Source organism: Massilibacteroides sp., assembly GCF_028705895.1.
Lineage (GTDB): Bacteria > Bacteroidota > Bacteroidia > Bacteroidales > Tannerellaceae > Massilibacteroides.
In genome coordinates, this window is the sequence record NZ_JAQWCQ010000001.1 from 115,343 (window position 1) to 173,013 (window position 57,671).

Below are 57,671 nucleotides of genomic sequence, written 5' to 3' on the forward strand. Positions count from 1 at the left end.
GGAGATTTCGGTACCTATAAAGAGATTCCTTTTATTACAACCGAAGGTATGATAGAGACGGAAAATGAAAATGCTTATGGCGTTTTAGAATTAACAGCTGATCAGATTCTTCTGAAAGGAAAAGGGCGCACAAAATCTTACGATTTGCCCATAAAGCAATAAGGTTCGTTATTAACCTATAGTTCTTGTCTCGATAATTGGGTGTTACTAATCTGTATTATTATCTTTGCACCCGTCGAAATAAAATAAGTAACAGATAATTATGGAAACAGTAGTTAGTGGTATCCGTCCGACGGGTAACCTGCACTTGGGGAATTACTTCGGTGCGGTAAAGAGTTTTTTGCAGATGCAACATGAGTATAATTGTTTTTTCTTTATCGCCGATTGGCACTCATTGACTACACATCCTCATCCTGATAATATCCGTAAAAGTGTTAAGACCATCCTTGCTGAATACTTAGCTTGTGGCATTGATCCGGACAAAGCGACAATTTATATCCAAAGTGATGTCCGTGAAGTGGCTGAGCTTTATCTCTACCTGAATATGAATGCTTATCTGGGAGAATTAGAACGCGTAACTTCTTTTAAAGATAAAGTTCGTTCACAACCTAATAATGTAAATGCGGGACTTCTGACTTATCCTTCGTTGATGGCGGCTGATATTATTATTCACAAAGCGGTGAAAGTGCCCGTTGGTAAAGACCAGGAACAAAACATGGAAATGGCACGTAAGTTTGCCCGCCGTTTTAATAATATATATGGTGTTGACTATTTTCCTGAACCCGCTTCTTTCCATTTGAGCGAAAAAGCGGTAAAGGTTCCGGGATTAGACGGTTCGGGAAAGATGGGTAAAAGTGAAGGCAATGCAATTTACCTGATAGACGACGAGAAAACAATCAAAAGCAAGGTGATGAAAGCGGTTACTGATTCAGGCCCGACCGAACCGAATAGCGAGAAGCCGGAGCCAATAGCTAACCTGTTCATGATGATGGATATCGTATCTACTCCGGATACGTATAATTTCTTCAATGAAAAATACAATGCTTGCGAAATCCGTTACGGAGATATGAAAAAGCAGTTAGCAGAAGATATTAATTTGTTCTGTAAGCCGATTCGTGAACGTATCAACGATATCCTGGCTGATGATACATTCCTTGAACGTATTGCCCGGGAAGGTGCTGAAAAATCTGCCGAAAGTGCAGCAAAGACATTACGCGAAGTGCGTGAGATCATTGGTTTCAGACCTTGATCAAACGATAAGAAGATTTATTTTCTAAGATCTTTAAAGAAGGTGTCCATCATGCGTTGAGCGGCAACAAACGAGCTAACCTGATCGTTTAATACTTGTTGTTCAACGTCTTTGATGGTTGCTTGTACAGCCTCATTCTGATAAAAGGCATTTCTCAACGATTCATTAATGCTTTCGTACATCCAGTATTTAGCTTGTTCGTTTCGTTTCAGGAAGAAATAGTTGTTGTCACGGGTAAACCGCATATATTCATCAACCATATCCCATATTTTCTTGATTCCGATATTATAATAGCCGGAATAAGTAAGCACTTGAGGTGTCCAGCCGGATGCTGCGGGTGGAAAAAGATGAAGCGCGTTTTTGTATTGACTGGCTGCTAATTTCGCTTTGTCAATATTATCTCCGTCTGCTTTGTTTATAATTATGCCGTCTGCCATTTCCATGATACCACGCTTGATTCCCTGTAGTTCATCTCCGGTTCCGGCTAATTGAATAAGCAGAAAGAAATCAACCATGGAATGGACAGCGGTCTCGCTTTGTCCCACTCCTACAGTCTCAACAAAGATTGTATCAAATCCTGCTGCCTCACAAAGAATAATCGTCTCCCGGGTTTTACGCGCCACACCTCCAAGAGATCCTGCCGAGGGAGAAGGGCGGATAAAGGCATTCTTCTGGCGTGAGAGTTCTTCCATGCGTGTTTTATCTCCAAGAATACTTCCCTTGGATCGTTCACTGCTGGGGTCTATTGCCAATACGGCTAACTTGCGCCCTTGTCCAAGTAAATGCATACCGAACGTATCTATCGATGTGCTTTTTCCCGCACCGGGAACGCCCGTTATACCGATACGCATGGACTTTCCTGCATGAGGAAGGCATTTTTCAATAATCTCCTGTGCTAAGGCATGGTGCGCAGGAAGGGAACTTTCTACTAAAGTAACCGCCTGACTAAGAATCGTTATATTACCATCTAATATCCCATTGACATATTCATCCGCAGAATATTCTCTGCGTTGCAGTCTTTTTCTTAAATATGGATTGATGGTTGGCATCGATGCCACTCCTTTATTTACTTTCAACCCTTTGTACTGGTCGTCGTTCTCAGGATGTTGCATAATGTTTGAGATTTATTTTTCGGCGGTAACTTTGATTAACCGTACCGGCCCGTTGGCATCATTACAAACAATGGTGACCGTTGATTCGAGCTTTGCTTTAAAATCTTTAGGTCTGATTGTTATTTTAAATGTAGCAGAAGATTGTGGTTTGATTTCTTTTTTACCTCCACTGATATCGATAAAATCATCGTCGGAAGTAACGCTGTAAATTATTAACGAGGATTTTCCTTTGTTTTCAACCGTAAACGTGCGTGATTCCTTTCCCCCGATTCCTAAAATAGAAGTCTTGGTTTCTACTTTCCCAAAATCAACTAAGGTCGTCGGAATGTTAACAAACGGAGCATTTTGTTTCTGGTAGGGAGTACGTTTATTAAAGTTATCAATAATATTTGCTCCTAAATTAATGTCCTGTACCACTTCTTCATCTCCTTCGGACTGTACTTTTATCGGAATTAAACTATGATAACGTCCTTTTTTTCCATATCCTCCTCCATTAAACAAGAAAACAAGTTCTCCCATTTCTCCCGGCTTGAGCGTCGTTGGTCGTGCTTCTGCCGTAATGAAAAGGGGTAGTTGGTCAAATTTTATTGTAAGAGGGGTTGTTCCGTCATTCTTCACTTCTATCTTTTCTGCTCTGGTTTCATCTAAGCGGATTGAATTAAAAGCGACTGTTTTGGAAAGCATTTTCAGGGAACCGATAGCATAAGGATAAGTACGGATTTGCTCTTGCGGTTTTTTTCGTTCTACCTCACCTTCTATAGTCATAACAAAACGCCTTGGCTCTGTATTACTAAAGATGGAGATTATTTTGTAGAACTTACCGGGGCGGCCTTCCGGATCATACCATATTTTAATTTCTTTAGTTTCACCGGGTGGAACAGGTTCTTTAGACCATTCGGGTAGTGTACAACCACAAGAGGTGGTAATACGATCAATAACTAAAGGATTTTGTCCGGTATTCTTAATAACAAATACATGTTCAACCCTACCTTCTTCTTCTTTTACTACTCCGAATTTATAATTGGGATTGGTTACGCTGATTGTTGTTTTCTGCTGCGCAAAAAGAGAAGACGTGGAAAGTATAAGACTAATAAATAAGAATAGATGTTTCACCTTTTATGATCGTATTTAGGTGAGGCATAGCTCAATTACTGAACTTCGCCTCTGATCGTTAATACAAAACTTCCTGTTTTGCCATTACTGTAAACAGATATTGTTTTAGCAAATGGACCTGGACGACCTTTAGGATCAAAAGTAATTTTAATCTCGCCTTCTTTTCCTGCAGCGATCGGTTCTTTTGTCCAGTTAGGAGTCGTACATCCGCAAGAAGCGATTACACGTGTAATAACTAAAGGAGCATCTCCCTGGTTCTTAATCTTAAATGTATGGGTTACTGTTCCGTTATCTTCCTGAATAGTTCCGAAGTCATGCGTTGTTACTTCGGCTGCAATAACGGCTTTGTTTTGAGCAAAAGCTCCCCCCGTCATTAAAAGTAAAGACATGAAAATAAATACAATCTGTTTCATACGTTCTTTCTTTTTTATAATTAATTACTTGCAAAGTTAATAAAATACAGAGACTCTATTGTCCCGTGAAGGTTTAATCTTTTATAATTAAACAATATCCATCGGTATGCGAACCGTATTCCGGAGCATATAAACATTGAATGTCCGCCGGACCGGATGCGTATTCTCCGGATCGTGAAACGTAAACTCCATACTCCAGAACAACGGTTCCTTCCGGCAAACGGTCAAAGAAGAAATGTTCCGAGGCATCTTTGGACGTTTTATAGAAAGAAACTCCATCCCTGTATTGAGTACCTGAAACTTGTTCCACAGGTTCAAAACATCCTGCACGCAGATCTTTCAAATGTACATAAGTCATTTCTTGTTTAGCGCGGATTGTTAATCTGACCACGACCTTTTCTCCCACGCGAAGGTTTTCTCCGTCTTTAATAGAAACCAACGTTTTTCCTTCCGAAGAGACTCGTTCAACAAACAATTTCTTGTCTATACTTAAATCTCCCGCGCTCTTCATTACCTGATCTGCTAGTACAAAAAATTGATGATACAAAGCTCCCCAGGCTGGGGCAGAACCTTCTTTCTTAACTATCACTTTATCTTCGGCTTTGATTTCTGAAGTGTTTTTTGATTTCTTTATATACCCAATTCCAACATTGCCTGTCTTGCTATCGATCGTTTCATTTCCCCAAGTGACCGTCACCTGATTATTCTCAGACAACCAGCCTTTACCGGTAAGAAGCAAAGCGTAGATGGCATTCAGAGTTGCAGGAGTTGTTTCCCAGCCCTGCGTACGTTTTTGGTTAAGCAACCATTGCTTCATCCCTTCTACTTCTGCTTCAATAGGGTTGATCTCAGCAAAAGCAATCATTAACAAGGTGTGAGTTTCAATTGGAGAGACCGGAGAAAAGCCATTTCTGCGGTTATTTGCCCAGAAGAATCCTTGTTCCTCCGATTTTGTTGCCGTACGTTTGAACCAGTTCATGATCGTTTGCGCCTGTTCTTTCTTTCTGTTCCTATGCAATAATAAAGCTGTCTGAACTTTCATTCGTAATGGTAATTTCTGCCATTGCTTTTCTGCCTGATCCGTATAGAAACGAATAGCCTCACGCGTCTCTGATGCTTCCGGAATATCCCGGTAAGTGCTACGCATAAGAATATAAGCTAATTGTGTTTCTGACGGAGTCGTGTTTTTCCAATTCTTATTGACTTTCTTCAATAACTCGAAATCTTTCTGAATCTGTAGGTCTAAGAACTTCAACGCATTCATCTGCATTTCTTTTTCTTCCTGTCCGTATTGTACAGCATTCAGACGTACTAAGTCGGCCATTCCTTGAAGAATAGAAACGGTTATGATTCGATCAGCCCCGAACCCGCTAAACCAACCCCAGGCTCCATCCTCACGCTGGAGACGAATTAACTCCTGCAATGCTTGTGCACGTTGACCGTCTGCCCGGTTCATATCAAAAAGCAGATTTAAACGTTGGATTTGTTCCGTTTCATTCTCAGCTTCCAGCACCCAGGGTGTTTCTTCAAGAATCACATTTTTCAGTTCTTCGTTTTTCTCTAAATTAGAAAGTAGGGAAGAAGCGTCCCCCTTTTTTGCAGCCCATTGATCAATGACTGTTTTAATACGTGGGTTCGCTTTGACGATTGAAGAGGCTAACGTATTACTATAATACGATGCAAACCAAGCAGAAACACTGTTGTTCACCGGAGTTGAAAGGTTAGGCAAGGCTTGTACGGCATACCAGATTGGATTTGCACTAATCTCCAAGGTTTGTTTGTATGGGCGATCGTTTGTATTATTTTGTTTTGTTATATGAATTTCTTTCTCTCCTTCTCCTTTCAAATATATTGGTGTACTTTCTGTGAGTAACACTTCATTAGACAGTACCGGTAATAGATGTTGTTCGCCGTCACTTACCGTTTCCGTATCGGCAACAATACGAACACCCAGTAAATCTTTACCTGAAACAATCGGAATCGTCCAACTTGCAACGGTTTGTTTACCTGCTGCTAAGTCAAAAGGATAAGCCGATTTCGATAAACAAAGAATCGGCTCTTCTGTTTTGGGGTCAAATATTTCCAGACGAACTCGTCCGGATAAATCGTCATCCGAACGATTAATTACCTGTGTACTGATCGTTACTTCATCACCCTGACGAACAAAACGCGGAAGATTAGGTAAAACCATCAATGGTTTACTTGAGATAAGCTCTTTTGTGAATCGCCCGTATTTCACGTCTTTTGTATGAGCTAAAGCCTGAAGTTTCCAGGTCGTATTGCTTTCGGGTAAAGTGAAATTGACCGTAAAGTTACCTTCACTATCCGTTCTCAGTACAGGATAGAAGAAAGCCGTCTCATTGAAATTCTGTCTTAGTGGGGTTTCTTTCTTTATTTCCCCTGCGCCAAGTTCCTTGTTGGACGGACTTGGAGCAACCGGTGACGCATTTTCCTCAACGACTGACTCGGTCAAAACCATATCAGACTCCATCTCAACGGCTTGGTTTTTCATTGCTCCTAAAGAAGCTGACTGGCGTGTAGCAAAAGCGTAGGTTGTCAACATGGCTTGTTGCCAATTGAACCTGCTATATTCAAATTCGGGCACTTTTTTGTAATCAATCTTTCCATAATCAGAGCTGACATGAAACCAATAAGCCCCATTGTTCCTGAAAGCCGAAGCATATATATAAGGATAAGTGATCGGTGAAAAGTTCCAATTAAAAGGCTGAATTGCATCAAGCGAAGCATCGTACATGGAAGCAAGAACCTCAGCTGCTGCAGGTAAAGAATCCGGATTAAGAACTCTGAAAGTCCAGCTTTCCTTATTGCCGGGTATGAGTTTGTCACGGAAAGTCTCTGTTTTAATTGTCAACTCTTTACTGGGGCGTTGTTTGTTAATTATGACCTGACGTGTATATAGTTTACCTTCTTTGATGAACGTAAACAATGCCGCAGCACCATCACCGTATTTCTCAAGGAACGGCACAATAATCTCGCGGTTTTCATTGGACAACTCCATTCGCTTACGTTCCACCACTTTGTTGTTCACATATAATTCATAAAGCACATAGGCCTTTTTATGCGATGTGCCAAATACGAACTGGACTTCTTGGCCAGGCAAACAGGAAAGACTATTTTCTGTAATCCAGATATCCGAAAAAACAGGAGGCCGTTTGTCTTTATCTGTGTAGAGAATAACATCCTGTTCCAGTTCGACCTGACGTCCTTTACTGTCTGTTGCCTCTAAACGAATCCGGTAATTGCCCGAATGTAAATCAGCAAATACTTTTGCATTAATTGGTGATTCTGTCGTGAATTTGTCTGAAATCACTTCTTCACCCTGTATCGTTTTAAGATCTTCTCCCTTTTTTGCCCTCTCTTGTTTTAATGCATAAATACGATATATCCCTTCTGCTTTTGTCGGTTCCCCATTCAATGTGTGAGCATTTATCCGAACTGACAGATTCTCCTTTTTCATTATGTCCCGTAAAGACGTTGACAAGACAATACTACTGCTACCTACTGAAAAGGACGAATTTGTTTCTTGCGTTTCCCCCTTGCTATCACTCAACGTTGCAATCACTTCATAAGAGGCATAGGCAGGAAAACCCAGTAGTTGTTCTTGTTTTGTCGGTACAAATTCAAACTGGAATCCACCATTTTCATCTAATTGCGTTTCGCCGGACAATAACTGAGTTTCCTGAAAATAGGAAGAATTGGAATAGAAACGGAATGGACGAAGAATTACCCGATAATTAACCTTTCCGCTTTGCAGTGGTACTCCCGAAAAAGTTTGTGCTTTCCCCTTAATCGTAACCGTATCTCCAAAAGCAACCTCGTCTTTTATAGAATTGATCTCCACATTAAACGTCGGACGTTTATATTCTTCAACACGAAAATACTGTGTCTCATTTTCCGCAGATAAAGAAAATGAACCATTCAATCCATATTTAGGCAAAGTAAACTCTCCATGAAATGATCCAAACTCATTGGTCGTAAAATCACGAGTGGCAACTTCCTTATGGTTTGCATCACGAAGAATGACTGTTAGCGTTTTATTCGCAACGACAGACTGGTTTTCTTTTTCACTATCATAAACAATACCTTTAACATAGACATTCTGTCCCGGACGATATAGCCCCCTGTCTGTAAAGAGTGATACTTTTGTTTTTGTGTCTGTGTTTCCGCCAGAATAGCTACTCCCTAAATAAATAGAAGAAAGAGGAGTATTCGTGTCACCTTTATATACGGCTCTGAAGTAGCGGATATCTTTTTTCTCCGGTACTCTTGCAATACCATTTAAATCCGTTTGAAGGGAGTCAACGATAATTGGCTTGTTTTGTTTATTGCTATACAATAAAACAGTTCCCTTTTCAATAGGCTTTCCGGAATATAAGTCCGTAACCAAAATATCCGCACCTCCTGCAGAAGTAGAACGAGAAACAGCCATTACTTTACTAACGAACATGTAATTCGTAGATTCTAAAAGCTTATCAGGCACCGTTATTTCATAAAAATAGATTCCTCCTTCATCTAAGCCGGTTATCCAGATTGATGTATCCACACGCTGATATGTATTCGGAGTCTCTAAAGACGCGCGAATCTGGCGCACTAACTTTCTGTTTCCTTTGCTTTTTTCTTTTTGTTGGGCTGTCCAGTAATCATAACTGTTTACCTCTTCAGGTGTTAAATCCGTTTCATATACCTTGATGTTTATCGAATGTACATTCTTGTAATTAAGTCCAAGTTTTACTTCATGACCCGGGTAGGCAACTGCCGGCAAGGATACTTGCAGTTCCGGGTTTTGAATAGATCCGATTTTATTTTTAAAATAGTTGATGCGTTCATAAGACGGATAACGATCCACTGCCTGCTGACATAGTTCAATAATATCTTTATAAATTGTACTTTCCTGTGTATTAGCCGAATAATAAGTCGTCATTTCTAATCCCTCTACTTTGCGAATCCATACTTCCGCTGCAAAATCATAAGAAGAAAACTGATCATACAAACTGTCTAACGATGCAAAATACGACTTCTTGTTTTCCTCATTATAAAAGGACCCTCTGTTTTTGAATGAGAGATAATCTAATTCAGCCAACAAAAGCGCTTTCGGATTATTGGCTTTCTTTTTATAAGCGATTAGAGTACGGTATAATTCATCAGATGGATTTACTTCCAAAGCACGATAGATCAGGTAGTCGTATAAAGTAGGACGTAAAGCCTCATCCTTTCCGACTTCAAGAATGTCCGCGTAGTTGCTTATAGGCACTTGTTGCAAAAGTTGTGCAGGTTGTAGGGAGAGAGAATACTCTTCTTCAATCTTTTCCTTAAAAATAGTAGAAGTCCATTCATTTATATCTTCGGGAATGTATCCGATGATTGGACTACGCTGTCTGTATTTCCACCCATGCGTTCCTTCAAAACTGGCGTACATCTCCGCAATAAGAGAATGAAGAATCGCAGCTTCTTCTGCTTTCTCACAAGAGGCTGCGCGAGTTTCCACTTCTTTAATTAAAGCTGGATAACGAGCTTCATCAATCTCGGTTTCCCCTTTAATTCGTTCAACTAATTCTTTTATAGAAAAGGGAGTTTCTTTCTTCTTATTTGTCTGTGCTGTCATTTGTAACGGTAAACTACAAAGTAGTGCATATATAAGCGTTATTGCTATCTTCTTCATTTTCCTTTGATTTATTATAAAACAATCTTCCATAAGTATAGATACAAAGATTGTCTAAAAAAGAGTGAATAAACGGTTAATTAGGCATAAAAGTAAGAAAAATAAGGAGAAGATACGGCTTTTCGTACTATTCTCCCGCATTTTCCGCTAATATATCCGCAAGAGATTGATGCGTTAACTTATGCCTTATCCAGGCCAGGACATTAAACGTCTTTCGTAATTTCATCTCATATTTGTCATTCTTGATTCTGGTAAAATCTTTCTTATATAATTCCCATAATCTGTTTCGTGCTTTTTCATACGAGGGAAGAGGATAATCCCGTAAGAATTTAAAAATTATCTTTTCTGTGATATTTGTTTCTTTCTCATAGCGGATACTCCTTTTTATTGCACTTATCTCATTCTCTAAAAAAAGCAGATTTTTTAATTCAGCCTGCAATAATAAATTAACCAACCGAGCGGTATTATACGAGGGAAGCATATAAAATTGCTTTCCGGAGCTCAGTATTTTCTTCATGTATTTTCGTGCCTGAGGAAGATCATTCACATACATATATAATACAACCGAATTGAGGAGTAGTTTGAGTTGAGGTTCTAAAGCCAAAAGAGCTGTTTTTTTGAACAGACTATCTTCGTTTTCTTTTTTCAGGAATAGGGCAGACTCAAAATCTCCCGTTTGCATGAACCGGTTTTGTTCGTACAAATAAATTAACGATTTCACATATAAGACAAATTCCTTTGCATAAGAACCCTGTTCAATCTCTCTTAATTTATCAATAAAGAAAGACATTTCAGCATATAGCCTGGTTATTTCCAGACTATCCAAGACACCTTGTATAGCGCTTAAATAATAAATTGGCGGATTCTGAATCAACTGTTCATTTTTCCCGAATAAATCAATGATTTCTTTATAATAGCGGATGGCTAATTTATAATTACCTGAGTTCAGATAATAGGACGATTGAAAAAGAAGGTGAAGTTTTTCAGCCTCAAACCCTTGATACGAACTATTTCCGATCAGGTGAAGCTCGCTTAATACTAAATCATTCAGAGACTCCTTCTGTTTGTCGGAACGTGCATACCCTTTATGGATTAATCGATGTCTTAATATTTCATACAACTGAAGATGTTGATTCAGATTTCTGGAATATTTAGTCACCTCATTGATCTTCATTTGCTTGTTGACCAACTGTCTTTCATTCAGTCCTCTGAAATCAAGCATGTTCAGGTATTTTAGCTCTGTTCTTCGTACCAATAATTGCAACGAGTCATTCTCGTATGTACTGGCCAGAGTCTTGGCTTTATCTAATTCGGCAAAAGCCTCATCAAACATTTCTCTTTCAAACAAGATTCCTGCTATTGATATCTGGTTGAAAATCTGTGTTTGAACATCCTGTTTTTCCCTTAACCGAACGAGACAATCCAACAGGTTGCGATATAAATGTTTAGCAGCCATATCATAACTTTTTCCCGGCAGTTTTTCACAGAACAAAGCATACAATTCTTTATCCGATATATTCCCGTCGATCAGATTGAATAAAGAAAGATACACTTTCTCTCCACTTTGTAATCCCGACAAAAGGGTGAAATGTCTTTTCTCTGCTTTTGTCAAAGAATTAACAAGAATAAGTAAAGAATTTGTAATGCTCATATTGAGTTATTATTGGCTGTATAACAAAAGATTAAGATGTTATTCTTTGTAAAAATAGTAATTTGGGTTTATTAAAAGAGAGATTTAATTGAAACTTTTGCTTGTTTCTTCTTTCTATATTTGCATAAGTGATGGTTCGAAAGATATAAAACGCTGGATGTTAATTTTTTATTTATTATTATGACAGGAGAAAACAGGAAAAAGCATACAATTTTAGTTGTCGGAAGCAGCAATACCGATATGGTAATCAAAACAGACCATCTTCCTATGCCGGGAGAAACAGTACTTGGTGGAGCATTCTTCATGAATCCCGGAGGGAAGGGCGCTAATCAGGCGGTGGCGATCGCAAGACTTCGTGGTCAGGTTTCCTTTATTTGTAAAACGGGAAGTGATGTGTTCGGACATCAATCGCAACAGCTATTTGAAGAAGAAGGAATCGATACGTCCTTTATTTTTTCGGATTCGAAAAACCCTTCAGGAGTGGCTTTGATCACAGTAGATGAACACGCTGAAAATTGTATAGTTGTGGCTTCGGGAGCAAATGCAAACCTTTCGCCTGCTGATCTGGCTAAGGCAGAGGAAGCGATCGATAAAGCCGACTTCATTCTCATGCAATTGGAAATACCGATTGAGACCGTGGAATTTGTTGCGGAGATGGCCTGGAAGAAAAACAAGAAAGTAATCTTAAACCCTGCTCCTGCGCAGAAATTATCTTCTTCCTTATTGCAACATTTATATATGATTACTCCGAATGAAACAGAAGCTGAAATAATCTCGGGAGTAAAAGTAACCAATGAGGCTTCAGCGTTGAAAGCCGCAGAACGAATGGTGGAAATGGGGGTGAAATGTGTGATCATCACTTTAGGATCTAAAGGAGCGTTTATCTACCACAACTCCATGTCATCTTTAGTTCCTGCTCTGAACGTGAAAGCCGTTGATACAACAGCCGCAGGGGATGTGTTTAACGGAGCTTTAACCACCGCTTTAGCGGAGGAACGTGACTTGGAAGATGCTGTCCGGTTTGCTTGCAAGGCCGCAGCTATAGCTGTTACAAGAGTTGGGGCTCAATCGTCTGCACCTTATCGGAATGAAGTCGATACATTTCATTAATACTAATACAATCCGCACCATGAAAAAACTTTTTTTATTACTTATCGTATTCCTGTTTATGTTGGGAAATAGTTCTTGTTCAAAGAATGCCTCTACGCAAAAACAGGCTATTGTTCCTTCTGAATTCCAGATCAGCAAGGAAAGACTATTAGACAAGATCAAAGGTGGATGGGCAGGGCAAACCATAGGTTGCAGTTATGGAGGACCTACTGAATTTAGATATAACGGAACAATGATTCAGGATTACACTCCTATACCTTGGCCTGATAATTATATAAAATGGTGGTATGATAATTTCCCCGGACTGTATGATGATGTGTATATGGATCTGACTTTTGTAGAGGTCTTTGACCGTCTTGGGCTGGATGCTCCTGTGGATTCGTTCGCTATGGCTTTTGCTACTGCGGGATATACACTCTGGCACGCGAACCAGTCGGCACGCTACAATATATTACAAGGCATTATGCCTCCGGCTTCAGGGCATTGGCTGAATAATCCTCATGCTGACGATATTGATTATCAGATTGAAGCGGATTATGCCGGACTGATGTCGCCCGGAATGCCGAATACGGCATCGGAGATTTCGGATAAAATCGGTCATATTATGAATTATGGCGATGGTTGGTATGGAGGGGTGTATGTAGGCGCTATGTACACGTTGGCTTTCGTCTCGGATGATATAGAGTTTATTGTGTCCGAAGCGTTAAAAACAATTCCGGAAGAAAGTAGCTATTATCAGTGTATGAGCGATGTGATCCGGTGGCATAAAGAATATCCGGACGACTGGAAGCAGACTTGGTTTGAGTGTGAAAAGAAATGGAGTTCGGATATTGGTTGTCCGGACGGCGTTTTTGTTCCTCTTAATATTGACGCTTTGATTAATAGTGCCTATATACTTATCGGCCTGTTGTATGGCGACGGTGATTTTTATAAAACCTTGGATATTTCTACCCGTTGCGGACAAGACTCTGATTGTAATCCGGCTTCTGCAGGAGGTATTCTGGGTACAATCTTAGGATACAGTGGTATTCCTGAGTATTGGATGAAGAACCTGAGGGAAGTTGAAGATGTGAATTTTGCTTATACTGATATTTCATTGAACCGTGTTTATCAGATGAGTTATAATCAGGCGCTACAAGTTATTGAACGTAATGGGGGAAAACTCGAAGGAGATGAGCTGACGATAAAATGCCAACAACCTGTTTCCGTACGTTATGAAAAAGCGTTTGAAGGACTTTTCCCTGTTGAAAAAGCGGCAGTAAACAAGTCCGTTACAAATATTGACGAATTGTCTTTTGACGGTACGGGAGTGGTGTTTAAAGGTGGTGTGAATGCGGCAGACAAAGAATACGTGGCAAAAGTGGAGATGTATATAGATAACGAACTGATTGAAACAGCAAATCTTCCGGCGTCTTATCTTACCAGAAGGAATGATTTGTTCTGGAACTATCAGCTACCTAAAGGAAAACATACGGCTACATTCAAATGGTTAAATCCCAAAGAAAATGTGTCAATTCATTTTTCTGAAATGGTTATTTATTCAGATTCCCCGAAAGCAATAGTACATCAATAAAAATCTACCATATGAAAAAAACATTATTTGCATTAAGCATTACGTTGTTACTGTTTTCTTGTAAAGGAAATAGCGCGAAAGAAGTGCTTCAGACAACTGTTCCCGTAAATCTTATTTTAGATACAGATTTAGGTCCTGACTATGACGACGTGGGTGCAATGGCTTTAGTGCATGCGTTGGCCGATAGTGGTCAGGTGAATATTTTAGCTACACTTTCTTCGAATCATCACGAGAAAGTAATCCCCTGTATTGAGGTTTTGAATACGTATTTCAATCGTCCCGATATACCGGTAGGGGCTCCGAAAAGTGAAGGAGGAGCCAATCTGACGACATGGCAAAAGGTAAAATGGACGGAGGTTTTACCGGAAAAATATCCACATAAAATCAACCGGACTTCTGATGCTCCTGATGCCGTGAAAGTCTATCGTAAAATCTTGAATCAACAACCGGACACAAGCGTAGTGGTCTGTACAATTGGCTTTCTTACGAATCTGAAAGATCTGCTAAACTCGGGTGCAGATGAATACAGTCCACTTTCCGGAAAGGAATTGGTTTCCCAAAAAGTAAAACGTTTGGTTTCTATGGCCGGACTTTTCCCTGAAGGCAGGGAGTTTAATATCTATTGCGATACTCCTTCTTCCCGGTTTGTGTTAGATCATTGGCCTACAGAAATTGTATTCAGTGGTTTTGAAATAGGAGATAAAGTTTTTACAGGAAAGAAATTAGTGCAACTGAACATTGAAAATAGTCCTGTAAAAGAAACTTACGAACTGTGCTTTGCAGAAGGAGATGAAAAAGGACGTATGAGTTGGGATCAAACGGCAGCATTGGTTGCCATAAAGGGATACGAACCTTACTTCACTATGGAAAGAGGAAAATTACAAGTTGTGGATGATGAGGGAACAAACAAATGGACTCCGGATGTACAAGGTAGTCATCTTCGTCTTATTCAGAAAATGCCTTTTGATCAACTTGCCTCTTTGATTGAAAATTATATGATGCATCAACCTTCCGTTAAATAAAAATGATATGTTTATTGTCCAGAATTATTCATTAGCCGTATTGTTTTGTGTTGTAACGATGCTCTGTTGGGGATCGTGGGGGAATACACAGAAATTAGCGTCAAAGACATGGAGATACGAATTCTTCTATTGGGATTATGTTTTAGGGATCGTTCTTTTCTCCCTGCTCTCCGCTTTTACATTGGGGAGTTTCGGAGCAGAAGGACGTAGTTTTATTGCAGACCTGGCACAAGCGGACTTATCTTCTTTAGGCAGTGCTTTTCTGGGAGGGATTGTCTTTAATGCGGCAAATATTCTATTGGCTTCTGCCATTGCTATTTGTGGCCTATCTGTCGCCTTCCCTGTCGGAATCGGATTAGCACTTGTTTTGGGTGTGTTGGTCAATTATTTCGGGGCGGCAAAAGGAGAGCCGGCTTATATCTTTACCGGTGTTGCTTTGATAACGATTGCAATTATACTAAACGGACTTGCCTATAAAAAGGCTGTGACCGGAGGACAAAACGCGAGAGTTTCCGGAAAAGGTATTGCTATATCGATTGCTGCAGGGGTGATTATGGCATTCTTCTATCGCTTCGTAGCGGCATCTCTGGATTTGGAGAATTTCGCATTGCCGGCAGCAGGAAAATTGACTCCATATACAGCCGTGTTTATCTTTTCCTTAGGTGTCTTAGCGAGTAATTTTATCTTTAACACGTTGGCCATGAAGCATCCCGTTCAGGGAGAGCCTGTCTCAATTTCCGGTTATTTCAAGGGAAATGCCCGAACTCACTTAGTGGGCATCTTAGGAGGTGTTATCTGGTGTATCGGACAATCGTTCAGCATGATTGCTTCTGAAAAGGCCGGAGCAGCTATTTCTTACGGATTAGGACAAGGGGCTACTTTGATATCTGCCTTGTGGGGAATCTTTATCTGGAAAGAATTCAAGGGAGCTCCTAAAGAATCGGCTTACCTTAATTTGGGAATGTTCATTTTCTTCATCATCGGGTTAGCGTTCCTTATCTATGCCGGAGCATAGGGTGGTCAGGAACGTCTCACATAGGTGACAAAAGTAAACGGATAAGCATGTTTTTCATCGGCAGGGCAGAACTCCCGTTCTGACTCCTGCCATTCTGATTCGTTTATTTCCGGAAAGAAGGTATCCGCATCTTCAAATTGATGATGAATACGTGTAATATATAATTTGTCTGCTTTCTCTAAAGCTAATTTGTAAACTGCAGCTCCACCAATCACAAATACCTCTTCCTCGCTTTCACTGATCTGAAGCGCTTCGTCCAACGAATGTACCATAATGCAATTCGGAAAAGAAACACTTGGTGAAGTCGTTAATACAACATTCTTCCGGTTCGGCAAAGCCCCTTTCGGCAAGGACTCAAACGTTTTGCGTCCCATAATAACCGTATGTCCATTGGTTATTTCCTTGAACCGTTTCAGATCTTTCGGAAGATGACAAAGCAGTTGTTGCTCTTGTCCGATTGCTCCGTTTTCAGCTATTGCAACAATAATAGAAAGAATGCTCATATTTGTTTTATTTATACGGCTACTTCACCTTTAATATGTGGGTGAGGATCGTAGCCCGACAGTTCAAAATCTTCGTACTTAAAGTCAAAAATACTTTTCACATCAGGGTTTATAATCATCTGTGGTAACGCACGCAGTTCGCGCGTCATTTGCAATTTCACCTGCTCGATATGATTCATATAAATATGTGCATCCCCCAAGGTGTGAACAAATTCACCCGCCTGTAGTCCGGTCACCTGCGCCATCATTTGCAGCAACAGCGCATAAGATGCGATATTAAACGGTACCCCCAGAAAAATATCCGCGCTCCGCTGATACATCTGTAAGCTAAGTTTCCCATTCGCAACGTAGAATTGGAAAAACATATGACAAGGCGGAAGATTCATGTTTTTCAAATCCCCAACATTCCAGGCATTTACAATAATCCGTCTCGAATCAGGCGTATGCTTTATCTGATTCACAACCTCGCTGATCTGATCAATACTTCCTCCTTCATAATCCGGCCACGAACGCCACTGATAACCATAAATATGTCCCAGATCACCATTCTCGTCCGCCCATTCATTCCAGATACGAACCCCGTTTTCCTGCAGATACTTTGCATTCGTATCCCCCTTTAAAAACCAAAGCAGTTCGTATATAATAGATTTCAGATGTAGTTTCTTGGTCGTAAGCAAAGGGAATCCGTCCTCCAGGTTGAAGCGCATCTGGTGTCCAAATACACTAATCGTGCCCGTACCTGTACGATCCTCCTTTTCAACCCCTTCCGTCAATACGCGATCCAGTAAAGCCAAATATTGTTTCATGTTATTTTTTCAAATCGTTGGAATACAAAAGTACAAAACAAATTGTATTTCACAATTTTGTAAATAAACTGTGGAGCGGATATATTTCTTAATAGAGGTTTTGACATTTTTTTTATATTTACCCCATTTAGCGGGATTAAATTGGGCATATTTCATGCCAGTCCAAAATCCAATAGAATGAATAAAAAAATATAAAGGATATTTTTCCAAAAATATCCTTTATAATTGGAAAAATAACCTTTATATTTTTGTGTTGATTTTTTGCTTGATAATCAAGGTGTAAAAAATGAGCTTTTTTTCTGTATTTTTGAGCCGAAAGGCCATTGTTGAGACTTAATACGAAAATGAACACGGAGTAGGAGCGCGAACATAAGCTATTACTTGGATTAGTGAACGGTGACGAAGCATCGTTCTGTGAATTGTATGCTCTTTACAAAAATCGTCTGATCTATTTTTGTATGCGTTTTCTTAAATCTCCGGAATTTGCGGAAGATATTTTTCAGGATGCTTTTGCATCTGTTTGGGAAAATCATCGTTTTATTAATCCGAACCAACCTTTTGCACCGTATATCTACACAATTATCAAAAACCGGGTTTTGAATGTACTCGCCGGAATAGATAAGGAGTCTGAATTAAAACAGAAACTGCTGGCCAATGCGGTTGACAATGCAAACGATACGGCAGACAGGCTGCTTGATTCGGATTATACATTATTATATAATAATGCGCTGAACTCACTGACTGAGCAACAAAGAAGAGTCTTTGAATTGAGTCGGACGCAATATAAATCACATAAAGAGATCGCTGAGGAGCTTAATATTTCTATTTACACAGTTCAACAACATATATCTACATCATTGAAGTTAATCCGGGAATATTTTAGGAAACATGTCGGTTCTTTAGGACCTGTTGGTTCTCCTGTTATGTTTTAATCTATAAAAAAAGTTAATCACATCCCAGCTGTCACCTCTTCTTTTGTACTATAAGATATACAAAGGAAGATTTTACCTTATGCAACTACCTAATAATTTGAAAAATTGTATCAGAAAATACATGGATAGTATTTATACTATTGATGATATAAACGCCCTCTCTGACCTACGCCGGAACACAAAGCCTTTGGAGGAAGAAATGGATGCCTGCTGGGAAGAGGCAGGCTATATTTCTACCTCAGCAGACGAATACGAAATGCACAAAGAAGAGGCGAGGGTTTTATTGAGGAAAATAAAAAGAAAAGAGAAACATTTAAGATTAATTCCGCTGTTACGTTATGCCTCTGTTGCAGCAATTTTACTTGTTTTAATAATAAGTGCATTCCGGTTTATATCCATTATTCCTCAAGACGAAAGTCCTGTATTATATGAAGAAGTATATGTGGCTAATGGTGAAAGAAAAAAAATAACCTTACCGGATGGTTCGGATATAATGCTTAATTCAGGTTCTTATTTACGCTATCCTTCTCATTTTTCAGGAAATACAAGAACAATCGAGGTGAATGGAGAAGCATTTCTTGATGTACATCCTGATAGTACCAAGCAGTTTATTGTACACACACAAAGTATCGATGTAAAAGTATTGGGAACATCGTTCAACGTTAAAGCCTATGCGGATGACGAGCAGGTTATGGTTAGCGTACGTACAGGAAAAGTACAGGTGGATATGGCTGAGGCAAGTATGAATCTGAAGCCGAATGAAATAATCCTACTCAATACAACCAATGGAGAATTGGAAAAACGAAATATCGACAACCGGAAGGCAACAGCATGGATGAGTGGTGAACTGTATTTTAATAAAACGCCAATAACAGCGGTAGCAAAAGAATTGGAACGATACTACAATTGCAAAATAGTAATTGAAGATGAGGTGTTGAAGCAAGAGTATGTGTATGGAGAACACAGTAATGAAAGTCTGGAGTCCGTTCTCAAAGCAATCGAATATGCAGTAGGTATAAAAAATAAGAGAGAAGGAAATCAAATAATTCTATATAAATAACCTTAAATTATAAACTTATGGAAACCAAAAGAAGTACAAGCAGAGGCAAAAGATGCCTTTCATTGCTTTCTCTTCTGATCTGTTTGTTTTGTAGCTTGACACTCTCTGCGCAAAACAATGAACATGAAAAGATAAGCATCCAAGCAAACCGACAACCTGTTGAGGAGGTCTTTAAACTGATCTCTAATCAGAGCAAAGTGAAATTTTTCTATGGAGAAACTGTTATTAATAATGAATTAACGGTCAGTCTCAACATGAGAAACACTCCTGTCAGAACCATTCTGGATGAAATCACCAAACAGACAGGACTTAAATTTAATCGCGAAGGCAATACAATATCCGTAAGTTCTTCAAACAGACCACAACAGTCTATTTCCTCTACCAAAAAAATATCCGGTACAGTCATAGATCAATCCGGTATCCCTGTAATCGGTGCAAATGTTGTAGTCAAAGGAACAACAAACGGTACAATCACAGGCTTAGACGGAGAATTCACTCTTGAAGTTCCCGAGAAATCCCAGTTAGCCGTTTCTTATATCGGTTATACCCCCAAAGAAATCCTTGTGGGCAGTAATACCGTTTACCGAATCGAACTGGCAGAAGACAACAAAACCTTGGACGAAGTAGTCGTGACAGCGTTGGGTATCAAACGGGAAGAAAAAGCATTGGGATACGCGGTTCAGAAGGTAAGTAGTGAAACATTTTTAACAGCCAAGGGTATTGATATTGCGTCGTCATTAAGTGGAAAAGTGGCCGGATTAAATATTCAGAACAGTACAGAATTCAGTGAAGACTCAAAAATATTACTACGTGGTCAAACGCCGTTATTAGTTATTGATGGAGTTCCTTATGATAACATGTCATTAAATGAGATAGCAGCCGACGATATTGCATCAATAGATGTGCTAAAAGGAGCAACAGCATCCGCATTATATGGAGCAAGAGGAGGAACTGGTGCTCTTATGATTACTACAAAGAAAGGGGAAAAAGAAGGATTAAACATTGATGTCAATAGTAATACAATGTTTTTCTCTGGGTATCTCGCTTTCCCGGAAGTTCAACATTCTTATAGTGCCGGAACAGGCGGTAAATACAATAATAATGCAGTATGGGGAGACAAACTGGACATAGGTCGTACTGCAATAATGTGGGATCCTTTTGCATATGAGTTCAGAGAACAAGAGTTAATATCAAAAGGTAAAGACAATTATAAAAATTTTTTACAATTCAGTTGGTTAACAAACAACAATGTAAGTGTCTCTCAAAAAGGTGAGTTTGGTTCTTTTCGGACATCTATAACACATGCTTATAACAGAGGACAATATCCAAATCAAGATTTAAATAAACTGACCTTCATGGTTGGTGGAGATATGTCGTGGAATAATTTCAAATTAGATGCTACAGCTTCTTATAATAAACGAATAGCATCCAATATAAGTGGTACAGGGTACTCTGGTAGTTATATTTATGATATGGTTATTTGGGGTGGTACTGAATACGATGTTAGAGATTATCGCAATTACTGGATAAAAGGACTAGAAAATGTTCAACAAAACTGGTATGATGATAGTTGGTATGATAATCCTTATTTTAAAGCTAATGAAGTAATTAATGGATACGATACTGATATATTTAATGCTGCAGTTAATCTAACTTATGAGTTTTCGCCTTGGTTAAAATTAATTGGACGCGCAGGAGCAGATGTGGCAACAAGAAGAGATATCTGGAGAAATGCGATAAGTGCTAATTATGGATGGGATAAAAAAGGATATTTCGGGATTGACAGAGACACAAAACTTAGTACAAATGCTGATGCTATCTTAATGTTTGATCAAAGTTGGAATAAATTCAATATTAATGCATTGGTAGGTAGTTCTGTATATTACTATAAAAGTGATTTGTTGGAAAGTACAACAAAGGGAGGACTATCTATCCCTGGTTTTTATTCTTTAAATGCGTCTATAGATCCAGTCAATACAACCAGTGAATATTACCAAAAAAGAGTAAACAGTCTTTATGGAAAACTTTCTTTATCTTGGGCCAGTACATATTTTTTAGACATTACCGGTAGAAATGACTGGTCATCTACGTTGCGTTCAGAGGAACGATCTTATTTTTATCCTTCTGTTTCAGGAAGTATTGTCTTATCTGAAATCCTAAAGCTTCCTGGGTGGTGGGACTTCCTGAAAGTTCGTTCATCATGGACAAGTACAAAGAAAGACGCCAGTATATATGCAAATAACAATGTTTATAGCATAAAAACTAATGTTTGGGATGGATTAAATACAGCAGAATACCCCACAACTTTAATTGGAGGTAGTGTACGCCCCAATAAATCAGAAACGTGGGAAGCTGGAGCTGCTTTCAATTTATTCGAGAATCGTTTTAATTTGGATTTTACATATTATAGAAAAATGGAATCAGATTTTATAATAAATGGTTCAGCCAGCCATATGACGGGTTTTAAATACATACAAACAAATTCTAAGGAAAAACGGTTACGGCAAGGTGTTGAAATTATTATTGGAGGAACCCCGATTAAAACTGCCGATTTTAGTTGGAATATATTAACGAACTGGGGACATGATAAATACACTTATGCTGAAATTGATCCGGAGTTTTCAACAAAAAACCGTGGGTGAAAAAAGGCGCCAGATACGATTGGATTGATATATATGATTGGGACAGAGACCCTGATGGAAACATTATACATAATGGAGGAATTCCAATTAAACAGAGTTTTAAATCAAAAGTAGCAAACTTATCACCTGATTTGGTATGGGGTATTACTAATACTCTACAATATAAAGCATTCACTTTGATTCTCTCTATAGACGGTCGTGTTGGAGGTAATTCTTTTTCCAGAACCCATCAAATGTTATGGAATTCGGGGGCACATGTTGACACAGATAACCAATATAGATACGATGAGGTGGTCAATGGAAAAAATACTTATATAGGAGAAGGTGTAAAAGTTGTCTCTGGAAGTGTACAACGTGATCCGGATGGAAACATCATTGAAGACACAAGAGTATATGCTCCGAATGATGTGGTAGTTTCTTACGAAGCATACATATCCAGATATCATGACTCGACAAGTAAGCCAAGTCGGCAGAATGTTCTTGATGAAACATTCTTTAAAATCAGAAACTTATCACTGATCTACACTATTCCAAAGTCTTTGTCTTCAAAGATGAGAATGAGCAATGCATCAATAGGTCTTACGGGACAGAATTTGTTTTTATGGGCTAAAGAATATAAATACGCAGATCCCGACAAAGGTGGAAGTTCTGATTCCAGCTATGGATATGAAAACTTAAACTCTCCCTCGCAACGCTATCTGGGAGTAAATATTAAAATAGGATTTTAATCAAAAAACATACAAACATGAAACTTAGAATATACAGTTTAATCCTGATTGTTTTTCTGGCAAGTTCCTGTACCTCATCTTTTGATGATCTAAATACTAATCCAGATAAAACAACTCAAGCAACATCTGCAATGTTAGCTACAAAATTAATTTTAGGACTTGACGCAACTTCATCCCCATCACAGTGGCAGAATGAATTTCTTGTGAAACGAATTTTCTGGGGTGAACAAATGGATAACTATCAATATAATCGAATAGAAAAGGGTACTTTTGAATATATTACATATCTTATGAATGCACAAAAGATGGTTGATTTTTCATCTGAATCAGACATGAATGGATATACAGGTTTATATTATTTTATAAAAGGTTGGTATTTTTATCGGGCAACAATGGATATGGGCGACATACCATATGTTGAGGCGTTAGATGTTGTAAATCATCGTTTTCCTAAATATGATTCGCAAAAAGATGTATTTAAGTATATATTAGATGATCTTAGCAAAGCAAATGATTTTTTTAGTAAGTCAAAGCAGTCTTTTAATGGTGATCCGTTTTATAATGGCGAGCCTCTTAAATGGCAAAAAGCGACAAATGTTTTACGTTTAAAAGTATTAATGGCTCTACAAAAAAGAGCAGATGATACACCTGATTTACAAGTAAAAGAAACATTTGCAAGTATTGTTGCTGACAATATATTATTTGAAAGTAATGACGATAACTTACAAAAAAACTATTCAGATATAAATGGGCAAACAAATCCGTACCACCGCTCAAGTACAAGAAGCATCGAGGTTTATGCTGGTAGTAAAATGATTATTGATCCACTAAAAGAATATAAAGATTATCGTCTTTTTTATTACTTTGCACCTGCTCAGGCATTAGTTGATCCGGATTATCTTCCTGAGGGACAGACTTTGCTTCTACCAAACGATTGGAATGCATATAATGGTTTAGCAGTAGAAGCTCCTTTTGATCAGGAACAGAAAAAGATAGCGACCTATATGCACAATCGTCCTAATGATGTGTATCGATTGAGTTATGTAGGAGTTCCTTGTATCTGGTTAGGTTATGCGGATATGAATTTTATTATAGCTGAAGCCGTAGAAAGAGGTTGGATTACAGGAAATGCTAAAGAATATTATGAAAAAGGAATACGCGCTTCTTTTGAATTTGTCAGGAAAACTGTTCCTTCTGAATATAATAATAATATGCCAATTACAGACGAGTATATTGAAGCTTATCTTCAAGGAGAACATGTGGCTTACAAAAGTAGTGGCAATAGTAATGATAGATTAAAACAAATCTGGATGCAGACTTATCTTGCAGGTTATTTTCACATGAATAGAGATGCATTTTACAATCATCGTAGAACAGGTCATCCGGCATTTCCTATTAACCCCGAAACAAATCTAAATGACGCAAAAGATAAGATTCCGGTTCGATGGTTATATCCCGATAATGAATCTACGACAAATAAAGAGCAATTATTGATTGCTTTACGCAATCAATGGGGGACAGAAGTGGAAGATGTTAATAGGCTAATGTGGGTTATAAAATAAAAGAGATATGAGAAAATATTTAGGTTTATTCCTTTTTGTATCAACAATATGGATGGGTTGCCAGAGCAATCCATCCAACTCGATTGACAAATGGGTTGCCGGTTCTGCTAATGACGATGTTTTTATTCCGATGACGCAGGAACAGTTGAATGAGTTAGCTGAGTTTAATATGCCTTATTTAGAGGTGGATTGGTATAAAGCACCAAAGGAAAATACGGAAGAATGGGCTGTAGAGGTTAAGAGAAGAGCTGATAAAGCCGGAGTACGTATCTGGTCTGTCCATTTGCCTTTCAGCCGGACTTATGATATCTCGACTGTTGATGAAACGATTCAACAAGGTGCTGTTGAGAAAAATATCAAGGATATGGAAATGAGCGCTAAAGCATTAAAACCTACTTATTTTGTTATTCATCCGAGTTTAGAACCAATAGCAGATGAAGAACGGCCTCTACGTTTGGAGGCTTGTAAAAAGTCCATGCAGGTATTGGCTGATAAAGCAAAAGAATTAGGGGTTACTTTGTTAGTAGAGAACCTGCCAAGAACCTGTTTGGGCAACACTGCTGATGAAATGTTGGAAATTCTTCAGGCAGATGATGCCCTTGCTGTATGTTTTGATGTAAATCATTTGCTGAAAGAGTCACATAGTTCTTTTGTTGCCAAAGTCGGTCATAAGATAAAAAGTACGCATATGTCGGACTACGACTTTGTAAATGAAAGACACTGGCTTGCCGGAGAAGGGTTGATTAACTGGAATCAATTGTTCGACGATTTGTTAGGCGCAGGTTATCCCGGACCGTTTATTTTTGAGCCGAATTGTGGAGAAAAACCTAATGCTCCATCAGTAAAAGCTATGAGCGAGCGATGGGAATGGTTGAAACAAGACTATAAAGAATATTTGAATAAAAAGAAACAACCTACGAGTAAGGAACTAAAAGTCTTACAGATTAATACATGGCAGGAAACAACCATTGTACCTAAAGGCTTCTTTGGTCTCGTCAATCTGATAAAACAAATAAACCCGGATGTCGTACTGCTGTGTGAAATACGCAACTACGAAGGCAAGAGCTTAATTTCTAATCTTTTGAATGCCCTAGAGAAGAAAGGATGTCCTTACTATGGCGAATCACTCGATCTAAGTGTTGGGGTGTTGTCAAAATATCAGATGCAGAAATCGACTTCAGCATTTACGCTTCCCAACAATTCACGTCCGATGCTAAAAACATCCGTAGATATAAACGGAAAATCGTTTGTCTTCTATTCTGCTCATCTTGACTATACGCATTATGAATGTTATCTTCCCAGAGGATATAGCGGAACGACGTGGAAGCAATTGGAGAAACCGGTCACAGACGTAGATTCTATCTTAGCTGCTAACAGAATGTCGATGCGGGATGAAGCAATAGTCGCTTTCCTTGACGATGCTGAGAAGGAGAGTCAGAAAGGGAATATTGTTATTCTGGGAGGTGATTTCAACGAACCATCTCATTTGGACTGGCAGGAAGATACCAAGAATATGCGAGATCATCAGGGAGTGGTTATAAATTGGGATTGTTCGGTTTTGCTGCAAGATAAAGGTTATATTGATGCTTTCCGTGAACAGTATCCTAATCCGGTAGATTATCCCGGTTTTACATTTCCCGCAGCAACGGAAGGTGTTGAACTAAAGAAATTAGCTTGGGCACCTGAGGTAGATGAACGTGATAGAATTGATTTTATATATTATCGTCCAACTCCTGGATTAAAGCTGGCAGATATACGTGTTGTCGGCCCATCAGGGACTATTCTGTATGGTAAAAGGGCAGCAAGCGATAGTAAAGATATTTTTATAGAACCAATAGGAGTCTGGCCCACAGATCATAAAGGATTACTGGCAACATTTAAGCTGGATTGACAAAAAAAGGAAGAGTCGAACAGACTCTTCCTTTTTTCCTTTCTTTTTTATTTTGTTATTTCACAAACGGGGCATTTTGAAGATATTCAATACATCCTTTTACTCCACCAAACTGCTTGCCTTCTCCAATACCTTCCAGTTCTACGAAATAGTCTTTAATTCCTATAGCGTAAGCTTGTTTGAAGATATTCTCAAAGTTCATCATTCCGGATTGTCCGAGAACGGCCTTATCCTTGATATGTAACAATTTGATCCTGTCCGGATTTTTTTGCATATACGCTACCGGGTCTTGTTGTCCCATTACAGTCCAGTAAACATCCATTTCGAAGAATACCAAAGAAGGGTCTGTGTTCTGAAGTAATACGTCATATACAATTTCAACTCCTTCCTGATCTCTTCCAAAACCGCCACGACCAAACTTCATTTCCGTACCTCCCGGTATTACACGTGAAAATTCCCGGTCGTGATTATGGTATCCGAAAGATAGGCCGGCAGCCTTAGCTATTTGTCCTGCTTCATTGAACACTTCACCAACAAATGCTGTTTCTTCGACACTACGTGTTGAGGGTTGTCCGGGTTGAACTAAATAAGTAACGCCAATCTTAGCATGGTCATCTGCCGCTTTCTTCCAGAATTCGGCAATCTCCGCTTTATTAGCCGGAGTGTATTCACGAACGGGAGGATTTACGTGCGTGCTGATGATCTGTAAACCTGCATCATCCGACATTTTCTTAAATTCACTCATTTCGATGTCACCAATTTTGCCTTCTCTATAACCGGCAAGCTCGATTGTCGTAAATCCCATTTCCCCGACTCTCTTCAATCCGGCAGGGACATCTGCATAAAGTTCTTTTCCCAGAGAATAGATCTGTAATCCGATTCTTTTTTTTACAACCGGTTGTGTTGCTGCCTTTGTTGCTTCGGGAGTTGGCTTACAACTTGTATTGCCAACCAGCAAGCCTCCCAGAGTAAGAAAAGACGCGCTTTTAATAAAATCCCTTCTGTTTGTCATAATCTTTTATTTTTAAAAGTATAGTTATGTGTTAATAAAGCGAATACGGACGTCTATACTGATAATAATACAAGCGATGCGATTTCGCCTCTTTATCTTTTCCAAAACTTAATGTTGCGGGATCCCATTTTACCGGTCTGTTCAATTCTCTTGAAATATTCGCAAGACAACAAAGCGTATTTGTACTACAACCCACTTCAACGGGAGCTATAGGATTCTCGCGCGAACGTACACAGTCAATAAAATCTTGCATGTGAGGAGAACTAATTTCAAAGGCCAGAGCATTACTTTTTGCCCTGTTTTTCTCGTTCTGAGCAGATTGTTGAGCAGCAGTCTGAGCTCGTTTCGCTTCTCTTTGTGCAGGAGTAAGCGGACGGTTTCCTGCCAATTCTGACGGAACTTTTGAAGGATCAGAGCAAGCAAGATAACCACGGGCTACTTCAATCCAACCATTTGTACCGATAAATTTAATCCCTTGTGCTGAGTCATTGTCGTCCAAATACGGTTGCTCGGTCATCACAATGCCGTTAGCATATTTCATCGTGGCATATTCCGTTCCATTGTAACCCTTCGGGATAAATTCTACAGGCCCCGAACCGTCCATGCCAATAGCCGCCTGAGCAATATCGAACATATGCGCTCCCCAGTCTGCCGTATAGCCATTACCTGTTTCCTGATACCAACGCCATGCACCCCAAAGTTTTTCGTTTACTTCAGGATTAAGCGATATAGGAGGACAAAGATCCGGATGATAATGAATTTTAGGATCGTTAAGCGGCCCCATCCATTGATTCCAGTTTAAATTTGCAGGTACGGCTTCTTCCGGGAGACTAAGCGGAGTAGGCGGTTCGCCTACTCTCGCATAAATTTTCTCTATATGTCCGATAGCACCAGTCTGCACCAGTTCTATAGCTTTCTGAAACTCTTTACTTGAACGTTGCTGACTTCCCACTTGCAGTACTCGTTTATTGTTCCGAACAGCTTTTACCATTTCTAAGCCTTCAGTAATCGTATAAGCTAATGGTTTCTGACAATAAACATCTTTCCCAACCTGACAGGCATGGATGGTTATAAGTGCATGCCAATGATCCGGAGTTACGACTTCTACAGCATCAATATCTTTTCGATTCAATAAATCTTCGTAAAATTCATAAGCGTCACATCTTTCGTTCATTCCTTTAGACTTCTGCCATTCTGCAATCCTTTTTTGGAAACGCGCCACTTTCATTGTATCTACATCGCAGCAGGCTGCCACCTGTACCCCAGGACATCCTGCAAATCCGCGGAAATCACTCAACGCTTGTCTTCCCAAACCAATGAAACCAAGAACAATACGGTCACTCGGAGCAATACGTACCCCATCAATAGCCCAACTAGGGAGAATGGTTAACCCGGCAAGTCCAAGAGCTGAATAACTTAGGAATTGTCTTCTGCTGATTCCTTCTTTTTTTTCTGCGTTTTTCATAATTTGTTTGAATAAGTAAAATTACAAATTCTTTTTTTATTTATTCGTTATTATTTCCAATTCTCATTTTGTATTAAGAGACCATCCATCTTTTGAATCTCATTCAAAGGAATAGGTAAAGTAGCCCAATCTGCGTCATATTCGCTTTCCCCATATTTTCCTAAGCCGCATTTGGTTTCGTACTTGCAGAAATCTGTTAACTCCTGAGATGCCACATTCCAACGAACTAAGTCATACCAACGATGTCCTTCCAAAGCCATTTCAATTTTGCGTTCGAAGCGCAATGCCTGAGTCGCTTTTTCTTTTGTTGCGAATTGTGAACTCGGATATAAACCAATACGATAGTTGGCCGCTGCATTAACACCCTTGGTACCATTAACTTTATCATCCAATACATAAGAAGATGTGGTTTCTCCCATTGTTCCCGGATCAGCTGCTTTAACATAACTATTTGCAGCACGAGCACGAACTTGATTTATATATTGTTCTGCTCCCTGAGGATTACCCGTTTCAATTAATGCTTCTGCGTACCATAGTAAAACATCAGCATAGCGAATTAAATGGAAATTCTTTGCAGAAGAACCGGTTATAGTAGAGATAGAGGTGCTTCCTTTATCAGCTTTGCGAGGGATGTTTTTCTTGTTTAAATAATATCCGCCATTTGTTACCTCACGAATCCAACCATCAATAATTGTAGGTATTGACCAATCTAAGAATGGCGTATTGAAGCGTCCTGTAGAAACATCCAGACGCGGGTCGGTATAAACCGTTAAATCTGTATGAGGAACATTGTTTTTATCAGGGATCGTTAACACAGGATCATTCTTATAACTTCCATCCATTTTAGGAAGACCATTTTGGTCCACAATGTGGGAATTAACCAGATCATACGACGGTTGATAGAATCCCCAACCACCTGTTCCAAGTGCGCCGGTAAATCCGATATGCGATGTTCCGTTAATACTACTTGTCTCAGCAACTGTACCTGTTATAGCCATTTGAATATCAAAAACCGATTCACCAGTCCAATCACTTTCTCCTGCAGTATAAAGTTGCTCGTACGTATCTGCCAAACGGAATTTTGTGCCCTCATTATCCTTTCCGTTAGCCATAACTTCTTCCAACAAGCTCTTCACTTCTGCCCAACGATTCTGCGAACCATTCTTTCCGTTATAGGGAGAAGATTGATACATCTTAACTTTAGCTAAGAACGCAGCCGCAGCCCATTTATTGACGCGTCCTTTTTCTTTTGCCCAGATATCCGGTAGATTATCATATGCATATTGAAAATCTTCAATGATTTTATCCCAGATATAAATATAATTACCGGACTCATCAACATTTGATACTTGCGGATTTACATTTTCCTTCATTGCTGCATCATCTACATAAGGGACAGCAGCACCAAATAATTTGACTATCTCAAAATGCCAAAATGCGCGGAAGAAACGTGCCTGAGCTACTGTTTCTGTATAAAAATCTTTTGATTCTCCGGATGCAGAAGTCAACGTCTCTTGTATTGTACCTGCTACTTTGATCACATTGTTTGCAGCAAACACCCCATTGTAACATTTCTTCCATTTGGTGTTCAAATAACCATTGTCGGTCGTAAACTTATAAATCTCGAGACTTGTAAAGTCCGGCTGGTCAGTATAATTGGAACCTTTATTTGCGCTGCCTCCCATTACATCTCCGTAGGCATAATTACTAAGTGTTGCTTCAAAATACGAATTATCATGCATCTTCGCATACATTCCCGTCAATAATTGGGTCACACCATCTTGACTTTGGAAGTCTGGTTCACTAAGTTTTCCCACAGGATTAATTTCTAATAAATCAGAACAAGATCCAAAGGAAAACAAGGCCGTAATTACTGAATATATAATTATTTTTTTCATCTTGTTTATGTTTTAATTAGTTACGATTAAAATGACACATTCAAACCAATGATAAACTGACGAGGCATACCATATGAACCGTAGTCAGTACCCATATTACGGTCTTTTGAATTACCATCACTATCAGTTCTTACCTGTGGATCTAATCCCGAATACCCTGTTATTGTGAATACGTTAGACACCTGTCCATATACACGTACTTTCTCTAATTTAACTTTATCAACAAGTGTTTTAGGTAAAGTATAACCCAAAGTCAACGTTTGCATACGTAAAAATGAGCCGTCTTCAATATAACTTGAGTTTGATTCGTTAGACGCGATTGTACTTTCTCCGGAAACAGTAGCCCATAGTGGATAAATACCATCCGGATTATCTTCAGACCAGGAATTATCACGGCGATCTCTTGAATAAGCAGATTGCAAAGATCCGTAATGTGTATAATATTTATACAATGCAAATAGATCATTTCCTAAAGAAAAGTATAAATAAGTTCCCAGATCAAAATTCTTCCATCCGACACTCAGATTTAAACCTCCGGTCAAGTCCGGATGCGGATTACCAATAAATGTACGGTCGCTTGCATCGATCTTACCATCGTTGTTCACATCCTTAATCCTGAATTGACCAACGAATTCTTTTGCATCGTATCCTTTCTCTGAAGCGGAAAATGGCAATACATTCTTCCCTTCATCATTCTTATAGCCGGTTACATCAGCTTCACTTTTATAAATGCCATCCGTCACATATCCATGGAACATACCAATAGCATACCCTTCCATCATCACATTCATGTTAGAAATACGTGTTCCTTCGAAGATACCGGCTTTAGAACCGATTGATAATAATTTATTCTTATAGTGTGAAAGATTAAGTCCTACGGAATAGTTATAATCTTTAGTTCTGTCTCTCCAAACGATATTTAAGTCAACACCCTTATTTTGCATATCTCCAATGTTAACTTTCGGTTTATCAGCGTTACCCGCTAATGCAGACCAGTTAGCATCAATCAACATATCGGATGTTTTCTTTACATAATAGTCAAAATTGATATTCAAACGGTTGTTGAAAACAGTTGCATCAAAACCAACATTAAGCATTTTCGCAGTTTCCCACTTTGCGTCAATATCTCCTAAGTTTGTTACACCATAACCGGCAGCCACATCAGAGTCTGTCCCAAGAATACTATATAAATAAGTATTACCTGTTCCATATTGGAAAGCCCAGTTGTACGGATCAATATTTGAATTACCGGTTGTACCATAACCAACGCGCAGTTTCAGATCATCTAAATAACTTCTTGTATTTTCCATAAATAATTCGTCAGTCATACGCCAGCCTAAAGAAACAGAAGGGAATGTTCCCCAACGATTTTTTTCAGAGAATTTAGAAGAAGCATCACGACGAACAGTTACTGTTGCTAAGTATTTGCCCTGATAAGAATAATCTGCACGACCAAAGAGACCAAACATTCCGACTGTATTATTCATTGAGCCCTCATTGGTCATATTCGCTGTAGAACCATTATTAATAATCCACGTATTCGGATTGTCTTCAAAAGGATAATCATAACGTTGAGCTTTAATACTTCTACCCATTCCTTCTTTTATGGCTTCAGAACCCACTACGAGATTAAGGGTATGGTCTTCATTGAATGTTTTAGAATAAGTAGCCGTATTTGTCCACTGCCAACTGAAATAGTAACCAGCTGTTTCATTAAAATCATTCTTGCTGGAACCTTCCTTGTTTGTCATAATAGTGCGTTTGCTCATCCAATAATCCCAATAACCATTCAAACGAGTACTGAACTGAGAACGTATCTTCAAGTCTTTGAATGGAATTATCTCTGCATAAGCAGCAGATTGCATACGCATAAAACGACGACGGTTATCTTTTTCATTGTTGATTGTCTGCACAGCACTGTTTGCACGACCACCTTCGGGAGCTTGTGAACCGGCATAATCGCCTCCCACATTATATATAGGCACCCATGGCTGAATTGAGAATGTCTTACCAAAAGTATTATCATCTCCCTGACGGCCTCTTTCTCCTGAATTTTCAATTACAGCAACATTCGTGTTCTGTCCGATATTAAACCACTCATTAACAAAGAAATTTGTATTTGCACGTAAAGAATAACGACGGAACCAAGATTCTTTGATTGTTCCTTCGCGATCCATATAACCTAAAGAGAACGAATAAGTAGCCTTTTCTCCCCCACCAATTACTGAAATCTGATGATCTTGTACCTTTCCGGTTTGTGTCGCTTCTTTAAACCAATCGGTTCCTTTTTTAGCTTCTGCCTCAGAGTACCCATCTTCCAACATTTGGTAATAAGCAGAACGCGACCACGAGTTGGAGCCATCGTCTTTGTAAGATGCAACCCAAGCGCCTATACTGCCGAATTGAGAGACTACCTGATCTTCCGATAATCCAGCCGGCTTAATAGCATAAGGCATCGTTAAATGTCCGCTTCCATCAGCTCCAATTGATCCAAATTGAGCATGTGTCGTTGTTTTACCTCTATAGTTAAGATAATTGCGTTGTCCTTCTTCCTGAAACTCCATTGCTTCCCATGCATCCATCAGGTCATAACCGTCAGTAGCCATTTTTGCAACGCCGAAATATCCATTGTAAGAGACCTTCACCTTGTCATCTTTTTTCCCTTGTTTAGTCGTGATGATAATAACCCCATTTGCTCCCTTAGCTCCATAAATAGCAGAAGCCGCAGCATCTTTCAATATCTGCATAGTTTCGATATCATTAGGATTAACAGCGTTAATATCAACGCCGGATACACCATCTACAATGATCAAAGGGTCAGCACCATTTACAGAACCTACACCACGAATACGGATTGTCGTTTCGCCTAACGGACCACCGGCTGCCTGAACAAATACACCGGCTGCTTTTCCTTGTAAGGCTTCAGAAAAGTTTGAAACCGGAGTTTCCTTTAAATCATCGGTAGCAACAACCGCTACAGAGCCCGTAATGTCTTTTTTAGCCTGAGTGCTATATCCTGTAACAACCACTTCGTCCAAAGCTTGCGTATCTTCCTTCATTACAATCTTAATTGGCTGATTTGACGGTTTTATTTCTTGAGTAACATAACCAATATAGGATATTACTAAGACAGCGTTGCTTTCCACTTCTTCAATCGAGAAATGACCATTAAAATCAGTAATTGTACCTAAGCTCGTCCCTTTGATGGTTATGTTCACCCCGATAAGAGGCTCGCCCGAATCGTCAACAATTGTTCCAGTTACTTTTCTCCCGGTTTGTTCTACTGCAGGAACGGAATTTGTTGATTTGGGTTTAAGGATTACTTTATTATCAATAATAGTGTATTCAACATTCGTTTGTCTTGATACGTTGTTTAGCGTTTCGCGTATATCCGAATGGTTTGATTCAATAGAAACGAATTGCTTTGTATTTACCAGATTATTGTCATAGATAAAAACAAACCCTGTTTCTTTCTCAACTTCTTTTATAACATCTCCGAGTGATGCTTTTCGCATTTCTGAATTATTTGACTCGGTTGCATTAACAAATGCAGTTAATGCAAAGAAAAGGGGAATTAATAAAAAACATGCCAACCTTTTCTGTCCTTTGTTGGTTCTTTCTTTGTTGGTTCTCATACGTATTATAATAGGTTAAATTAATAATAGATAAATTATAGTATTACTGATTGTTCAAATCAGATTACCGCATTCTGTTTTTCAATTTTACTTCATAGGCATTTCATTATTTTGTTAATACTATTTCTACTTTTGATATTCCGTCAGGTGTTACCACTGGCTTATTAATTTTATATTTTATACCAGTCGCTTCTTTAATGTAGCTAAGAACTTGCGGAAGTTGTTCATTATTGAACTTTCCTGTGATTGCGGATTTGTAAATATTTTTGTTTTGTACAATAAAAGTTACGTTGTAGAACCGACTCAATGTTTTTATTACTTGTTTTAACGGTTGGTTATCAAATACAATCCGTCCGTACTTCCATGCAATATCTGCGTCGATATCCGCGTTTTTTATCTTCATCCCTTTGTAAACTTTCGAATAAAAAGAGGCTTCATTTTCTTTCAGGAAACTAACCTTTTCAATATCATTTGCTGATTGATAATTCAATTGCACACGTCCATTTACCAGCGTTGTTTTAATGAAGTCATCATCTGCATAAGCGCAGACATTAAATTGTGTTCCTAATACCTTGATAGAATACGTTAACCCTATATTAACAAAAAAAGGATTCTCTCTCTTTTTAACATTAAAATACCCTTCTCCTGTTAAATTGACCCATCTTTTTTCTGGACCAAAGTCCGAGGGGTAGGTTAGTTTACTCCCTGCGTTGAGACATACTTGAGTACTATCTGGCAGTATAAAAGTTGAAATAACACCTGGGTTCGTAGAAACTTCTACTAAATGTGGAATAACCTGAGTTGTCGGACGAGGGATATAATAACCGATAAGTACTAATGTAGGAATGAGAAGAATTGCTGCCGCTAACTTAACGAACAGAAGTCTCGTTTGGTTCTTTTTCTCCTTTTTGTTAACAGTGCTTTTCAAGCGAATCAAAGCTTCATCAATGTCAATAGAATCTATTATATGAAGATCAGCCGAAGCCTGTTGAACAAAAAACAGTTTTTTGAACAACAACTCATTTTCCGGACTTGCTTTTCTCCAAGCCTCAACCTTCTCCATTTCATCCTTCGATAATTTTTCAAGGATGTAACGATTTATAATATCTTTATTCAGGTTTAACATGTACACAACTAAATCCTGGTTCTAATACTTATATAGCAATCCTCAAACAAAATGTACTAATCGAAAAAGTAATTAATTTTATGTTCTCTTAACAAGTGCCTGAAATTCTTTGCATAATGATTTTTTTATAACTATGTTTGTAAAAAGCATATTAGGAGAATATAATCCGATGGAGAGTGGTAATTCCCTGTTAATTCAAAGACTGATAGAAGGAGATGAAAAAGCCTATAATATTGTATTTAAGCAATATTACAAAGAGCTTTGTGCTTTTTCGTCACACTATTCCGGTCCGTTGGAATGCGAAGAGGTCGTTCAGGAAGTAATGCTATGGCTTTGGGAAAATCGCACACTCTTACCGGGAGACATTGCAATAAAACCCTTTCTTTTCTCAGCAGTAAAGAATAAGTGCATTAATATAATTACCCATAGACAAATTAAAAACAGAGTATTGGCAGAGTTATTCTCTGAATACGAGGAAAAAATAACACCCACTGATGGATATGAGAAGTATGAGCGAAAAGAACTGATCAATTTCCTAACCAAAGCACTAAATGAGTTACCATACGAATATAGAAGTGCCTTTGAGATGAATCGTTTTCAGAATATGACTTACAACGAAATAGCAAAACAAGCCGGAGTATCTCCGAAAACAATTGCCTACCGGATTTCTCAAACACTGAAGAAACTCCGTTTCTTTTTTAGGGATTATCAATTGTTTGTTGCATTGTTCAGTATCTGTCTCGCATATATGTAAATCTCAAATTCGTATATTTTATTGGGTTTCTAAGGCTGACAAGGCATAATATTTTTGCTTTATAACAAACATTATGCCTTGGTTTTAACTTCTACTGCAATAATAAATTACAGAAAAGACTATTTTTTAATCAAATATAGTCTGAGTTTTTTTATATTTCACAATCGTAAAACCACAAGGAGGAATCACAATAGTTAAATCTAACTGCTTGCTTGACAGTTTTATAGATTGAGGGGTTATCTTGTTTCTGTTTTCTTTTGTATTAGCAGCGTTAATATCTTTTTCTTCTAAAAGATACCTTTCAACAGGAATAAAACCGTCTGGAGCTTGGATGTTAATTTTATGACTATCTTCTGGAGAACGGTTTATTAAGGCAATATTTATTGTGTTATCATCAGGCATAACAACTGTTCCATCAATATATGTAGCAACAATATTTTCAGGCAAGAGAGAGGAATCAAAATTCCCCTCAACGGCCAGTTTGTTTGTTGTTAATGTAATGGCAGGTCCTTCTATCTTTATAGTTAAATTTTTGCCATACATGTGTTTACGGTATAATTCAAAAACATAATAAATAGTACTCTTGTATGCATCGTCATCTCCCACAGAACGTATCAAACCATGGCCGTTCACCGGGAAAATGTAATTTGCCATTCCTACGTATTGGCTATGACGAATAAAAACGTTTAACATTCCCGCTATTGTAGCGACATCAAATACTCTTCTATCATCATTCCTTGTAAAAGCATATTTACCATTAGAGAAGACAGAATGACGACAATTCCACTCGTCAATACTCAGTCGAATGGGATTATCTGTCCTATTAAATTGACTGTTGATGCGATTTAAAAGGATGCAATTGCTTTGAATCTGTAATTCTGTTTTTAACGGAGCAAATAAAGTATAAGTCGGATCCTGAATGCAATCTTCTTTTATTTTAGCACCCATATAAAAGTGTACTGTTAGAAAATCAATCAATTGACCGTTTTTTTCTAAAATCTTTTGATTCCAATCATCTGTATGTCCTACACCCAACAGGTATAAATCAGGATGTAATGTTTTAATACAAGAAGCCCACTGATATAGTTTGTTCGCATAAAAATCAGCGGTTTCAGCTTTGTGAATTCCATATGAGCCGTAATTTTCATTTCCAAGACACCAATACTTTACATTATATGGATCAGTATGTCCATTGGCTATTCGTTTCATGCCAAAAGCCGTCTCTTCTGAACCATTAACGTATTCAATCCAATTCAGAGCATCTCCTAATGATGCGGCATATTCCGGATGATTACTCATGTTGAAATTGAGATAAGGTATCGTTCCTATTTTTTGACACCATTGCAGAAACTCGTCTGTTCCAAAGAGATTTGTGTCGTAACCTCCCCAACGAATGCATGCTATCTTCGGTCGTTTTTCTTTCGGACCAATACCGTTTTCCCAATTATATTCATGTATGTATGTACCCGCCGGCCATCTAACAATAGGCATTTGTAGGGATTGCAACAATTTGAAAACTGAAGGATTTTCTTCATTTTTTTTATTTAGTAGTCCTCCATATATAACTTTGTCATTGCAATCTTCCAACATCTGTCCATAGATCATAGGATCTATGGGCGTTGGATCTTCTGGTATTTTGATTGATATATTAGTTGTTTGCTTTGCTGTTTTTTTAGTAGAGGCATAACCCGAAAGAATACATAGTGATAGGCATATAATAATGCTTACCTGAGTGTTGTTTATTTTCATCTCAAACCTTTCTAATGAATCTTTTTATAAATGATAAGAGCAAAACCACAAGGAGGAATGAGCAATGTAGAATTTAAATCTTTTTCTGAAAGATTGATCATCTGTGGAACTATGTTCTCTCTCTCATCTTCTGTGTTTCTATTATTAATATCTTTATTCTCAATATTCCACATGATCGTAGGGATATAACCATCGGGCACTTTTATTTTTGTTTTCTGGTTTTGTGTATGAGAACGATTAATTAATGAGATATGTATGTCTTTTTTATCAGTAAGGACTGCTGATCCATCAATAAAATTTACAGTAATATCTCCCTTATTGAGTTCTGCGCTGATGTCTCCTTCTACAGCTAATAGATTAACAGGGAGAGTTATTTCAGGTCCCCTTATATCCATATCTATTTTCTTTCCAATCATATATTTACGATATAATTCAAAAACAAAATAATTAGGAGTTTTATAGGCATCCTTTGTTCCTATTGTTCGTACCAAACCATGTCCATTTACGGGGAATATATAATTAGCCATCCCTACATAAGGGCTTTGACGAATAAATACATTCAACATCCCGGCTATAGTAACTATGTCAAATTGCCTTCTGGCGTCATTACGCGTAAATTGATATTTTTCTCCGTTAAATACCGAATGGCGGCAATTCCATTCATCAATACTGAATCGGATAGGGCTACCTTGACGTCCAAAGTATTTGTTATACTTCTCCAATAATTCTGCGTTTTTTTGAAGATGAAGTTCTATTTTTACAGGTGAAAATAACGTATATTCAGGATCTAGTAATTTATCATTGTTCATTTTCGCCGTCATATAAAAATGCTTTGTCAAAAAATCAATAAGTTTTCCATTCTTTTGGAGAACGGTATCATTCCAATGATAAGTATGACCAACACCTAATAACTGTAAATCCGGATATTGGAAACGGATTGCACTTGCCCAACGATAAAGCCTACTGGAATACACATCGGCCGTTTCCGCTGTATGCCTTCCCCAAGGACCATAATTCTCATTCCCGATACCCCAATATTTTACCAGATAAGGATCTTCATGTCCGTTCAACGCTCGCTTTTTTCCGAATGTTGTTTCTTTCGAGCCATTAACGTATTCAATCCAGCTAAGAGCATCCCCTAATGATCCTCCATATACCGGATCATTTCCCATATTAAAATTTATATAAGGTTCTGTACCTATCTTTTTACACCATTTCAGGAATTCATCCGTTCCAAATAAATTAGTTTCCTTTCCTTTCCATGCAAATTCGTCAACAACAGGTCGTTCATTCATGGGGCCAATCCCTTTTTTCCAGTCATATTCATGAACATAAGTACCCCCTGGCCATCTCATTACTGGCATATCCAGAGGCTTTAATAGTTCATTTACTTTGGTGTTTTCGGTTCCGTCCTCATTTATGAGTCCTCCATAAATTACTTTGTCATTGCAATCTTCCAACATTTGACCATAAATCATCGGATCAATTCTCACAGAAGATTCTGGAATTACTACCGTAACAATAGTTGTTTGTTTTGCTGTTTTTTGCCCATATATACTCAAACAAATGGAACAAAAAAACAGGCTTGAAATTAATAGTTTTTTTATATTCATGATTTGCAGATTATTTATTAAAGTTTCTAATGACGCCCAGTTTTCCAACCAAAACTTGTACGCAAATAAGACTAACCAAATACGCAATACCAATATAGATAAAAACAGGCAAATAGGAGTGGGTTCCAATTGTTGCTCCAATCATTTTCTGAGATACAACACTTGTTATTCCTCCCAAAGTTCCTCCTAAACCGGTAATGGTGGCCTGAACACTCTTTGGGTATATTTCTGATGGAATAGTAATATTTGCCCATAACCCATGTGCCAGCATAATTCCGGAAATACAAGCTATCGCAGCAATCGTATTTACCCCGGAGAACAACAGAAAACAGAGAGTCGGAATAATTAAAGAGGCAATGACCATAACCATTTTGCGTGCTTTATTCAAAGACCAGTCATAGCTGTTTATTAAATGGCGCGGGAGTATTCCTCCCAATATTGTACCTATGCCCATTGCAGTATAAGGTAGCCATGCTGTTACTCCTAATTCAGAAAGGGACAGTCCTTGTACATCTTGTAAATATTTGGGAATCCAAAAGAGCAAAAAATAAGTAACCGGATCGATAAATATGCGTGCGCTAAAGCATCCCCAAGTCTCTTTCTTACTCAAAAGTTGTTTAAGCTTTACTGGCGTTTCGATTTGTTTGTCTTCTTTAATGTTTTCGTCCTGAAGGATATAGGATCTTTCTTCTTCTGTTATTTTAGGATGATCTTTGGGTAAGTGATAATATCTGATCCAGAAAAATAACCAAATAAAGCCTAATAATCCGGTTGCTAAAAATGCTGCCCTCCAACCGAAATATATTGCCAGAAAAGAAACAATAGGTACAGCTAATGCAGCACCTATTGCTGTTCCCGCATTAAAAATGCCAATGGCCAATGCTCTTTCTTTTAACGGAAACCATTCTGTAGAGGCTTTAACACCACCAGGAAAGTTCCCGGACTCTGTAATTCCAAGAAAAAAACGAACTATAGAAAATTGTATGATAGATCCTGCAAAAGCGTGCATCATACTCACTAACGACCACCCACCAGCGAAAATAGCAAATCCCTTTTTTGTCCCGATCTTATCAATAATACGTCCACTTAACGCATACATAAGCGTATAACTGAATACAAATACTGCTGTAATATTGGCGTAATCCGCATCAGACCAGTTTAAATCCTCTTGAATGGTTGTAGCAAGAATGGCAAATGCATTTCGATCTAAGCAATTTAATCCGGATACTAAACAAAGTAAAAAGGCTATTTTCCACCGTACAGATTTATTATCAAATAGATTATATCTCATGCTCATTTACTTTTTTTGAAAGGATTGTAATGAGCCGCTTTTTCTCCACTACCATTTACTCGTTTAAGGATAAGACTTTCATCACGATTTTCTTCGCTTTCTCCATTTAATAAATATTGACCGTTTTTAATTAATGTCTTTTTTAATATAGCTATATCTATTTCTCGAGTTAATTGTTTCTTGCGGTTTAACAATGCTGCGGCTGTTCCCGCACCTTCTCCTGTCGCGATACAAGTTGCCATAACCCGTATCGAGCCAAATGCTGTGTGCGTAGCAGAAATAGTTTTCCCAGCAACTAATAAATTGTCAATTCCTTTGGGAAGTAGACAACGATAAGGAACCTCATATACAACTCTGCCGGATCCGGTAAAAATCTGTTGCTTCCCCTTTGGCGGGTGAATATCAATGGCGAATGTTCCACACGCAATACCATCATTAAATGTTGTTCCTTGCAGAATGTCATCTTCCGTTAATATATAATCCCCTTTTATATGACGTGATTCGCGTGTTCCAACTTGTATTCCTGTATCGATAATATTTGATTGAGCAAATCCCCCTATTTTTTTCTTTAAGAAGTCATGTACTTGTAAAACTTGTTTGCGAAGAAGTATTTCTGCTTGTGTTAAATCCTTTGCATTTGTTGCATCTACATTCTGTAAACGCGTAGAATTAACAGAGAATTGATTATTTGGAAGCTCATACATTAAGATACGAGGTGCCACTTCGCTGTCTAAGTCTCCATCAGCAATCGCTTTATCTACTAATTCATGAAGTCCGAGAAATGCAATCGCTTTCTGACTGTCAATTTCTTCATCAGTAGGATTGTCTTTTAGTAAATTTCGATTGTTTTTCATCCACTTTCGTAGTTCCGTATTATCAATGTTCCCTACTCTGAAATATAATGTTGCAGGTTGCATCGCTCCATCTTCTTCACGTCCTTTTGTAAAAGGAACATTAGAAAAAGCAGCTACGTCTGCATCGCCCGAGCAGTCAATGATGTATTTCGGACAAATTGCTTGTCGGCCTGATTTATTCTCAATCACAACATACTCAATTATACCATCCTTTACTTCTGCATCTGTAACTAATGTGTGGAATAACAGGTCAACTCCAGCTTCTTCTAACATATCAAATAGAATGACTTTGGTTCTTTCCGGATCAAATGGAGTCATGGAAGCATTATCGAATGTAAGGTCAGTCACATGACCTATAGAAGCCTTTGAGGCAATCATTTGCTCAACAATTTCTCCTGCAATACCCCTAATCACTTGTCGGCCGTTAATATCATGAAATGTAAAGATTGGATTCACCATTGAAGTAGTCAGGTTGCCTCCTGGGAAACCATATTTCTCAATTAACATAGTGTGAGCTCCATTTTTAGCCGCTGCAATAGCCGCTCCTAATCCGGAGGGACCTGCGCCAACAACTAACACATCTGGTCTTGCGATCACAGGTATTTCTCTTTGTTTCTCTCTAATAAATTCCATAAAGACATAGTTTTATAGAGTGTGACAGAAAAAAATATTCTATCACACTCGATTTTTTTTTAATAAAATGATTAATAACCCGGATTTTGCGTTAAATTAGAATTTGCCTGAATCTCAGAAGATGGAATTGGAGATAAATAGTCACGATCAGGATCAAAAAAGCGTACACCTAATTTAGTCCCTAATTTATCTTTTTCGGCAAAATTACTATAGTCAGGATTGCCATACTCATCAATCTTCGGAGTAGAAGTCGGATATCCGGTAGGAACACGACCATAACAAGTACCATTCATCAGTTTATCTGCAATATGCCAGCGGCGGATGTCAAATAAACGAAGTCCTTCTCCGGCCAACTCATATTTGCGTTCTTTTCTGACTGCTGCTCTAAATTCTTGCTGGTTTTTCCCAGAGGTGATTTCTGGCATCCCAACTCTTCTACGTACTTTGTTTATCGCTTCATACGCTGATGCATCCAACTGATTTAATTCGTTTTTTGCCTCCGCATACATTAAAAGGATATCTGCATAACGGAATGCAATGGCATTAATTGACGAAGCTCCATCTGTGCGATATTCAAGTGAATCACAGTACTTTCGCCAGCAATAGCCTGAAAAACTGGCATAAGCGTGAGTTGCATCTAAGTTGTTTATACGTATAGCCGGAGACTTGTTATAATCCCAGCATTTAACGCTATCTTTATTTGTTTCAAATTGATATCCGAAAAAGATACTCCCTGGTAAAACGATTGTTTGATTAAGCCTTGGGTCTCTATTTTTCCATGGATTTTGAGGATCATACAATGGCGACTTATCAATAGATAATCCGTCAATACACTCATAAGAGTCCACCAACGCCTGTACAGGCATTTTATTTGAATACCCACCTGCTAATCTGGACTTCATACGACTTGGTATTCCTTGGCTCTTATCGTCTTGATTATATTGAATAGCCCAAATGATTTCCTTAGAAGTTTTTCCCTTCAACATGGTAATGTCACCGTAATTGAGTTCTAAATCATATTCAACACCTTCTAATTCCATAATTTTCTCACAGGCATTGACAACTTCTGACCAACGTTCATTATATAAAGCCGTTCGCGCTTTCACAGCCCAGGCAAAACCTTTTGTAATAGCCATGGTGTTAGGCTCATTCGTTTGCTGTAAATATTGAGCAGCATCATCACATTCAGAGATAATAAAATCAACTATATTGCTTTTTGCTTCTCTACTTACATAGGCTTCTTCCAGCGTTAATGTATGATCAATCAATGGTACATCGCCAAACATTGATGTCAAGAGGAGATAACAATAAGCTCGTAAAACTTTAGCTTGGGCTTTATAGTGTTCAATTTTATCTGATGAGACATTATCTTTAGCACGTTCTATATTCTCAAGTATAAAATTACACCGATTTATGGATTTATACATGTTTGTCCATATACCACTTAATTGTCCTGCAGTTGTATTCTGGTACATCTGTTCAGGTTTATGATCTCTTTCTGCAGAAATATCCGAACCCGTATCAAAATAAATGATAAATGGTATTTGATCATTTAACAGATAAAATGGTGAATGTATCCCCACAATAGCCATTTTTATTTCATTTTCATTTTGAAGAAATGTTTCTGTCGAAGGATAATTTAATGGGTATTTCTCCAATGTACTTTCACAAGATGCAAACAAAATGATGCATAAAGTGACTATACTGAATATATTTTTATTTGTTTTCATAATGTGATCTGTATAATTAAAATCTGACATCTACTCCAAAACTGATTGTTTTTACTTGCGGATAATATGCCCCACTTGAAGCTGGAGATACTTCCGGATCCCATCCATCCCAGAAATTAGTAAAAGTGAATAAATTCTCGCCAGAGATATAAAAGCGTAAATGTTCCATTAACATTTTCTTTGATATGGAAGTCGGTATTTTATAGCCTAATTGAATGTTTTTCACTCTTAGATAAGCTGCACTTTTCATGTAAAAATCAGAATCTAAATAGTTGTTTGTTGAATCATAAAAATACAATCGAGGGAATGATGCATTTACATTTTGATTTTCCTGTGTCCAACGATCTTTGTGCATGCTAAATGCTGTACCTCCTGACCAAAATGGATACATCGCAATTTGAGATAGATAACCATCTACTTTCCCTACTCCTTGTAACATGACATTAAGATCAAATCCTTTATATCGTCCATTTAGGTTTAATCCAAACGTATAACGAGGAATTGTTGACCCCAAAACTTCCCGGTCATCTGCATTGACAATATCATCATCATTAAGATTGGCATATCTTAAATCTCCAGGAGCTAATACTCGACCTTGACGTTCCCACTTGTATGATCCGTCATCGTTGAAATCTTCGCTTGTCAGTATTCCTAAACTCTTTCTCATATATAATGAATTAATAGAGTAACCTTCACGATTAGTCACTAATCCGGTTCCATTAATTCCTTTTAGATCAGTGATCTTGTTTTTTACATCTGAAAGATTAAATGATACGTCAAAGTCGAATTCTCCAATACGGTCTGAATACGTAATATTCAAATCATAACCGTTGTTTTCAACAACACCCGCATTTTGATAGGTTGGTTCTAATCCCATTGTACCTGGAATGTCTAACAACATTAATATATCTTTTGTCTTTTTATGAAACCAATCTACCGATACATTTAGTTTATTCCATAAATTAATATCCATCCCTATGTTAGACATTGTCGTTGTTTCCCAAGTAATATTAGGATTGTTCATCGTTAGTACTGCAGCACCATCAACTAATTTATCTTCTGAAATATACTTGGTGCTCATATTAATATTGGAAGAGAAAGGATAATTATTGCCAATATTTTGATTTCCCAATGTACCCCATGAAGCTCTGATTTTCACATTAGAAATATTCTCTCTCAAATTATTCCAGAAAGCTTCTTCTGACAATCTCCACCCGGCAGAAAAAGAAGGAAAGGCTCCCCATTTTTTCCCCTTGGCAAACTTGGAGGAACCATCATATCTTATATTTGCTTCTAATAAATACTTGCTCTTATAGTCGTAATTGACACGTCCAAACCAAGATAAAAGTACATTTTCCCCAGCCCATCCATCATTTTTCATATTCTCTACTGAACCGGATTGTAATACGGTATAATCAGGGAATGCAAAGTCATCTCTGAATGCATTAAAGCCAGAGGAATAGTTTGATTCATATTGAAAACCAGCCAAAGCAGAGATACTATGAAGGCCAATTGTTTTATGATAGTTTGCAGTTGTTCTGGACTGCAAATATCTGCTATAATCAGATTGCTCTGTTAATTGTGATTTGCTCGGTAGTTGTGAAAAAATACTGCCATCAGGATTATATGTTGTTATTTGTTTTACAAAACTTCTTGATAGTGGATATGAAATAGATGGAGAAAAGACAGTTTGCATTGAAAAATCTTTGTGAGGTTCCCATTTAAAAGATATATTCCCCGTAATAGGTGTGGATTTTTCATTTGTAAAACCTCCTTGATAAATACTTGCCACCGGATTTTCTCCGTTCTGTCCTTCTGCATAATTCCCGTTTGCATACTTCGCAGCTTGAACAGCAGGGAGTTTATTCATTAAAAAAAAGATATAACCTGTTCCTGATGAATTCCCTGAATTACTTTCATATTTTGATACAGAATTTCGATTTGAATTATATATAAATAAGTCCAAAGAGGAAGAAAAATTCTTTGTAAATGCAAAATCAGTATTCAAACGTACAGAAATACGCTCAAAATCCACATGGTCAATTATTCCATACTGTTTTAAATAGCCTAATGAGGCTAATACTTTTAGTTTATCAGTTCCTCCGGTTAAAGTTAAACTATGATTTTGTTGTAATCCGCTTCCTTTTAGTATTTCTTTCTGCCAATCCGTGTCCGGATAAGAGTCTCTATCACTACTCCCCTTTTCCTTCCAGTTTTGGATTTGCTCATCTGTATAGACAACCCCTGCGCCAGCATTTACTTTTGACTCATTTAATAATAGGATATGGTCAATCGCATTTAACTTATTGGGAAGATTTGTTGGACTTTGCTGCGCAATGTATCCACTATACGAGATATTAAACTTTCCTTCTGAAGCACGTTTCGTGGTAATTAATATAACACCGTTTGCTGCTTTTGAACCATAGATAGAGGAGGATGCAGCATCTTTTAGAACTGAAATTGATTCTATAGTTGAAACATCTATATTGTTTATACCCATCTCAAGTCCATCAACAAGTACCAATGGGCTGGAATTATTTAGTGTTCCTACTCCTCTGATTTTTATATCTCCGGCATCAAGTCCTGGTTGACCGGATCGTTGTGTGACTGTTACACCTGGGGCTGCTCCTTGTAATGCCAACGATGTCTGTCCAACCTGACGTTTCATCAAAGTTTTACTGTCAACAGAAGCTATAGAACCTGTCAAATTCACTTTCTTTTGCGTTCCATACCCGACCACAACAACTTCCTCTAACACTTCTGCGTCCTCCTGGAGTGTTATTGCCAGAGTATTCTTACCTGTAACAGCGATTTCCTGTTGATTAAAGCCTATATAGGAAACGGTTAGCGTAGAATTGGGAGATACACTCAGGTTGAAATTTCCATCCATGTCGGTGATTGTACCATTGGTAGTTCCTTTTTCAACTACATTTGCTCCGATCACAGGTTCTCCATTCGGATCTACGATCTTTCCGGTGAGAGTTTTCTTTTCTTGTTGAGGTAATGAGGTTTCAACAAGTTCTTTTTTTCGAAGTGAGATATAGGTGTTATTTAATGTATAATCTATATCGCTTTTATTAAACACGTCGGCAAGAATAGAAACTACATCATGGTTCTTTCCATTGATGGTTACCTGACGGTTTAGGTCGATGTCTTCTTTGCTGAAGATGAATAAATAATCTGTTTGTTTTTCTATTTCGGTAATCAGCTCATTGAGTGTAAGTGAATTTTTCTGGATATTCACCGTGGTTTTTTGTGAATAGGTATTCACGGCGTAGAGCTGTAACACACAGACAAATGTAAAAACAGTCCATAATTTCATAATATGAATTATTTTCTTCGATTTAAGTGTTCTTGATGCATAAAAAATATCCGCTAAGTTTTTTTTCATAACTTTGCTTATTAATGTTAGTACAGTTGTTTAAGGTCACGTTTTAAATGGACGTATTGACATTGTCGAAGGGGGATGGTGCAACATTCCCCTTTTTGTGTCATGTCCATGACTTTTTTATTCTTCTATCATAGGCATTTCATTTTTTAGGTTAACTGTTTTGTTGTTTATTCATAGAGTTCTATTTCGTTTTCATTGAGGATACGGTAGTTGAATTTTCCGGTTTCTTTTATTGCATTCAGGATATTCACTATATCGTCTGTCTGACGGAATTTCCCTGATCGGGCATAGTTGCCGATTTCCGGGTTTTGAATCTTTATTTTTACATCATACCATAGTTCCAACCTGTCAACTAATTCCTTGAGTGTTTTATTATCAAAACTATAGATTCCGTTCTTGATATAATAGGATTGAGCGAAAGAAGAAGTTGCTTTTTCTAAAACACCCTCTTTTAAGAATGCTTTTTCATTCGGTCGTAAGAAGAATTGTTCATCTACGGCTTCTTTATAAACGCTTACTGTCCCTTCTATCAGGTCTGTTTCAAAGATTGGGCTTTCGGAATAGGCGAATACATTGAATTGTGTTCCTGTAGCTTCAATATCGTATTTGCTGGTTTTTACAATAAAGGGATGCTCCTTGTCGGAATGAACGGAAAAGAAGGCTTCCCCGTCTAATTCGATATTTCTTGTCTTTTTGTTAAATTGGTTGCTGACTTTCAATTGTGACCGGGAACTAAGCCACACTTCACTTTTATCGGCCAGCGTTACGTGGATTTGTTGTCCTTTGGGTACTTCTATATAGGTAAATTCTTCTACTTCATTCTGTACTGCAAATTCTTTGGAAGCAAACCAGCTAATAATCAATAAGACAATCACTGCGGCGTATTTAGTCCAGGAAATATAGGCTCGTTTCATCTTTTGATTTGCTGCGCTTCTCTGTATTTCTTCGAGTTTACGTTCTGCGTAAAGCTTATCGTTTTCCATATAAGCCATTCCGGAAACAGCCATAACGTTTTGCAGGCGGGCAAATTCTTCTTTCAAAGATTCATCCTTGCTTAACTGACTGAAGAGCAGGCTTTTTTCTTCCTCTGAAATGGTACCAGCAAAATATTTATCGAATAGTTCGTTCATAAAAAGATTCTCTTTATAAATAAGACGTAGTTTTTTGGATATGCCACCTAAAGAAATAAAAAAATATCTTCCTGTAAATAAATAGTCCTAATGAATTAGAATTTAGAGGTAGGTGTAATCAGATTTAGAGGTAGGTTAAAAACGATTTAGAGGTAGGTCTAAATCCGAGTATAATAGGATCTTTGTTTTTCCCTGATTAGAGTAGGGTGATGGCTTTAAATCAGAAATAAAAACAGAGGAACATAGTCTTTTAATTGGACTCTTAGTTTTTTTAATGCGATTGCTATCTGTCCTTCGATGGTATTGGTCGAAATATTAAGGCGTCCGGCTATTTCTTTGTGAGACAGTCCTTCAAGTCGGCTTAGGATGAAAATTTCTTTACAACGGGGAGGTAAGGAATCTATGGCTGAGGTTATAATCTGATCTATTTCTTCACGGGATAGTTTGTTCTCGTCGAATTTCTGAAGAGAGTATAGCTTGAGTTCCAACTCTTTTTCCTCTATTTCGGATAAGGATTGTTTACTTCCTGCCTGTATCTGCTTTCTTAAATAATCAATACACCTGTTTTTAACCAAGGTAAATAAGAACGCATTTTGGTTATTCAAGGAGTCAAGTACTTCTTTATGTTCCCACAGATAAAGGAATAAATTCTGAACAATATTTTCTGCTTCCTCTTCAGACCGGACATAAGCCTGAGAGAAACGCACTAATTTGGGGAAGTATATACGATATACTTTTGAGAAGTGGTCTTGCGTATTATGATTCAGATTTTTGATCATTACATTTGCCGATACTGTAACTCTTTCAACAAATGTAGTCTGTTTTATTTAATGTACTTACAAATTCTTTCAGAACTTTAGGGCTAAAACCGGTAACTCAATGTAACCTTGAACTCACGAGGGCGGATGTTGATCCATGAACTGTAGCGTTCTAAGTTATTGTATTGGATATAGGCATATTGTTTTTTGTTAAATAAATTCTGTGCCTCTGCCTGAATCTGCCATTTGTCTTTTTTCCATTTGAAATTTATATCGGCGAAGAAAGTGTGCAGGCTCTTTTCTGGAGTGATTTGGTTGTAATAATGTTCCAGTGATGTTCCCGCACTTAGGTTTTTATAGGTGTAAGACAGGTTTAATTTCTGAATGGTATTGATCAGGACTGTCTTTTGATGTTCTCCGATACGATTGAGGCTACGGCGGATTTGTGCTTCGTAATTGGCTTCCCATCCTGTGGCGGGCGACCAGTTTATTTTGGGTTCGGCTTGTAAATAGGTATATCGATAAGGGATGAGTAGTCCATCGCTTAGCTGTTCTCCCTTGTTTGAAGCTATTGATAATGCAAACGCTATTTTCAGCCGTAGGTTAAAAAAGCCTTTGGAGATATTTCCGTTTATGTTCCAGCCTTGCCCTTTATTGGTCAACGAATGGGTAACCAAGGAGATTGTATCTGAATAAAGCACTCGTTCGGTTGTTTGATCGGAATAGTTTGTGTAGCGATTGAGGGACAAACTGCTGAAAAATTCATTTATCACATTTTTGTATTCTGAGTAAAGCGAGTAGTAGTTTTGTTTCTGTAATGATAGTTGTCCATTTGGCGTGTATTGAGTACGGTAATCCGTAAAATACGGTAAATTGTAAAATTCCAACCTATACCCCGGTTGCTCTTTGTGAGAGGCCGACGCTGAAAATAACCAGGCATAATTGGGTTTGAACTGAACGAAAAATGAAGGAGAGAACAAGATGTGGTTGAACACGTCTTTCTGAAATCTGTCCCAGCTTACCGGGAGATTGAGTGTAGTCCGCCATTGGGTATTCTTCCATTGATAAAAAGGATTTAAAAAGAGACTATATCCATTTTTCAAATTGCTTGTCTCCGTTGTAAATCCTGCCGTATATTTTTGTGTGAAAAAATTCCGGCTTCGTAAAAGAGAGGCTGCCTGATCGGTGTAAAAATGATTCAGATTTACCGACCGTATCCGATCATCCACCTTTAGAGAAGAAGGTAAATGTCTGAAACGCATCAGGGAATAGAATTCATAAGTATAGTCTTTTCGTTTCCACATGTTTTGCAAATAATTTCGTGCATCAAAGCTTTGGGTCTCAATTTCTTGCTGTATCTCCTTATTCCCTGAATAAATAGACCGCCCTTTCTGTAGATCACCATCTATGCTGAATTTATTAATCAGGTAATGATCATCCGCATTATTCTCTAACTGAACTTGTAGGTTTGCTGTGTTTGAATGCAGTACATCCGCTCTTTGCTCTCTGATCAGCACCGAATCTTCTTCGAAGAAATAAACCGTTTCGCTTCCTTTTTCCTGCTCTCGTTTATCATGAATATATCCGGCGTTCAATTTAAGTTGCATCGTCTCGTTTAGTTTATAAAGACGATTTCCGGATACGGAATGAGTATTATTAAAAAGCGTGCGTTCTCTTTTTAGAGGGGAGGATAAGCTAAGTTGAGGCACAAACGGATGAAGTGACGGTTTGTTTGTTTTCGTAGTACTATGTGTCAGATCCTGCTGTTCCAGACTAACATCATCGCCGGTATTATTCCCTTTGTAGAAATAGGCGGACTGACTCTTACGGCTGATTTGTATGGCATTGGCATCACTTTCCCAAAGCAGCTGTTCTTTGTTAGCGCCTAATCCTCCGCTTATATTCCCCATCCATCGGTCTTTGAATTCGGGTTTTAATTTGATGTTAAGCGCAACATTTTCGGTCAAAACTTTATCGCGCAACATACGTACCGGCTGATGATTGTCCAAAATCTGCACCTTATCCACAGCCAATGCTTTAAGCCCTTTTGCCAATTGATTATACTTTCCGCCCATCAGTTCCATGTTTTCGACATAAAAGTTGCTGATCTCTTTACCATTATAAGAGATTTTTCCATTTAAGTCGCTTACATCGACACCGGGTAATTTCCGAAGAACATCTTTGATTGATTCGTCATTCGGAGAAATAAAAGAGGCCACATCATAATTGATAGTATCCCGTCTGCCCCATACCCTTCCGGGACGTATTTCCACTTCTTTAAGACTGAACGTTTGCTGTTCGAGCTGTATATGTAATCGTTGTCCGGTTTGTGCAGGTATCTTCACCGGTTTGTAACCTAAAAGCGAGACGGAGAGAAACAAAGAGTCACAAATTTCTTTGCACGGCAAACTAAATTCACCCGCTTGATCCGTTAGCGTGTACATAAGTATTTTCTCCGATTTTCCGTAAGTCAGTGTTACCGCAGCATACTCGACAGCTATTTCCGTTTTGTGATCCGTTATTTTCCCGGTAACCACCTGTTGCGCGACTACACGGGAAGAATAACAGGACATGCTGACGCATAAAATCAAGATCAAGTGTGTGTATCTCTTATCCAATATCATTTTTCCGTCAGCTCAATTGGATTATAGGACATGTTTTTCGGACCAGACGTTGCTTTACCACTTTCATCTGTGATTGTTATTTTCATATTCGGATTTACTGAGGCGATAAACCCTATTGGGTCTGCCATATATCTTTCGTATTGTTTGTTCAGATCTTTTCGGGAAATGGGTTGACGGTTACTTTTCTCGATCGTGATCTTTCCCAATTCATGTTGTTGCTCAATACCCGTACAGTTAAAGGTGTAATGCCCTCTGCTATCTTCTGCACGAAGAATCAGTCCCGGTAGGCCTTGTAATTTCCAGGGCCCTTCACTTCGCGGAATTTCCGGAGTAAACCAGGCGGTATAATCGCGTCCTTTAAACCTGCAAGTCGCCTTTTTGCACAAATAATTCAAAACAGTACAAGTATCCTCATGAAGAACCCATTCCCGCATTTCGGTCTTTTCTTCGCATATAAATTTAGACATAGCTAATTGATCCAGTGTCGTAGTTTTACCGGAAGGGAAATTCTTAAACAGTATTGTTTTTATTTTTGGATTGTATTGTTTCAAATGCTCCTGTATCACTTCTAATGGAGCTCCGGAAGCCTTATCTGCTTCAATTATAGAGTCGGTCAGATATTTCACATAACTATAAAAAGAAGAACATTTTTTGCCGACTTTCAGTAACATAACTTCCGAGTCCTTCTTGTCTGGTTTCAAGCTGTCCGGAGTAAATACGGCTTCATATTGGGCGGTAAACAAGACCTCATCGATCGAGTCGGCCTTTAGAACTTCGCTTGTATTAATCACCTGCAATTGTAACTGGGATTTCCCGGCAAACGCAACAAAGAAAAAGAATAACATTATCCATACTCTTGTTTTCATGCAATAATTGTTTAATAATTGACAAATCAAAAGTAAGACGCGACTATGCAGAAAACAGTCTGATTTTATTACTCAAATATTACGCTGCTTAAAATAAGCTTTCGCGTACATCTTAAAGTCGGATACTGTTATTTATCTTTGCCTAAAACAAGACAAATAGATGAGGGAAAATGTGAGAATTGTCTGGTGGCTTACGATTATTTCAGCCTGTCTGGTTATCGGAATGCAGATATATTGGCTTCATAGCCAACTTGTTTATGCAACCGACAACTATGCTTCCGGTTTAGCGAAAGAAATAGAAGAGGTGATGACGGAAGATTACCAGAGCAGAAATAATAAAGCAAAGAAGGCATTCACTTACCGATACAATATCAGTTCTGATTACAGTGAAGACAAAAGCAACGCCCGGAATAAAGTGGTTATTTCTGTTGGCGAAAAAAGCAAGAACCTTCCGCTGTCATTAAGTTTAAAACAAGACAAAAACGGACAGTTAGACTCCTCATCAATCAATGATATCCAAGACATCCAATGGAAAAAAACGGACACATTTGACATAAAAGCAACGGAAAGCATTTTCTACAATGCTCTTTCTCATTATATCGCGGAGGCAAAATCACCATTGAATAAAGAAAAGGTCGATTCATTAATCGCCGAACGTATTCCTGAAATCACCTGTACAAGTTTTCTGTTTCGTTCGGATTCTATTTTATGGGATATGCAATGGCAGAAAACGGGAACATTACTGGCTCCTTCGATGGAATTGATCTACCCTTACAGTCCGTTAGAGAACAAAGACATGTCGTTCTCTATTCAGATACCGGTCAATCCCTTACTTAGGGATATGCTTTTTCAATTGGTGCTGGGATTCGTTTTCATATCGATATTAATCGGTTGCCTGTTATTCCAACTGCGTATTATTTTCCGGCAAAGGGAACTGAACGCCCTGCAATATAGTTTTGTAAACACCATGATTCATGAGTTGAGGCGCCCTGTCCAGACCTTAAAGATGCTGATCTCTTTCCTTAACAACAAGGATACGGAAACGGATAAGAACATGCGAGAACAGGTGGTACAGGATTCATTCCACGAGTTAGACAGCCTGTCTGCTTATCTGACCAAACTAAAAGATATGGCACGTGTGGATAATGGCGAATTTCTACTCAATACGAAACCTTTTATAATAAGAGAAAGTATAGAAAAAACGCTTCGGACGGTACAAAAGCCGTCCGGCAAAGTCATAAATTTTTCGGTTAACTGTATGCCGCCAGAACTGACGATAGAAGCAGATCCGGTTCATCTTTCCAATTTACTGACTAATTTAGTTGAGAATGCGATAAAATATTCAGGAAGCGAAGTTCAAATCAGGATAGAGGCCGAGATGAAAAATAAAAGTTTTCGACTACGTGTGGCAGACAATGGAATAGGTATCAGTCGCTCTGAGCAAGAACAAGTGTTTGAAAAATTCTACAGAGGAAATAATGTGTCGAAAAATGAAATACCGGGTGTTGGATTGGGATTGAGCTATGTGAAACTGATCGTTGAAGCGCATCATGGGACAATCGATTTGAAAAGCCGGTTGGGTGAAGGAACAAGCATACTCATTCAGTTACCGCAATGAAAAAGATATTGAAAATACTGTTCGCCGACGATGATCTGAAGTATGCTTTGCTTTTGAAAAAATACCTTGAGCAGGAAGGTTACGAGGTGGCTTATGTTGGAAACGGTGCCATGGCCTTAGAACAATATAAACGAGAGAAACCGGATTTGGTATTGTTGGATATCAATATGCCGGAGTTGAATGGCTTCGAAGTGGCTGAGCGAATACGCGGGATAGACCAACATGTGCTGATCTTTTTTCTTTCGGACAGGTCGGACAAAAGCGATCGCTTAAAGGGCTTCAGCCTGAAAGGGAATGACTATATTGCCAAACCTTTTTATCCCGAAGAACTAATCGCCCGCATCCGGGAGCGTTTTGCATTATCGCTTAATGAAAGTACATCCGCAGAACTTTTTCGTTTCGGAAAGACTGAGTTTAATTTTAACACAAACGAACTTCGTTGTGGTAATCAAAAAACATTGATCACTTCCCGGCAAGCCGAACTATTAGTTTTGCTGTCCCGTAATTTAAACATGGCTGTGTCGCGCGAAATCTTACTTACTGCTGTCTGGGGAAATGACTCCTACGCAAATTCTTTGGCGTTGAATGTACAGATATCCTATCTTCGTAAGGCGATAAAGATAGACGAATCTGTTTCAATAGTTTCTCTGTCAAAAAAAGGGTATATGTTGCGTGGATAAAATAGATTTAGGCGTATATTTGTCTTCATCATGAAAATATTCACAAAAACTAATTTAATAAGATGAAAAAATTATGCTTAGCCGTGATGGCAATGGTGGTATTGCTGTCTTGCTCTGAAAAAAAGGAAGAAGCCACTCTTTCGGGACTAAAGAAAACTGATTTTATTTCCGAAGTGGAGGGTAAACCGACTGCATTGTACGTGCTGAAAAACAAAAACGGGGTTGAAGCTTGTATCACAAATTATGGTGGACGTTTGGTGTCGTTGATGGTTCCCGATAGAGACGGAAAACTGACTGACGTGGTGCTGGGATATGACAATATCGCGCAGTATGTAAATACGGATGGTAATTACGGCGCACTTATCGGACGTTACGGCAATCGTATTGCTCAAGGTAAATTTACCTTAAATGGTACGGAATACACACTTCCGCAAAACAATAACGGTCATTGTCTTCATGGCGGTCCGAAAGGCTATCATACCCTTGTATGGAATGCCAAACAATTGAACGATCAGGCGTTAGAACTTACATATCTTTCTCCTGACGGCGAAGCCGGCTTCCCCGGTAATGTCAATATCAAAGTGGTTTATACATTGACTGACGATAATGCAGTTGATATCGCTTATGAAGCGACAACGGATAAACCGACAGTAATCAACCTTACGAACCATAGTTATTTCAATCTTTCCGGAACAACGGCTTCTATTGTTGATCATGTTATTTCAATCAATGCGGACACTTACACTCCGGTGGACAGTTTGTTGATTCCAACAGGAGAGCTTCCTTCAGTAGAAGGTACGCCTATGGATCTGCGTGCTCCAATAGTTATCGGAGATCATATTAACGATGACTTTGACCAATTAGTAAAAGGTAAAGGATATGATCATAACTGGGTGTTGAATACGAAAGGTAACATTAGCGGAATCGCAGCAAAAGTTATCAGCCCGAAAACTGGTATCAGCTTAGAAGTTTATACCAACGAACCGGGTCTTCAGTTTTATTCCGGTAACTTTATGACTGAAGATAAAGGTAAATTAGGAGCTATCTACAATCACCGTGGTGCACTCTGTCTGGAAACTCAGCATTATCCGGACAGCCCGAATCACCCCGATTTCCCTACGACAACAGTTAATCCGGGTGAAACTTACAAAAGTCATTGTATTTATAAGCTGACAGTAGAGAAATAATCCGTTTCTGATTAACTGACAAAATCAAATCAGGCAGGAAGTCCATCCAACGGTTCTTCCTGCTTTTTTTAATGAATTACCGGCAGATTATAGATGAAGAACGGATCATCATGATTAGTAGAAGCCAAATAGATCTTCTGATCTTTTTCGTCAACAGTAAAACGTCCCCATTGATCCAATTTGTATTTCTTGATCGGATTTCCATTCCAGTCGTATTGTTCTACAAAGATATAATGGAGTCCTTTTTGACCCTCCTTCCATACATCGGATGGCGTTCTGCCGCTATACAGAAAGTAAACATAGTCTTTCCCTGCACATGCTCCCCAGTAATGCGTGGTGTTTTGATCCATTCCATCGAGTTTGTATAACGTACCTTCATCAAACTTTTCCTTTTCGAAATTAATTGTCCGAATCGTTTTTGCCTCAAGATCCATGAATTTGATAATCTTGAAGTATTTATAGGCATAGGCCATTCTATTCCTTTGCGGATTGACAACAAAGTCTCCGATATATGGAACCCATGATTTCATTCGGGAAGTGAGAGCTAAGCTCAGGATTTCTTTATGGACAGCTGTGTCATTTTCAAAGTTCACGTGAAAGATACTTTTGCCCGTTTTACTGTTTTCAATATAGACAAAATTATCCTTCTTGGTTTCGGCCATCTGTTTTTCATCAAATTGTTTTATCTTATCAGTGAATTTATATCTGTTGAAGACTAATTCATCGTCGGTTGTTATTTTATAAATATACCCTTTGTTATAAACGTAACTAAGAACGTCGTCGTCACAACTGAGAATAAGTGAGTAAGCCAAAAATTCATTCGGCCCGTTACCTACCGTGCCACGTTCTCCGATAAATTTCAGATCCGGTAATTGAAATACCCGGATCGGAGCGTTGATATTCTTCATAATAAGCCGATTGTCTTTTATCAACATCTCTGTTTCACCGAGTTTGAAAATGACTGTGTCGGCAACCATCTGCGTACCTGTCAAATCGACCACGCCATTGAATGGATCTTTATTTTTGTAATAGACTTCACCTTCTTCTAATTCAGGTAAAGGGATTTCCGGCTCTTCAACAATAGCTGCCGAATCCTCTAATGCAAGAACAGGTGTTTGTTTTGTCGTTTTACTTGTGCAGGAAAAAAGTAAAAAGAAGAATAAGATAAACAAGGTAATGTTTTGTCGTTTCATAATCTGCATCTGAATTCGTTTAATATATTCACAAATGTAACACGAAAACAATACGGTGTTTTCGTAATTGTTTGTATTTAAACGTTTTTGATAAGAATAGTGTCGTTGAGAATAATTGACAGGAATCTGTTTCCACAGAAAATAACCCGACAATACTGAATATTTTATACTTTTGCATCTTGCGGTGAGTTTATTCGCCGGAAAACAAAGAATAACAGTTTATTAATTTACAGATAAATGGAAATAGCAAGCAAATACAATCCTCAGGACGTAGAGGGGAAATGGTATGCCTATTGGTTAGAGAATGGTTATTTTAAGTCGAAACCCGATGGTCGCGAACCTTATACGATAGTCATCCCGCCACCTAACGTCACCGGTGTATTGCATATGGGACACATGTTG

General features: G+C 38.3%; 40 protein-coding genes (2 of these 40 running past the window's edge). 17 read left to right on the top strand and 23 right to left on the bottom strand.

The genetic code is table 11. The features are described from left to right. Both PHT93_RS00455 and trpS read left to right on the top strand, forming a co-directional pair. Nucleotides 1-162, top strand: the end of a protein-coding gene (locus tag PHT93_RS00455) for a metallophosphoesterase (RefSeq protein ID WP_300238168.1). Its footprint begins 744 nt before the window's first position; only the last 162 of its 906 coding nucleotides appear in the window; the start codon falls outside the window, past its left edge; its stop codon occupies nucleotides 160-162. Between the two features lie 100 nt (nucleotides 163-262). Continuing rightward, complete coding sequence (gene trpS / locus PHT93_RS00460) at nucleotides 263-1,249, top strand: tryptophan--tRNA ligase (RefSeq protein WP_300238169.1); 987 nt, start codon at nucleotides 263-265, stop codon at nucleotides 1,247-1,249. A 17-nt stretch (nucleotides 1,250-1,266) separates the two neighbouring features. Here the strand turns inward: trpS and meaB are convergent, their stop codons facing one another. The 5 genes from meaB to PHT93_RS00485 all read right to left on the bottom strand — a co-directional run bounded on the left by meaB (nucleotide 1,267) and on the right by PHT93_RS00485 (nucleotide 11,218). After that, the gene (gene meaB, locus PHT93_RS00465) at nucleotides 1,267-2,361 is read right to left on the bottom strand and encodes a methylmalonyl Co-A mutase-associated GTPase MeaB (protein WP_300238171.1); all 1,095 of its coding nucleotides are present in this window, start codon (nucleotides 2,359-2,361) and stop codon (nucleotides 1,267-1,269) included. 12 nt (nucleotides 2,362-2,373) lie between these two features. Beyond that, nucleotides 2,374-3,474 (bottom strand): DUF1573 domain-containing protein, encoded by a 1,101-nt coding sequence (locus PHT93_RS00470; protein ID WP_300238173.1) that lies wholly within the window; start codon nucleotides 3,472-3,474, stop codon nucleotides 2,374-2,376. A 35-nt stretch (nucleotides 3,475-3,509) separates the two neighbouring features. Further along, nucleotides 3,510-3,887, bottom strand: coding sequence for a DUF1573 domain-containing protein (locus PHT93_RS00475; RefSeq protein ID WP_300238174.1), 378 nt, complete (start codon nucleotides 3,885-3,887; stop codon nucleotides 3,510-3,512). Nucleotides 3,888-3,960: 73 nt separating this feature from the next. Then, on the bottom strand, nucleotides 3,961-9,567 hold the full coding sequence (locus PHT93_RS00480; protein WP_300238176.1) for an alpha-2-macroglobulin family protein: 5,607 nt from the start codon (nucleotides 9,565-9,567) through the stop codon (nucleotides 3,961-3,963). Between the two features lie 127 nt (nucleotides 9,568-9,694). Then, nucleotides 9,695-11,218: a hypothetical protein gene (locus tag PHT93_RS00485; RefSeq protein ID WP_300238177.1), complete on the bottom strand. Its 1,524-nt coding sequence runs from the start codon at nucleotides 11,216-11,218 to the stop codon at nucleotides 9,695-9,697. A 180-nt stretch (nucleotides 11,219-11,398) separates the two neighbouring features. Here PHT93_RS00485 and rbsK point away from each other — a divergent pair, with 180 nt between their 5' ends. Genes rbsK through PHT93_RS00505 form a run of 4 tightly spaced genes read left to right on the top strand, consistent with a single transcriptional unit; the run spans nucleotide 11,399 to nucleotide 15,938 of the window. Continuing rightward, nucleotides 11,399-12,328, top strand: coding sequence for a ribokinase (gene rbsK / locus PHT93_RS00490; RefSeq protein WP_300238178.1), 930 nt, complete (start codon nucleotides 11,399-11,401; stop codon nucleotides 12,326-12,328). A gap of 19 nt (nucleotides 12,329-12,347) precedes the next feature. Continuing rightward, complete coding sequence (locus tag PHT93_RS00495) at nucleotides 12,348-13,901, top strand: ADP-ribosylglycohydrolase family protein (protein WP_300238179.1); 1,554 nt, start codon at nucleotides 12,348-12,350, stop codon at nucleotides 13,899-13,901. 11 nt (nucleotides 13,902-13,912) lie between these two features. Beyond that, nucleotides 13,913-14,923, top strand: a complete 1,011-nt coding sequence (locus tag PHT93_RS00500) for a nucleoside hydrolase (protein WP_300238181.1) — start codon at nucleotides 13,913-13,915, stop codon at nucleotides 14,921-14,923. A 7-nt stretch (nucleotides 14,924-14,930) separates the two neighbouring features. Further along, entirely contained in the window at nucleotides 14,931-15,938 is a 1,008-nt protein-coding gene (locus PHT93_RS00505) for a GRP family sugar transporter (protein ID WP_300238183.1), read from the top strand. Nucleotides 15,939-15,943: 5 nt separating this feature from the next. Here PHT93_RS00505 and PHT93_RS00510 read toward each other — a convergent pair whose 3' ends face one another. After that, nucleotides 15,944-16,441, bottom strand: a complete 498-nt coding sequence (locus PHT93_RS00510; RefSeq protein ID WP_300238184.1) for a dihydrofolate reductase — start codon at nucleotides 16,439-16,441, stop codon at nucleotides 15,944-15,946. A gap of 11 nt (nucleotides 16,442-16,452) precedes the next feature. Then, nucleotides 16,453-17,247: a thymidylate synthase gene (locus tag PHT93_RS00515; RefSeq protein WP_300238186.1), complete on the bottom strand. Its 795-nt coding sequence runs from the start codon at nucleotides 17,245-17,247 to the stop codon at nucleotides 16,453-16,455. Between the two features lie 389 nt (nucleotides 17,248-17,636). Here PHT93_RS00515 and PHT93_RS00520 point away from each other — a divergent pair, with 389 nt between their 5' ends. The 6 genes from PHT93_RS00520 (at nucleotide 17,637) to PHT93_RS00545 (ending at nucleotide 26,062) form a co-directional block, all read left to right on the top strand. Next, nucleotides 17,637-18,179, top strand: coding sequence for an RNA polymerase sigma-70 factor (locus PHT93_RS00520; RefSeq protein ID WP_363318598.1), 543 nt, complete (start codon nucleotides 17,637-17,639; stop codon nucleotides 18,177-18,179). A 121-nt stretch (nucleotides 18,180-18,300) separates the two neighbouring features. Then, complete coding sequence (locus PHT93_RS00525) at nucleotides 18,301-19,239, top strand: FecR domain-containing protein (protein WP_300238188.1); 939 nt, start codon at nucleotides 18,301-18,303, stop codon at nucleotides 19,237-19,239. 17 nt (nucleotides 19,240-19,256) lie between these two features. Continuing rightward, nucleotides 19,257-21,881 carry a SusC/RagA family TonB-linked outer membrane protein gene (locus tag PHT93_RS00530; protein ID WP_300238190.1) on the top strand — a complete coding sequence of 875 codons (2,625 nt, stop codon included), beginning with the start codon at nucleotides 19,257-19,259 and terminating at the stop codon, nucleotides 21,879-21,881. Beyond that, nucleotides 21,878-22,609, top strand: a complete 732-nt coding sequence (locus PHT93_RS00535; protein WP_300238191.1) for a hypothetical protein — start codon at nucleotides 21,878-21,880, stop codon at nucleotides 22,607-22,609. The genes PHT93_RS00530 and PHT93_RS00535 overlap by 4 nt, the downstream gene beginning before the upstream one ends. A 17-nt stretch (nucleotides 22,610-22,626) precedes the next feature. Continuing rightward, nucleotides 22,627-24,171: a SusD/RagB family nutrient-binding outer membrane lipoprotein gene (locus PHT93_RS00540; RefSeq protein WP_300238192.1), complete on the top strand. Its 1,545-nt coding sequence runs from the start codon at nucleotides 22,627-22,629 to the stop codon at nucleotides 24,169-24,171. A 7-nt stretch (nucleotides 24,172-24,178) separates the two neighbouring features. Continuing rightward, a complete protein-coding gene (locus tag PHT93_RS00545; RefSeq protein WP_300238193.1) occupies nucleotides 24,179-26,062 on the top strand; it encodes a TIM barrel protein in 1,884 nt (627 codons plus the stop codon). 55 nt (nucleotides 26,063-26,117) lie between these two features. On the opposite strand, the gene PHT93_RS00550 is transcribed toward PHT93_RS00545, so the two are convergent. The 5 genes from PHT93_RS00550 to PHT93_RS00570 all read right to left on the bottom strand — a co-directional run bounded on the left by PHT93_RS00550 (nucleotide 26,118) and on the right by PHT93_RS00570 (nucleotide 35,198). Then, a complete protein-coding gene (locus tag PHT93_RS00550; RefSeq protein WP_300238194.1) occupies nucleotides 26,118-27,074 on the bottom strand; it encodes a sugar phosphate isomerase/epimerase in 957 nt (318 codons plus the stop codon). Between the two features lie 31 nt (nucleotides 27,075-27,105). Next, nucleotides 27,106-28,539: a Gfo/Idh/MocA family oxidoreductase gene (locus PHT93_RS00555; protein ID WP_300238195.1), complete on the bottom strand. Its 1,434-nt coding sequence runs from the start codon at nucleotides 28,537-28,539 to the stop codon at nucleotides 27,106-27,108. Between the two features lie 50 nt (nucleotides 28,540-28,589). Continuing rightward, complete coding sequence (locus PHT93_RS00560; RefSeq protein WP_300238196.1) at nucleotides 28,590-30,437, bottom strand: RagB/SusD family nutrient uptake outer membrane protein; 1,848 nt, start codon at nucleotides 30,435-30,437, stop codon at nucleotides 28,590-28,592. 26 nt (nucleotides 30,438-30,463) lie between these two features. Beyond that, nucleotides 30,464-34,072 carry a TonB-dependent receptor gene (locus PHT93_RS00565; protein WP_300238197.1) on the bottom strand — a complete coding sequence of 1,203 codons (3,609 nt, stop codon included), beginning with the start codon at nucleotides 34,070-34,072 and terminating at the stop codon, nucleotides 30,464-30,466. Nucleotides 34,073-34,178: 106 nt separating this feature from the next. After that, nucleotides 34,179-35,198: a FecR family protein gene (locus PHT93_RS00570; RefSeq protein ID WP_300238199.1), complete on the bottom strand. Its 1,020-nt coding sequence runs from the start codon at nucleotides 35,196-35,198 to the stop codon at nucleotides 34,179-34,181. Nucleotides 35,199-35,331: 133 nt separating this feature from the next. On the opposite strand from PHT93_RS00570, the gene PHT93_RS00575 reads away from it, so the two are divergent. Further along, a complete protein-coding gene (locus PHT93_RS00575; RefSeq protein WP_300238201.1) occupies nucleotides 35,332-35,952 on the top strand; it encodes an RNA polymerase sigma-70 factor in 621 nt (206 codons plus the stop codon). Nucleotides 35,953-36,078: 126 nt separating this feature from the next. Here PHT93_RS00575 and PHT93_RS00580 read toward each other — a convergent pair whose 3' ends face one another. From PHT93_RS00580 to PHT93_RS00625, 10 genes are all read right to left on the bottom strand, one after another. Next, entirely contained in the window at nucleotides 36,079-37,701 is a 1,623-nt protein-coding gene (locus PHT93_RS00580; protein WP_300238202.1) for an alpha-L-arabinofuranosidase C-terminal domain-containing protein, read from the bottom strand. Nucleotides 37,702-37,712: 11 nt separating this feature from the next. After that, a complete protein-coding gene (locus PHT93_RS00585; RefSeq protein ID WP_300238204.1) occupies nucleotides 37,713-39,314 on the bottom strand; it encodes an alpha-L-arabinofuranosidase C-terminal domain-containing protein in 1,602 nt (533 codons plus the stop codon). A 10-nt stretch (nucleotides 39,315-39,324) separates the two neighbouring features. Continuing rightward, on the bottom strand, nucleotides 39,325-40,605 hold the full coding sequence (locus tag PHT93_RS00590; protein ID WP_300238205.1) for an MFS transporter: 1,281 nt from the start codon (nucleotides 40,603-40,605) through the stop codon (nucleotides 39,325-39,327). 2 nt (nucleotides 40,606-40,607) lie between these two features. Then, nucleotides 40,608-42,092, bottom strand: coding sequence for an FAD-dependent oxidoreductase (locus PHT93_RS00595; RefSeq protein ID WP_300238206.1), 1,485 nt, complete (start codon nucleotides 42,090-42,092; stop codon nucleotides 40,608-40,610). A 71-nt stretch (nucleotides 42,093-42,163) separates the two neighbouring features. Next, the gene (locus PHT93_RS00600; protein ID WP_300238207.1) at nucleotides 42,164-43,822 is read right to left on the bottom strand and encodes a RagB/SusD family nutrient uptake outer membrane protein; all 1,659 of its coding nucleotides are present in this window, start codon (nucleotides 43,820-43,822) and stop codon (nucleotides 42,164-42,166) included. Nucleotides 43,823-43,838: 16 nt separating this feature from the next. Beyond that, entirely contained in the window at nucleotides 43,839-47,213 is a 3,375-nt protein-coding gene (locus tag PHT93_RS00605; protein WP_300238209.1) for a TonB-dependent receptor, read from the bottom strand. Between the two features lie 167 nt (nucleotides 47,214-47,380). Next, the gene (locus tag PHT93_RS00610; RefSeq protein WP_300238210.1) at nucleotides 47,381-48,343 is read right to left on the bottom strand and encodes a FecR family protein; all 963 of its coding nucleotides are present in this window, start codon (nucleotides 48,341-48,343) and stop codon (nucleotides 47,381-47,383) included. A 215-nt stretch (nucleotides 48,344-48,558) separates the two neighbouring features. Further along, complete coding sequence (locus PHT93_RS00615) at nucleotides 48,559-49,122, bottom strand: RNA polymerase sigma-70 factor (protein ID WP_300238213.1); 564 nt, start codon at nucleotides 49,120-49,122, stop codon at nucleotides 48,559-48,561. Between the two features lie 83 nt (nucleotides 49,123-49,205). Beyond that, complete coding sequence (locus tag PHT93_RS00620; RefSeq protein ID WP_300238215.1) at nucleotides 49,206-51,674, bottom strand: TonB-dependent receptor; 2,469 nt, start codon at nucleotides 51,672-51,674, stop codon at nucleotides 49,206-49,208. Between the two features lie 47 nt (nucleotides 51,675-51,721). Further along, nucleotides 51,722-52,591, bottom strand: coding sequence for a GLPGLI family protein (locus PHT93_RS00625; protein WP_300238218.1), 870 nt, complete (start codon nucleotides 52,589-52,591; stop codon nucleotides 51,722-51,724). 160 nt (nucleotides 52,592-52,751) lie between these two features. Between PHT93_RS00625 and PHT93_RS00630 the strand changes: the two genes are divergently transcribed. From PHT93_RS00630 to PHT93_RS00640, 3 genes are all read left to right on the top strand, one after another. After that, nucleotides 52,752-54,209 carry an ATP-binding protein gene (locus PHT93_RS00630; RefSeq protein ID WP_300238220.1) on the top strand — a complete coding sequence of 486 codons (1,458 nt, stop codon included), beginning with the start codon at nucleotides 52,752-52,754 and terminating at the stop codon, nucleotides 54,207-54,209. After that, nucleotides 54,206-54,889, top strand: a complete 684-nt coding sequence (locus PHT93_RS00635) for a response regulator transcription factor (RefSeq protein WP_300238222.1) — start codon at nucleotides 54,206-54,208, stop codon at nucleotides 54,887-54,889. Before PHT93_RS00630 ends, PHT93_RS00635 begins: the two co-directional genes overlap by 4 nt. A 62-nt stretch (nucleotides 54,890-54,951) precedes the next feature. Beyond that, nucleotides 54,952-56,076 carry an aldose epimerase family protein gene (locus PHT93_RS00640; protein WP_300238224.1) on the top strand — a complete coding sequence of 375 codons (1,125 nt, stop codon included), beginning with the start codon at nucleotides 54,952-54,954 and terminating at the stop codon, nucleotides 56,074-56,076. A 68-nt stretch (nucleotides 56,077-56,144) separates the two neighbouring features. Here PHT93_RS00640 and PHT93_RS00645 read toward each other — a convergent pair whose 3' ends face one another. Continuing rightward, nucleotides 56,145-57,269, bottom strand: coding sequence for a BF3164 family lipoprotein (locus PHT93_RS00645; protein ID WP_300238227.1), 1,125 nt, complete (start codon nucleotides 57,267-57,269; stop codon nucleotides 56,145-56,147). A 237-nt stretch (nucleotides 57,270-57,506) separates the two neighbouring features. Between PHT93_RS00645 and PHT93_RS00650 the strand changes: the two genes are divergently transcribed. After that, a protein-coding gene (locus tag PHT93_RS00650; protein WP_300238229.1) for a valine--tRNA ligase crosses the window boundary here: on the top strand, nucleotides 57,507-57,671 show its 5' portion. The gene runs 2,460 nt beyond the window's last position; the window shows 165 of its 2,625 coding nt (coding positions 1-165); it begins with the start codon at nucleotides 57,507-57,509; its stop codon lies off the right edge, out of view.

Excerpts from the sequence above, each read along its gene's own strand:
- trpS (WP_300238169.1), top strand. The coding sequence starts at position 263 with ATGGAAACAGTAGTTAGTGGTATCCGTCCGACGGGTAACCTGCACTTG.
- meaB (WP_300238171.1), bottom strand. The coding sequence starts at position 2,361 with ATGCAACATCCTGAGAACGACGACCAGTACAAAGGGTTGAAAGTAAAT.
- PHT93_RS00475 (WP_300238174.1), bottom strand. The coding sequence starts at position 3,887 with ATGAAACAGATTGTATTTATTTTCATGTCTTTACTTTTAATGACGGGG.
- PHT93_RS00480 (WP_300238176.1), bottom strand. The coding sequence starts at position 9,567 with ATGAAGAAGATAGCAATAACGCTTATATATGCACTACTTTGTAGTTTA.
- PHT93_RS00485 (WP_300238177.1), bottom strand. The coding sequence starts at position 11,218 with ATGAGCATTACAAATTCTTTACTTATTCTTGTTAATTCTTTGACAAAA.
- rbsK (WP_300238178.1), top strand. The coding sequence starts at position 11,399 with ATGACAGGAGAAAACAGGAAAAAGCATACAATTTTAGTTGTCGGAAGC.
- PHT93_RS00495 (WP_300238179.1), top strand. The coding sequence starts at position 12,348 with ATGAAAAAACTTTTTTTATTACTTATCGTATTCCTGTTTATGTTGGGA.
- PHT93_RS00500 (WP_300238181.1), top strand. The coding sequence starts at position 13,913 with ATGAAAAAAACATTATTTGCATTAAGCATTACGTTGTTACTGTTTTCT.
- PHT93_RS00505 (WP_300238183.1), top strand. The coding sequence starts at position 14,931 with ATGTTTATTGTCCAGAATTATTCATTAGCCGTATTGTTTTGTGTTGTA.
- PHT93_RS00510 (WP_300238184.1), bottom strand. The coding sequence starts at position 16,441 with ATGAGCATTCTTTCTATTATTGTTGCAATAGCTGAAAACGGAGCAATC.
- PHT93_RS00515 (WP_300238186.1), bottom strand. The coding sequence starts at position 17,247 with ATGAAACAATATTTGGCTTTACTGGATCGCGTATTGACGGAAGGGGTT.
- PHT93_RS00525 (WP_300238188.1), top strand. The coding sequence starts at position 18,301 with ATGGATAGTATTTATACTATTGATGATATAAACGCCCTCTCTGACCTA.
- PHT93_RS00530 (WP_300238190.1), top strand. The coding sequence starts at position 19,257 with ATGGAAACCAAAAGAAGTACAAGCAGAGGCAAAAGATGCCTTTCATTG.
- PHT93_RS00540 (WP_300238192.1), top strand. The coding sequence starts at position 22,627 with ATGAAACTTAGAATATACAGTTTAATCCTGATTGTTTTTCTGGCAAGT.
- PHT93_RS00545 (WP_300238193.1), top strand. The coding sequence starts at position 24,179 with ATGAGAAAATATTTAGGTTTATTCCTTTTTGTATCAACAATATGGATG.
- PHT93_RS00550 (WP_300238194.1), bottom strand. The coding sequence starts at position 27,074 with ATGACAAACAGAAGGGATTTTATTAAAAGCGCGTCTTTTCTTACTCTG.
- PHT93_RS00555 (WP_300238195.1), bottom strand. The coding sequence starts at position 28,539 with ATGAAAAACGCAGAAAAAAAAGAAGGAATCAGCAGAAGACAATTCCTA.
- PHT93_RS00560 (WP_300238196.1), bottom strand. The coding sequence starts at position 30,437 with ATGAAAAAAATAATTATATATTCAGTAATTACGGCCTTGTTTTCCTTT.
- PHT93_RS00565 (WP_300238197.1), bottom strand. The coding sequence starts at position 34,072 with ATGAGAACCAACAAAGAAAGAACCAACAAAGGACAGAAAAGGTTGGCA.
- PHT93_RS00570 (WP_300238199.1), bottom strand. The coding sequence starts at position 35,198 with ATGTTAAACCTGAATAAAGATATTATAAATCGTTACATCCTTGAAAAA.
- PHT93_RS00575 (WP_300238201.1), top strand. The coding sequence starts at position 35,332 with ATGTTTGTAAAAAGCATATTAGGAGAATATAATCCGATGGAGAGTGGT.
- PHT93_RS00580 (WP_300238202.1), bottom strand. The coding sequence starts at position 37,701 with ATGAAAATAAACAACACTCAGGTAAGCATTATTATATGCCTATCACTA.
- PHT93_RS00585 (WP_300238204.1), bottom strand. The coding sequence starts at position 39,314 with ATGAATATAAAAAAACTATTAATTTCAAGCCTGTTTTTTTGTTCCATT.
- PHT93_RS00590 (WP_300238205.1), bottom strand. The coding sequence starts at position 40,605 with ATGAGATATAATCTATTTGATAATAAATCTGTACGGTGGAAAATAGCC.
- PHT93_RS00595 (WP_300238206.1), bottom strand. The coding sequence starts at position 42,092 with ATGGAATTTATTAGAGAGAAACAAAGAGAAATACCTGTGATCGCAAGA.
- PHT93_RS00600 (WP_300238207.1), bottom strand. The coding sequence starts at position 43,822 with ATGAAAACAAATAAAAATATATTCAGTATAGTCACTTTATGCATCATT.
- PHT93_RS00605 (WP_300238209.1), bottom strand. The coding sequence starts at position 47,213 with ATGAAAAAAAACTTAGCGGATATTTTTTATGCATCAAGAACACTTAAA.
- PHT93_RS00610 (WP_300238210.1), bottom strand. The coding sequence starts at position 48,343 with ATGAACGAACTATTCGATAAATATTTTGCTGGTACCATTTCAGAGGAA.
- PHT93_RS00615 (WP_300238213.1), bottom strand. The coding sequence starts at position 49,122 with ATGATCAAAAATCTGAATCATAATACGCAAGACCACTTCTCAAAAGTA.
- PHT93_RS00620 (WP_300238215.1), bottom strand. The coding sequence starts at position 51,674 with ATGTCCTGTTATTCTTCCCGTGTAGTCGCGCAACAGGTGGTTACCGGG.
- PHT93_RS00625 (WP_300238218.1), bottom strand. The coding sequence starts at position 52,591 with ATGAAAACAAGAGTATGGATAATGTTATTCTTTTTCTTTGTTGCGTTT.
- PHT93_RS00630 (WP_300238220.1), top strand. The coding sequence starts at position 52,752 with ATGAGGGAAAATGTGAGAATTGTCTGGTGGCTTACGATTATTTCAGCC.
- PHT93_RS00635 (WP_300238222.1), top strand. The coding sequence starts at position 54,206 with ATGAAAAAGATATTGAAAATACTGTTCGCCGACGATGATCTGAAGTAT.
- PHT93_RS00640 (WP_300238224.1), top strand. The coding sequence starts at position 54,952 with ATGAAAAAATTATGCTTAGCCGTGATGGCAATGGTGGTATTGCTGTCT.
- PHT93_RS00645 (WP_300238227.1), bottom strand. The coding sequence starts at position 57,269 with ATGAAACGACAAAACATTACCTTGTTTATCTTATTCTTCTTTTTACTT.